Annotated in this window: 44 protein-coding genes, 8 tRNA genes and 3 pseudogenes; 37 read left to right on the plus strand and 18 right to left on the minus strand. The window is 48.8% G+C overall.

Annotation, left to right across the window (positions count from 1 at the left end; all coding sequences use genetic code 11):
- The 3 genes and pseudogenes from GMA8713_RS17530 to GMA8713_RS17545 form a co-directional block, all read left to right on the plus strand.
- A partial coding sequence (locus tag GMA8713_RS17530; protein ID WP_157515497.1) for an IS630 family transposase occupies positions 1 to 337 on the plus strand: 337 nt, incomplete at its 5' end.
- Between the two features lie 1,029 nt (positions 338 to 1,366).
- Positions 1,367 to 2,818: pseudogene (gene istA / locus GMA8713_RS17540) on the plus strand (IS21 family transposase).
- Positions 2,819 to 2,828: 10 nt separating this feature from the next.
- Positions 2,829 to 3,489, plus strand: a pseudogene (locus GMA8713_RS17545) (ATP-binding protein).
- 223 nt (positions 3,490 to 3,712) lie between these two features.
- Here GMA8713_RS17545 and GMA8713_RS17550 read toward each other — a convergent pair.
- Positions 3,713 to 4,204, minus strand: a pseudogene (locus GMA8713_RS17550) (IS5 family transposase); the annotation flags it as partial.
- 295 nt (positions 4,205 to 4,499) lie between these two features.
- Complete coding sequence (locus tag GMA8713_RS17555; protein ID WP_062712733.1) at positions 4,500 to 5,192, minus strand: 4'-phosphopantetheinyl transferase family protein; 693 nt, start codon at positions 5,190 to 5,192, stop codon at positions 4,500 to 4,502.
- Between the two features lie 419 nt (positions 5,193 to 5,611).
- Here GMA8713_RS17555 and smrA point away from each other — a divergent pair, with 419 nt between their 5' ends.
- Positions 5,612 to 6,196 (plus strand): DNA endonuclease SmrA, encoded by a 585-nt coding sequence (gene smrA, locus GMA8713_RS17560; RefSeq protein ID WP_084387770.1) that lies wholly within the window; start codon positions 5,612 to 5,614, stop codon positions 6,194 to 6,196.
- Positions 6,197 to 6,262: 66 nt separating this feature from the next.
- On the opposite strand, the gene GMA8713_RS17565 is transcribed toward smrA, so the two are convergent.
- The 5 genes from GMA8713_RS17565 to GMA8713_RS17585 form a co-directional block, all read right to left on the minus strand.
- Positions 6,263 to 6,877: a LysE family translocator gene (locus tag GMA8713_RS17565; protein WP_062712737.1), complete on the minus strand. Its 615-nt coding sequence runs from the start codon at positions 6,875 to 6,877 to the stop codon at positions 6,263 to 6,265.
- Positions 6,874 to 7,293, minus strand: a complete 420-nt coding sequence (locus GMA8713_RS17570; protein ID WP_062712739.1) for a lysozyme inhibitor LprI family protein — start codon at positions 7,291 to 7,293, stop codon at positions 6,874 to 6,876. The genes GMA8713_RS17565 and GMA8713_RS17570 overlap by 4 nt, the downstream gene beginning before the upstream one ends.
- A gap of 3 nt (positions 7,294 to 7,296) precedes the next feature.
- Entirely contained in the window at positions 7,297 to 7,776 is a 480-nt protein-coding gene (gene ybaK / locus GMA8713_RS17575) for a Cys-tRNA(Pro) deacylase (protein ID WP_062712741.1), read from the minus strand.
- Between the two features lie 127 nt (positions 7,777 to 7,903).
- On the minus strand, positions 7,904 to 9,580 hold the full coding sequence (ushA, locus tag GMA8713_RS17580; protein ID WP_062712743.1) for a bifunctional UDP-sugar hydrolase/5'-nucleotidase UshA: 1,677 nt from the start codon (positions 9,578 to 9,580) through the stop codon (positions 7,904 to 7,906).
- A gap of 202 nt (positions 9,581 to 9,782) precedes the next feature.
- Entirely contained in the window at positions 9,783 to 11,138 is a 1,356-nt protein-coding gene (locus GMA8713_RS17585; protein WP_422615204.1) for a Na+/H+ antiporter NhaC family protein, read from the minus strand.
- Positions 11,139 to 11,455: 317 nt separating this feature from the next.
- Here GMA8713_RS17585 and GMA8713_RS17590 point away from each other — a divergent pair, with 317 nt between their 5' ends.
- Entirely contained in the window at positions 11,456 to 13,330 is a 1,875-nt protein-coding gene (locus GMA8713_RS17590) for a methyl-accepting chemotaxis protein (RefSeq protein ID WP_062712746.1), read from the plus strand.
- A 77-nt stretch (positions 13,331 to 13,407) separates the two neighbouring features.
- Here GMA8713_RS17590 and kdsA read toward each other — a convergent pair whose 3' ends face one another.
- Genes kdsA through hemA form a run of 6 tightly spaced genes read right to left on the minus strand, consistent with a single transcriptional unit; the run spans position 13,408 to position 18,719 of the window.
- Complete coding sequence (kdsA, locus tag GMA8713_RS17595) at positions 13,408 to 14,262, minus strand: 3-deoxy-8-phosphooctulonate synthase (protein WP_062660664.1); 855 nt, start codon at positions 14,260 to 14,262, stop codon at positions 13,408 to 13,410.
- A 13-nt stretch (positions 14,263 to 14,275) separates the two neighbouring features.
- Positions 14,276 to 15,085, minus strand: coding sequence for a SirB1 family protein (locus GMA8713_RS17600; RefSeq protein ID WP_062712748.1), 810 nt, complete (start codon positions 15,083 to 15,085; stop codon positions 14,276 to 14,278).
- A gap of 2 nt (positions 15,086 to 15,087) precedes the next feature.
- Complete coding sequence (locus GMA8713_RS17605) at positions 15,088 to 15,471, minus strand: SirB2 family protein (protein WP_002542401.1); 384 nt, start codon at positions 15,469 to 15,471, stop codon at positions 15,088 to 15,090.
- 40 nt (positions 15,472 to 15,511) lie between these two features.
- Positions 15,512 to 16,357 carry a peptide chain release factor N(5)-glutamine methyltransferase gene (gene prmC / locus GMA8713_RS17610; protein WP_062712750.1) on the minus strand — a complete coding sequence of 282 codons (846 nt, stop codon included), beginning with the start codon at positions 16,355 to 16,357 and terminating at the stop codon, positions 15,512 to 15,514.
- Complete coding sequence (gene prfA / locus GMA8713_RS17615) at positions 16,357 to 17,445, minus strand: peptide chain release factor 1 (protein WP_062712752.1); 1,089 nt, start codon at positions 17,443 to 17,445, stop codon at positions 16,357 to 16,359. Before prfA ends, prmC begins: the two co-directional genes overlap by 1 nt.
- A gap of 14 nt (positions 17,446 to 17,459) precedes the next feature.
- The gene (gene hemA / locus GMA8713_RS17620; protein WP_002542404.1) at positions 17,460 to 18,719 is read right to left on the minus strand and encodes a glutamyl-tRNA reductase; all 1,260 of its coding nucleotides are present in this window, start codon (positions 18,717 to 18,719) and stop codon (positions 17,460 to 17,462) included.
- A 463-nt stretch (positions 18,720 to 19,182) separates the two neighbouring features.
- Between hemA and lolB the strand changes: the two genes are divergently transcribed.
- From lolB to GMA8713_RS17690, 14 genes are all read left to right on the plus strand, one after another.
- Entirely contained in the window at positions 19,183 to 19,791 is a 609-nt protein-coding gene (gene lolB / locus GMA8713_RS17625; protein ID WP_062712754.1) for a lipoprotein insertase outer membrane protein LolB, read from the plus strand.
- On the plus strand, positions 19,788 to 20,636 hold the full coding sequence (gene ispE, locus GMA8713_RS17630; RefSeq protein WP_062712795.1) for a 4-(cytidine 5'-diphospho)-2-C-methyl-D-erythritol kinase: 849 nt from the start codon (positions 19,788 to 19,790) through the stop codon (positions 20,634 to 20,636). Before lolB ends, ispE begins: the two co-directional genes overlap by 4 nt.
- 42 nt (positions 20,637 to 20,678) lie before the next feature.
- The gene (locus GMA8713_RS17635; protein ID WP_002542407.1) at positions 20,679 to 21,626 is read left to right on the plus strand and encodes a ribose-phosphate pyrophosphokinase; all 948 of its coding nucleotides are present in this window, start codon (positions 20,679 to 20,681) and stop codon (positions 21,624 to 21,626) included.
- 143 nt (positions 21,627 to 21,769) lie between these two features.
- Complete coding sequence (gene pth, locus GMA8713_RS17640) at positions 21,770 to 22,360, plus strand: aminoacyl-tRNA hydrolase (protein ID WP_002542408.1); 591 nt, start codon at positions 21,770 to 21,772, stop codon at positions 22,358 to 22,360.
- 51 nt (positions 22,361 to 22,411) lie between these two features.
- Complete coding sequence (gene ychF, locus GMA8713_RS17645; RefSeq protein WP_002542409.1) at positions 22,412 to 23,503, plus strand: redox-regulated ATPase YchF; 1,092 nt, start codon at positions 22,412 to 22,414, stop codon at positions 23,501 to 23,503.
- A gap of 496 nt (positions 23,504 to 23,999) precedes the next feature.
- Positions 24,000 to 24,076 (plus strand) — tRNA-Met (locus GMA8713_RS17650).
- Between the two features lie 21 nt (positions 24,077 to 24,097).
- Positions 24,098 to 24,184: transfer RNA gene (locus GMA8713_RS17655), tRNA-Leu, on the plus strand.
- Between the two features lie 26 nt (positions 24,185 to 24,210).
- Positions 24,211 to 24,285, plus strand: a tRNA-Gln gene (locus GMA8713_RS17660).
- 11 nt (positions 24,286 to 24,296) lie between these two features.
- Positions 24,297 to 24,373: transfer RNA gene (locus tag GMA8713_RS17665), tRNA-Met, on the plus strand.
- Between the two features lie 91 nt (positions 24,374 to 24,464).
- Positions 24,465 to 24,551: transfer RNA gene (locus GMA8713_RS17670), tRNA-Leu, on the plus strand.
- A gap of 56 nt (positions 24,552 to 24,607) precedes the next feature.
- Positions 24,608 to 24,694 (plus strand) — tRNA-Leu (locus GMA8713_RS17675).
- Positions 24,695 to 24,752: 58 nt separating this feature from the next.
- Positions 24,753 to 24,839, plus strand: a tRNA-Leu gene (locus GMA8713_RS17680).
- Positions 24,840 to 24,866: 27 nt separating this feature from the next.
- Positions 24,867 to 24,941: transfer RNA gene (locus GMA8713_RS17685), tRNA-Gln, on the plus strand.
- Positions 24,942 to 25,087: 146 nt separating this feature from the next.
- The gene (locus GMA8713_RS17690) at positions 25,088 to 26,560 is read left to right on the plus strand and encodes a protein adenylyltransferase SelO (RefSeq protein ID WP_062712756.1); all 1,473 of its coding nucleotides are present in this window, start codon (positions 25,088 to 25,090) and stop codon (positions 26,558 to 26,560) included.
- 92 nt (positions 26,561 to 26,652) lie between these two features.
- On the opposite strand, the gene GMA8713_RS17695 is transcribed toward GMA8713_RS17690, so the two are convergent.
- Positions 26,653 to 27,813, minus strand: a complete 1,161-nt coding sequence (locus GMA8713_RS17695; protein ID WP_062712758.1) for a 2-octaprenyl-3-methyl-6-methoxy-1,4-benzoquinol hydroxylase — start codon at positions 27,811 to 27,813, stop codon at positions 26,653 to 26,655.
- A 294-nt stretch (positions 27,814 to 28,107) separates the two neighbouring features.
- Between GMA8713_RS17695 and miaB the strand changes: the two genes are divergently transcribed.
- From miaB to GMA8713_RS17725, 6 genes are all read left to right on the plus strand, one after another.
- Positions 28,108 to 29,532, plus strand: coding sequence for a tRNA (N6-isopentenyl adenosine(37)-C2)-methylthiotransferase MiaB (gene miaB / locus GMA8713_RS17700; RefSeq protein ID WP_002542299.1), 1,425 nt, complete (start codon positions 28,108 to 28,110; stop codon positions 29,530 to 29,532).
- A gap of 54 nt (positions 29,533 to 29,586) precedes the next feature.
- Positions 29,587 to 30,711 (plus strand): PhoH family protein, encoded by a 1,125-nt coding sequence (locus tag GMA8713_RS17705; protein WP_062712760.1) that lies wholly within the window; start codon positions 29,587 to 29,589, stop codon positions 30,709 to 30,711.
- Complete coding sequence (gene ybeY / locus GMA8713_RS17710) at positions 30,712 to 31,176, plus strand: rRNA maturation RNase YbeY (RefSeq protein WP_062712762.1); 465 nt, start codon at positions 30,712 to 30,714, stop codon at positions 31,174 to 31,176. It abuts the gene before it with no gap.
- A gap of 25 nt (positions 31,177 to 31,201) precedes the next feature.
- Positions 31,202 to 32,068: a CNNM family magnesium/cobalt transport protein CorC gene (corC, locus tag GMA8713_RS17715; protein WP_046307981.1), complete on the plus strand. Its 867-nt coding sequence runs from the start codon at positions 31,202 to 31,204 to the stop codon at positions 32,066 to 32,068.
- Between the two features lie 7 nt (positions 32,069 to 32,075).
- The gene (lnt, locus tag GMA8713_RS17720) at positions 32,076 to 33,626 is read left to right on the plus strand and encodes an apolipoprotein N-acyltransferase (protein ID WP_062712764.1); all 1,551 of its coding nucleotides are present in this window, start codon (positions 32,076 to 32,078) and stop codon (positions 33,624 to 33,626) included.
- Positions 33,627 to 33,723: 97 nt separating this feature from the next.
- Positions 33,724 to 34,311, plus strand: coding sequence for a lipid-binding SYLF domain-containing protein (locus GMA8713_RS17725; RefSeq protein WP_062712766.1), 588 nt, complete (start codon positions 33,724 to 33,726; stop codon positions 34,309 to 34,311).
- A 53-nt stretch (positions 34,312 to 34,364) separates the two neighbouring features.
- On the opposite strand, the gene GMA8713_RS17730 is transcribed toward GMA8713_RS17725, so the two are convergent.
- A complete protein-coding gene (locus tag GMA8713_RS17730) occupies positions 34,365 to 34,850 on the minus strand; it encodes a zinc ribbon-containing protein (protein WP_062712768.1) in 486 nt (161 codons plus the stop codon).
- Positions 34,851 to 34,957: 107 nt separating this feature from the next.
- Here GMA8713_RS17730 and leuS point away from each other — a divergent pair, with 107 nt between their 5' ends.
- The 12 genes from leuS (at position 34,958) to lipA (ending at position 48,070) form a co-directional block, all read left to right on the plus strand.
- A complete protein-coding gene (gene leuS, locus GMA8713_RS17735; protein ID WP_062712771.1) occupies positions 34,958 to 37,531 on the plus strand; it encodes a leucine--tRNA ligase in 2,574 nt (857 codons plus the stop codon).
- Positions 37,532 to 37,546: 15 nt separating this feature from the next.
- The gene (locus GMA8713_RS17740) at positions 37,547 to 38,221 is read left to right on the plus strand and encodes an LPS-assembly lipoprotein LptE (protein ID WP_062712772.1); all 675 of its coding nucleotides are present in this window, start codon (positions 37,547 to 37,549) and stop codon (positions 38,219 to 38,221) included.
- Positions 38,218 to 39,246 carry a DNA polymerase III subunit delta gene (holA, locus tag GMA8713_RS17745; protein WP_062712774.1) on the plus strand — a complete coding sequence of 343 codons (1,029 nt, stop codon included), beginning with the start codon at positions 38,218 to 38,220 and terminating at the stop codon, positions 39,244 to 39,246. Before GMA8713_RS17740 ends, holA begins: the two co-directional genes overlap by 4 nt.
- A 394-nt stretch (positions 39,247 to 39,640) precedes the next feature.
- Positions 39,641 to 39,958, plus strand: a complete 318-nt coding sequence (rsfS, locus tag GMA8713_RS17750; RefSeq protein WP_062712797.1) for a ribosome silencing factor — start codon at positions 39,641 to 39,643, stop codon at positions 39,956 to 39,958.
- A gap of 4 nt (positions 39,959 to 39,962) precedes the next feature.
- A complete protein-coding gene (gene rlmH / locus GMA8713_RS17755) occupies positions 39,963 to 40,433 on the plus strand; it encodes a 23S rRNA (pseudouridine(1915)-N(3))-methyltransferase RlmH (RefSeq protein WP_062712776.1) in 471 nt (156 codons plus the stop codon).
- 3 nt (positions 40,434 to 40,436) lie between these two features.
- The gene (gene mrdA, locus GMA8713_RS17760) at positions 40,437 to 42,338 is read left to right on the plus strand and encodes a penicillin-binding protein 2 (protein ID WP_062712778.1); all 1,902 of its coding nucleotides are present in this window, start codon (positions 40,437 to 40,439) and stop codon (positions 42,336 to 42,338) included.
- Positions 42,335 to 43,456, plus strand: coding sequence for a peptidoglycan glycosyltransferase MrdB (mrdB, locus tag GMA8713_RS17765; RefSeq protein ID WP_062712780.1), 1,122 nt, complete (start codon positions 42,335 to 42,337; stop codon positions 43,454 to 43,456). The genes mrdA and mrdB overlap by 4 nt, the downstream gene beginning before the upstream one ends.
- The gene (locus GMA8713_RS17770; protein ID WP_062712782.1) at positions 43,456 to 44,271 is read left to right on the plus strand and encodes a septal ring lytic transglycosylase RlpA family protein; all 816 of its coding nucleotides are present in this window, start codon (positions 43,456 to 43,458) and stop codon (positions 44,269 to 44,271) included. The genes mrdB and GMA8713_RS17770 overlap by 1 nt, the downstream gene beginning before the upstream one ends.
- A 361-nt stretch (positions 44,272 to 44,632) precedes the next feature.
- The gene (locus tag GMA8713_RS17775) at positions 44,633 to 45,805 is read left to right on the plus strand and encodes a serine hydrolase (protein ID WP_062712784.1); all 1,173 of its coding nucleotides are present in this window, start codon (positions 44,633 to 44,635) and stop codon (positions 45,803 to 45,805) included.
- Between the two features lie 254 nt (positions 45,806 to 46,059).
- On the plus strand, positions 46,060 to 46,329 hold the full coding sequence (gene ybeD, locus GMA8713_RS17780) for a DUF493 family protein YbeD (protein ID WP_002542316.1): 270 nt from the start codon (positions 46,060 to 46,062) through the stop codon (positions 46,327 to 46,329).
- A gap of 125 nt (positions 46,330 to 46,454) precedes the next feature.
- Positions 46,455 to 47,108, plus strand: a complete 654-nt coding sequence (gene lipB, locus GMA8713_RS17785) for a lipoyl(octanoyl) transferase LipB (RefSeq protein ID WP_062712785.1) — start codon at positions 46,455 to 46,457, stop codon at positions 47,106 to 47,108.
- Complete coding sequence (gene lipA, locus GMA8713_RS17790; RefSeq protein WP_046307631.1) at positions 47,105 to 48,070, plus strand: lipoyl synthase; 966 nt, start codon at positions 47,105 to 47,107, stop codon at positions 48,068 to 48,070. Before lipB ends, lipA begins: the two co-directional genes overlap by 4 nt.
- Before the next feature lie 234 nt (positions 48,071 to 48,304).
- Here the strand turns inward: lipA and GMA8713_RS17795 are convergent, their stop codons facing one another.
- From GMA8713_RS17795 to GMA8713_RS17805, 3 genes are all read right to left on the minus strand, one after another.
- Positions 48,305 to 48,751 (minus strand): hypothetical protein, encoded by a 447-nt coding sequence (locus GMA8713_RS17795; RefSeq protein ID WP_062712787.1) that lies wholly within the window; start codon positions 48,749 to 48,751, stop codon positions 48,305 to 48,307.
- Between the two features lie 45 nt (positions 48,752 to 48,796).
- Positions 48,797 to 49,024 carry a KOW motif-containing protein gene (locus tag GMA8713_RS17800; RefSeq protein ID WP_062712789.1) on the minus strand — a complete coding sequence of 76 codons (228 nt, stop codon included), beginning with the start codon at positions 49,022 to 49,024 and terminating at the stop codon, positions 48,797 to 48,799.
- Positions 49,025 to 49,151: 127 nt separating this feature from the next.
- A complete protein-coding gene (locus tag GMA8713_RS17805) occupies positions 49,152 to 49,604 on the minus strand; it encodes an Imm50 family immunity protein (protein ID WP_198159535.1) in 453 nt (150 codons plus the stop codon).
- Positions 49,605 to 50,021 lie beyond the last annotated feature (417 nt).

A 50,021-nucleotide genomic window follows, 5' to 3' on the forward strand; every position in this document is an offset into this window, starting at 1 on the left:
AAAGAAAGACTCAGACCTATTCATTGCCATGCTGGAGAAGCTAAAGTGGCACTACCGCCGAGCCAAAAGTGTCACCTTGATACTGGATAACTACATCATCCACAAAAGTAAAAAAACGAAGGCTTGGCTCAAGAAGAACCCAAAGTTCAGGCTGCTGTTCCAGCCCGTTTATTGCCCTTGGGTCAACGTCATAGAACGATTGTGGAATGCTCTCCATGAGACAATTACTCGGAATCACAGGTGTAAACATATGTGGCAATTGCTCAGGAAGGTGAAGCACTTTATGGATAACGTATCGCCGTACCCGGGAGGTTGCCACGGCACGGCGAAAATGTAGCACTATTCGGATCAGTTATTTAGCAACAAAAATGCCAAGATCACGATTTCTTTCCTGATAAATAATAGCTTTCTTTTTGTTTTTTAGAAAAATAACTTGAGGATCCGAATAGTGCTTCCATTTGAAATATGGAATGCCTCCCAAATCTCTCCCATAGAGAGATGATAAAAGTAAGTAATGCTGATCTGATAAATCTATCTGTATGTAACTCATTTTAAATCACACCTAACCTACAGTATCGTATCAATATCTTGTTTGTTAAAATTTTCATACATAAGCTTACTTCTTTGTCTTTTTTCACTTATGACCCAAAAGTAAGACTCTAGGGAAAAATAAGTGTTGATTAATGCAAAAAAAGAATACTAGACACTTATTTATATAAAAAATTATTTCAAATCATTAACTTAGATAAATATTTAAATATATATTGAAAATTTTCGTTATTTTTATGTAAGGTTTTTTTCTATTTACAACGAGATATGAGTCACATTTTCACATCTAGACTATAGTGATACTGATTGGTCATTTTTTATTACATTTTTAGTGTGATAATAATCACAATAATAAATAAAAAATAATGTATAGATATAAAATAATGATTTTATTATATTTTTAATAACGAAAAAAGATCGGAATTTAATCACATCAGTAATTTATGCTATTTTTATAAATACATTATTGAAAGCCAAAGTAAAATGCTCATTGACCTGAGTTGCGCACAAAAAATTGAGCTGAATACTCGAACAGCGATCTAATCGTTTGAGTGCATATTTCGGTTTAATCAGAACGCACACTCCGCGATTATCCGAACACTTTTAAGCGAACTCCGAAATCAGTGTTCGGAATAGCGAAAACTGCGTTCGGAGTGCCCGAAATCCTTCCTTTTTCTTCTTTAAATCAATAGCTCGCTATTCTTTACTTCTTAAACAAGAAACTAAGGAAGCAACAATGGCTAAAAAGAGAACTCCAATGAACAAAATTAAAGAGGTATTACGCCTTAAGTACGAGTGTAGGTTGTCCTAAAGGAGTATTGATAGTTGTCTCAATGTCAGCTTGCAACAGTCTCAGAACTTGTCGGCCGCTTTAAGCAAAGTCGGATAATCTGACCACTGCCTGAAGGTTTCAGTGATGTGACCTCACACAGGCGCTGTATCACAGCAAGAAAGTCAGTCGTGGATAAAGTCATGCCAGAACTTCACTCAATACGCTGTCGATCTCAGGCGTAAAGGCATGACGAAGATGTTGCTGTGGCAGGAATATCACGTGCAATATCAACAGCAAGCATATGCTTATACTCAGTTCTGCGAGCACTTCACTCGTTGGTTCAAAACCCAAAAGCGCAGCAAGCGTCAGCTTCATGTGGCAGGAAATAAGCTGTTTATCGATTACTGTGGGCCTTGGCTTCAAGTGGTCAACCCTGACACAGGTGAAGTGCGCGAAGCAGAAGTGTCCATGGAGACCTTGGGCGCGTCCAATTACACCTATGTGGAAGCCTTCCCGAGCCAGGGTAAGTCATACTGGTTAGAGGCACATGCAAATGCGTTCGAGCACTTTGGCGGCGTACCACAACTCTTGGTTCCCGATAATCTGCGTCGCGCGGTCTCCAAAGCTAACCGCTATGAGCCAAGGCTTAATGATATCTATCAGAAACTGGCGAACCACTATCAAACTGCCGTAATGCCACGTCGCCCCTACAAACCGAAAGACAAAACCAGGACCGAGAATGCCTTGTTCCTCGTAGAACGATGGATCATGATGCGGCTACGACATCAGACCTTCCATCCCTTCAAGGAACTGAATCTCGCCATCCCAGAACTGATGAATGAGTTAAACCAACGTGAGATGAAACAGTATGGCGCGAGTCGTAAAGCGCCGTTCGACAAACTCGATAAAACCGCGTTAAAGCCTCTTCTTAGGCAGCGTTAACTCTATACCGAAACCAAACGAGCCAAAGTCGGGCCTGACTATCACATCGAATATCGCTGCCACTACTACTCGGTGCCACATCAACTTATTGGTCACCATGTCGAACTTAAAGCCTCCAACCGTCTGGTACAGATTTACCATCAAGGTAACTTGGTTGCATAGCATCCACGTAGCCAAAGAGAGCGTGGAAACAGCACTCAACCAGAACACATGCCGAGTCATCATCAACATTAAAAATGGTCGCCTGGACGTATGCTCAACTGGGGAGCCAACATCGGCCCAGCCACACGAGAAGTCGTCAATAAAATACTCAACGCCAAGCCTCATCCAGAGCAGTCGTATCGTTCCTGCCTTGGGCTGCTCAACCTGAGTAAAGCGCATGGCGAATCGCGCCTAGAGCAAACCTATAAAGATGCACTGATGCTGACAAAACCCAATTACACCTTCGTCAACAATCTGCTGAAGAACCATCGTGAAGGACAACTGAGTAAAGACAAAGCGAATACACCGAACCCTGTTCACAGCAATGTTCGAGGCCCGAACTGTTATCACTAGGAGAAAGGATATGAATGCACTTAATGACCAACTCAAAACCCTGCGCTTGAGCCATGTGGCGAAAGCGTTAGAGCAGCAGCAAGAGCAACTGACTACTTACGCCGAGCTGGACTTCGAGGAGCGGTTAAGCTTTATTCTGGACAGTGAGATCTTGAACTGCAATCAGAGCAAAATCCAACGCTTAAAGCGACAAGCCAAGCTGCGAGTCGATGCGCAACCGAGCCAACTCGTCTACAAAGAGGGACGAAACCTGAACCGTAAGCAGATGAGCGAACTACTGACGGGCAGTTATCTACACAAGCACCAGAATATCTTGATCACAGGCCCGACAGGTGCGGGAAAAACCTATCTTGGTTGCGCTCTGGCAAGCAGTGCCTGCGACCAACAGCAAACCGTCAGGTACTACCGATTAACTCGCTTAGTCGATGACTGGGGGGATGGAAAAACTGACTCAAGACCATGCGGGTCACCTGTTGGAAGTGCTCGAGGACCGTTACCAAAACAGCAGCACAATGGTCATCAGCCAGTTGCCTGTAAAGGAGTGGTACAACATGCTAGGCAACGCCACTGTCGCAGATGCTCTAATGGATCGGCTGGTACACAATAGTCATCGAATAGAACTGGGAGGTGAGTCAATGAGAAAGCTGGCGCAATCCGAACACTTTGCTTAAAAATAGGGAAAGAGAAAACGTGTTGGTTCAGGTGTTCGGAATAAACCGAAACAAGTGTTCGCAATCACCGAAATACGCATTTGAGTAGTACGACCTACCGTAAAAGGACTTGAATGCCGTCCAAGATAAAAGGTGATCTGGCTAAATCGATATCTAGGGTTCAAGAGGGCGTTGTTGATCAAATCAGTCACCTAACGCACTGATCCTGCCAATATTACCCCTGTTATTCAACTCGATAACTCACAGGCATACCTAGTCTTATAACTTTGTTCTGGCTTTTACATTCGCCAATGCCTCGCCGACTTGTGCATCGTAATCACGTAGTGCGAGTTGCGGGCTGAGTAACTTTTTATACCGATACATCCCAGTCTCTGAAAGCGAGCGTTGATGATACCCCACTGCGCGTTTCCATTCTTCCAAGTGACCTGATTTCAAGGCTCTCACGGCTTCATTTCGTGGATGACCATTCTCCCAAAAGCCAGCATTGCTGCGCGGGGGGATCGTGGGTTTTATACCTTTTTTCTTTAGCACCTGATGACAAGCTTTTGTATCGTAGGCCCCATCAGCACTGACTTGTGAGATTTTGCGGTAACGGATTGAACAACGTCGGTAACACTTCATTGTCGCCGACAGAGTCTAAGCTGACGACGGAAGAAATCACTTCATGCGTACTGGCATCAATCGCAAGGTGTAGCTTTCGCCAAACACTGATTTTGTACTTGGCTTTGCTCATCATCTGTCACCCGTAATGAGGTTGTGATGATCTGATCGCAGCGCCGAAGATTAGTTCAATGATTTAGGAAACAACGCCGTTCAAGAGTAATGGTACATCCCCTTATTGGTTTCCGACTATGAGTTTAAAGGGTGGCCAGAAGTGTTAATTTCATTGATAAAGCTTTCGTATACACACCTCTGGTAGCTACACTCAGGTACGAGAAATTCTGTATTTAATTGTTTAGCAAAGAAATCCTAACAACGATGGTATCGCCAATAGAATACGTACTAATGCACTATTGAGCAAGAAGTGTAGTGACATGAGTTTCTGTAACAGTGAAATAGCATTTCAACATAGCGTGTTTGGGAAGTAGCGAGTCAATTTTCTCATCTAATATTAGCTGAATGTGATTGTCACTAATTTTCACCACTTGTGATGTTTCAAATCCAATCACTTCTTTGATATATGGGTAGATTGCTTTATAGACGCTTTCTTTTGCTGAAAATATGAGAGTGATAAACTGGCTAAAAGACAACTGGCAGTCCTGTTGTAATCTGAGCTCTTTCACCCTCATTACTTGGCTGGCTAAGTCATTTGCCGTTTTTTCAGATAAGACTTCTTCGATATCCACACCAAGAAAATTAACGGCACGATTGAGCGTTATCGCACACAACGCTTGATTTCGGGTGTGTGAAATAGATCCAGAAACACCTTTCGGGAATTGTGGAGAGCGGTCTTGGTTCCTTCCAACCTCACAAGAGACTATACCCAAGAAAGATAGAGCATGGCGAGCAACAATTCGCCCTGCTATATATTCAGCTTGTCGCTTGGAAACCGAGCGCCTTATGTCTTCTGGTATATCGACTTTGAGTGAATAACCAGGATTTTGAGGTAAAGCATCACTGTTGAATCGACACCACCAAATCTCAACATCAAGCACTGGGCTTTTTTGCATGGCACGTATTTCTTCAATAAAAACCTTACCCATTATTTACTTTTTGTACCTCTTTTAAAATTATACTGAGATATACTCGCAACTATGCTATCCGCAATCAGCCGTTTAGCGTGCTTTCTACATCACCTATTTTCCGAACGGTAATATTGATATTTATTATGCTGTCTAGCGTTCCAAATACTGTAATAGAGCTGAGAAAGTGGAACTTCTATTTTACATTAGGCGAAGTTCATACGTTACGTGTGATGGGTCGAGGATGGAGGGCCACCACGCTCGACGGCAAGTCCCATCGAATCCCTCTTCACCGACCACTCCTCAAAGCCTCGCAGCAATGCGGGGCTTTTTCGTATTGTTTTCCATTGTAACTGCTCTATTGCGTTATTCACTTCCTACGAGACCTCAGAATTGTTTGCCGTTATACTCAAACTATGCTCCAACAACCCGCTACGACTATGAACGGCAACAACGAGTTCGATTTATTTCAGGAGATGATGGCAGATGTCGCGCCTATCAAGCACGATACGGTCGACAACTCCCAACAATCACACAAACCGACTGAAGCCCAGCTGGCACGTCAGATCGCGGCTCAAAGCCTCTCTGAGGGTGATCCAGAGTATCTATCCATTGATTACGCTAAGATGCTTAAGCCTGACGATATCGTGGCTTTCAAGCGCCCTGGTGTACAGGATGGCGTATTCAGAAAACTACGTCTGGGTAAATATGATATTCATGCCCGACTGGACCTGCACAAATACACGCTGAAAGATGCCAGAGATGAAATCCTGCGCTTTCTGAAGCAATGCCAGCGCATGGACATTCGCTCGGTGATCATTGTTCATGGTAAAGGTGAACGCTCTAATCCTCCAGCCATGATGAAAAGCTATGTCTGCCAGTGGCTGGAACAGATCACTGACGTGCAATGCTTCCACTCAGCCCAGCGTCATCAAGGTGGTACCGGCGCAGTCTATGTGATGATTAAAAAGAGTCAGGAAAAGAAACTGGAGACACGGGAGCGACATCTTAACCGTCGGAGTTAATCTTCTATCCCATCAACGGAAACAGGAGCCATTTGGCTCCTGTTGTGTGTTTCAGATATTGTCTAGCTATAGCGTCACAACAACCCGAACTGCAAGACCGATCAGCATGATGCCACACAGGCGGTCGATGAGTACGGCTTTTTGCTTGAGCTTTTCCAGCACATGGGGAGAGGACAGAACCAAAGCCACTATGGTGTACCACAGACCATCAATAACAAATGGGGTAGCCACAATCACTGCTCGGCTAAATGTATCTGTACCAATCGCTACAAACTGGCTGAACAATGCGAGGAAGAAAAGTGCTAGCTTGGGGTTAAGAACTGAAATCATGGCACCATCGCGTGCTGCTTCCCACAAGGTGGTTTTCTCACCTTTTTCCAGCTTGGCTGCCACACCACCTTTAGCACGCAGGGATTTAATACCTAGCCAAGCAAGATACGCGGCACCTGCATAGGCGATAGCAGTAAAAAGCGTTGGAGACTCTTTGAGAATAACAGCGAGACCAAGGAGGGTTAACAGCGCGTAGAGGCCAACACCTAACGCATGTGACCACGCAGCAACAATACCATGTAAGCGACCACCAGCCAGGCTGTGTCGCATCATCACCACGAGACTAGGCCCAGGGGAAACTGCCCCCAAAATACACACCAGTGCCAAACCCAGCCATACGGAAATTGTCACTTGGCGCCTCCTTTCACGCCCATCAGGCTATTTAAACGAATGATCTGTTCATTCGTCAGTTCAATCATGCAGTTAAGGTATCCCTGTCCACTTCCTGAACCTGAGGCAAAACTAGCCTCTACCATTTTGCACTGGTTTTCGCGCCAATATTGAAATCCATCAAAGGCACTCTGAGATATCGGCACCGCATCAGTTGCTGATGAGACTTCATCCAGTTTTTTCAAATGTGCCCCGAGCGCAATTTCCGTCTTATTCAATGCCTCCTGAGCCACCTTCCAATGGTTATCGAGACAGGCCGTGACTTCAACGTGCGTTTCAGATGCTTTATAGCATGCCATTAATGCAGAGTGCTCTTTTCCTGCAAAGGCCGTTAGAGGTAAACCCAAAAAAACGAATACCCACCAACTCTTACGCATGAATTACCCCTCCTTGCCGATTACGGCAAATTTTCCTTGTGTCAGTGAGAGTAAATCTGATGGAGAAAGTTCAATTTCAAGCCCACGCTTGCCTGCGCTGACATAAATAGTTTCAAAGGCTTGTGCACTCTCATCTAAAAGCGTTGGTAAGCGCCGTTTTTGCCCTAGCGGACTGATACCACCCACCACATAGCCAGTAGTCTTTTCTGCAATCGCTGGATTCGCCATTTCTGCCTTTTTCGCGCCCGCCGCTTTCGCCGCTGCTTTTAAATCCAACTGGCCGGAAACCGGCACAATGGCAACAGCCAGCTTTTTCGGGTCACCGTTCATCGCAAACAGTAGGGTTTTGAAGACACGCGCTGGGTCTTGCCCCATCACACTTGCCGCCTCCAATCCAAAGTTGCTATTGTTCGGATCATGCTCGTAGCTGTGAACATGAAAATGAATACCCGATTTTTCCGCCAGTGTGATTGCCGGTGTCATACCTTTTCTCTCTGATTCTGCTCTTGAGATGAGCCGCGTTATCTCGCTGATAATGACATAAAAAAAGGCACTGTCACCAGTGCCTTTTCGTCTCTATAACGAGTTTGTCCGCGATGGGACAATGTGATTACTTGTAAGTAATTTCACCGTTTGGCGCATACTTGTTCACATCGATTGGAGAGTTCTTCTCCAGGTAATCTTTCAGCACTTCAGCATCCACAAAACCCGTGTTCACATTACCTGGGTGGCCAGTCAGTTTCGGATAGCCGTCACCGCCTGCTGCGTTGTAGCTAGGCATGGTAAAGCGGTAAGTTTTGTTTGCGTCCAGCGGTTCACCGCCGATCACAACGTCACTCACACCATCAGGTGATACCGTCATTGAGATGCCATAGAACTGCGCGTAAGCACCTGAGTCAACTGGCTTGGTTGCCACTTCGTTCAGGTAATCCAGCACTTCTGCACCGCTCATGTCGGTGTAAGTCACCATGTTCGCAAATGGTTGAACGGTCAGCACGTCTTTGTAGGTCACATCACCTTCTTCGATTGACGCACGCACACCACCTGAGTTCATTACCGAGAAGTCTGCTTTCGCACGATCTTTGTGGGCTGCAGCAATCAGACGGCCAAGGTTAGTTTGCTGGAAGCGAACCACGTTACGCTCGCCCTGCAGATGACCATTGGTTTCTGCAATTTTCACGTTCAGCTGTTCCTGACCTTTCTCCTGATATGGCTTCAGGAAGTCATACAATGCTTTGTCTTTTGGAATCTCGTTTTGGATGAATACACGCTTAGACTCGCCGTTAACCTTGATTTTCTTTTTCAGGTTCACAGGAATCAGGTCGTAAGACACCAGGTTCAGTTCGCCGTTGCGGAATTCAAAATCCGCTTTACCCACGTACTTGCCCCACTCGTGCGCCTGAACAATCCAGGTACCGTTTTGGTTATCTGGCTTACACTCGTCGCCCGGCTTGAACGACTTGTTGTACATGTTCGGGCCTTCCATACAGACAGGCTCTTGTGAGTGGCCACCCACAATCATGTCCAACGAACCTTCATTAAGGTAACGTGCCAGTGCCACATCACCCGGTGCGTTGATACCGCGGTTGCCATCTTCATAGTGGCCCATGTGTGTCGCTGCAATGATAATGTCAGGGTTTTCGGTTTCTTCCAGCTCAGCAATCAGCTTTTTTGCTTCTTCTTTTGGATCGCGAAAGTCCAGCTCACCGATAAACTCAGGGTTACCGATTTTCGCAGTGTCTTCTGTTGTCAGACCGATCACAGCGATACGCAGACCGTTGCGCTCAAAGATTTGGTAAGCCTGATATTTACGCTCGCCAGTGGCTTTGTCGTAGATGTTTGCTGACAGCATTGGGAAGTCAGCCCATTCCATTTGCTGATCAAGCACTTCAAGTGGATTATCGAATTCGTGGTTACCCAATGCCATCGCGTCATAACCTATCATGGTCATGCCTTTGAAATCTGGTTCTGCATCTTGCAGATCAGACTCAGGAACACCGGTGTTGATATCACCACCGGACAACAGCAGTACCGTCGCACCTTGTTCTTCAGATTCCTCACGCAGGTCATCAATCAGCGTCTTACGCGCTGCCATACCGTATTCGCCGTGACGGTTGTGCCAAAAGCGGCCGTGATTATCATTGGTGTGAAGAATGGTCACTTTGTAAGTGGTATCTGGTTGCCAACCTGGTACAACTTCCGTTGTTTGGGTTGTGGTTGAACAGCCTGCCAGAGCGGCAAGCAGTGCAGCGCTGATCGCTGCCTTCAGAGAGAGGCGTTCCTTCATGGTGATACCTATTATCTGTGAGGCAGCATGAAAGCGTTTACTTTCATGCTGTGGGGTTTAACCTAGACTGCTTTTATTTTCACGAAGTAGTCTAAATAGTTAAACTTGGCATCACATAGAACTTTCAAGAAAGTGCCATCCAGATCACTGAAAAACACCTCAATTGCGGGAAAATCAGCTGCAATTAAAGTATTTGTATTGGTTATCTAGACAGATACTGTCCTTTACTGCGTGCAATCGCAAAGCCTGCTGAGATCGCAAGCAAGAAACAGTAATAAGACTGGCTTACGACACTCAGAGGGGACAATTCAAAGATTGAGCCAAGCAATAAAGCCTGCGCACCGTAAGGCAGAAGCCCCTGAATTACACAAGAAAAGATATCCAGCAAGCTGGCACTGCGTTTCGGTGAAACATCGTGCAGGGTAGCCAGCTCTTTCGCCACACCGCCAGCCACAATAATCGCAACCGTATTGTTTGCCGTACAAAGGTTGGTCATGCTTACCAGCGATGCAATACCGGCTTCGCTGGCTCGTGGTGAGCCTTTTTCTGTTTCCTTATCTGCACGTGACAGGATCAGTTTGCTCAGTTTATCCGTCACAAACGCCAAACCACCCTGTTGGCGCATCAATTCCGCCAAACCGCCAATCAGCAACGACAACAAGAAGATTTCCTGCATATTGCCAAAGCCTTTGTAGATGTCCTGACTGAACGTCATCACGCTATAGTCAGCGGTCTTTACCATACCAACGATACCCGCAAACAGAATGCCGATGGTCAATACAACAAATACGTTCATGCCGTAGACCGCAAGCGCTAGGATCGTCAAGTAAGGAAGCACCGCCAGCCAATCGATTTCACCGGAAACTGGCGCTTGAGTTACTTCATTGGCAAAGAAGAAAATCACCAAAGCCACCAATGCAGCAGGCACTGCGATTTTGACATTTTCACGGAACTTGTCTTTCATGTGGCAGCCCTGTGAGCGCGTCGCAGCGATCGTGGTGTCTGAGATGATAGAAAGATTGTCACCAAACATCGCACCGCTCAACACCACCCCCGACATCAATGCAGCATCAATACCTGTCGTATCAGCAATGCCCAAAGCGACAGGCGCAACTGCTGCGATGGTGCCCATCGATGTACCCATCGCTGTTGCGATGAAAGCAGAAATCAAAAACAGGCCTGGCAGAATAAAGCTTGAAGGAAGAATGGCTAACCCCAGATTAACCGTTGCATCCACACCGCCAGTCGCTTTTGCTACCGCAGAGAAAGCCCCCGCCAGTAAGTAAATCAAGCACATCGCGGTAATATCGCGATGGGAAACGCCTTCAATAAACTGACCAATCGCGCCGTTGAGCTTTTCTTTACTCATCAGCACAGCAAGCATGATAGCGGGCAACACCGCTATCGGGGCTGGAAGTTGGTAAAAGGCGAATTCGACATTCTGAGTCGAAAAGTAAATGCCCGTCCCTATAAACAGGCACAAGAAAAGCCCAAAGGGCAAAAGTGAGCTCGCTGATGGCGCAATGTTTGTTTGCTTCTGTGTCATGTTGCGTTGCATATTTTCGTGAAGTGAAACGCAGAGTAATCTTAAAGCGATAGGCCGTCAACAAATAGACGTCTAAACGTCCAAGCTATTTTGTAACAGCAGAAATCTCTCTGAAAAACATCTGCAAACGGTAATATTTATCCCTTCGCCTCAGCCTTGTGAAAATGACTGATGCAAGCTCACATTCTCTGAGCTTAAAACAGCAAAAAATCGCGCACTTCCCCTCAAGCAACCGTTCCGTAGGTCGATATAGAATTTTGTGTGGAAAAGAATAATTCTCAGCACAACCCACCTCAATTTTTCAAAGAGTTCGATGCAAGGAACGTAACATGACGCTGACTCTCAAGCAGAAGCTGATAGGTACCTGCCTTGTCGCCGTGGTGGCGATGGCAACCGCCCTGTCTTTCTTGGCTGCAAAGCAATTATCTACCCAGACTCAACAAGGCTTGGAAAATCGTGTGGAAAGCATGTCTCAAGTCGCCCGTGTTGGCTTTGCCAATTGGCTGGAGGCTCACGATGTGGCGATGGAAGGCTATGTGGAGACCCTACCCCACGAGGATGAAATCAATGCCTTGGAGATGCTCCAGGTTTCTGGTGACTTCGAGATGACTTTTTTTGCTCAAACTGATGGTGCCATAGCGCTTGCAAACGGAGCTAACATTGATATCGACCCTCGCCAACGCCCTTGGTATATAGAAGCTGTACGAGAAAACAAAACGATTTGTACCGCCCCTTACCGTGACGCCCTGACTGGAGAAACCATGGTGACACTGGCTACCCCGGTTTATCAGAGCGGAAAGCTTAAAGGTGTGGTTGGCGGTGACATCAGCCTTCGCAAGATTGTCAGTGACCTGTCTCAATTCAACTTCGGCGACAATGCCTTCGGCATGTTGTTTGCAGAAGATGGTACGCTTATTGCCCATAACAACGCCTCACTGAACGGCAAACCGCTGACTCAATACAATCCGGCTCTTACTCAGTCTGAGGTGCGTGAAGCTATGGCCCAAGGCGGCCTACTGAAAAGCTCTCTAAATGGCGATGAAAAGGCTTACTACTTCACAGAGCTTCCAGAAGCGAACTGGGTAATCGGTATTGAAGTCGATATGGGCACAGAGCTCTCCTCCCACAACTCAGCAGTAACCACCCTGATCCTGACAAGCTTTGCTGTCACCTTGGTAGTGCTTGCCCTGTCAGCCTGGTTGGTGAATGCGCTTTTCCGTGATCTTGTCCGCGTGTCGAAAGCGATGGAAGAAATTGCCAGCGGTGACGCAGATCTGACTCAGCGTCTGACACCACATAGTAACGATGAAGTCGGCCAACTGGCGCATAACTTCAACACCTTCGTTGCCAACATGCACACCATGGTGACGCACCTGAAAAGTGTCGGTGAATCGCTCACTGAACAGGCAACTCATGCCGCCGAGCAAGCGAGTATGCGCAGCACCCGTATTCGTGGTCAGCAGGATGAAATCAACATGGTGGCAACGGCTATCAACCAAATGGCCGCAGCTACCCAAGAGATCGCAGGTAGCGCGGAAAATACCGCTGAGCTTTCCAGGCAGGCTGTCGGTTGTTCAGAGGAAGGCGCCAATCAAGTGAACCAAAGCCAGCAATCCATCGGTAATCTGTCTACGGAAGTGGAATCTGCCACCAGCGTGATAGCGGAGCTAGACTCCCACACCCAGAGCATCAACTCTATTCTTTCCACCATCCAGGATATTGCCGAGCAAACCAACCTGCTGGCGCTAAATGCGGCGATTGAAGCAGCGCGTGCTGGTGAACAAGGCCGAGGCTTTGCCGTGGTTGCCGACGAAGTCCGCGTGTTGAGCCAGCGCACACACAACTCAACCCGCGAAATTCAGGCGACGATTGAAACGCTGCAAAACACCACGCAGTCCGCTGTGAAAATCATGGAAGACAGCCGCCATCTGGCTACCACCAGCGTGGAAGACGCAAACTTCGCCACCAACAGCTTGTCGCAAATCACCACTTCGGTATCGACAATTAGCGACATGGCGACCCAGATTGCCTCTGCCGCTGAAGAGCAATCTTTAGTGACGGTAGAAATCACCCGCAACACGGAAGCCGTGCGCAATGCGTCGGATGAGTTGGCTCACGAAGCCAATCATGCAACAGAGCAAGCGACCGCGCTTTCGAGCCTGTCTCGTCAGCTCAATGACGAACTGGCCAGATTCAGGTTATAACGTTCGGACACTCAATCGCAGACACGAAAAAGCCGGCGCATGCGCCGGCTTTCTTTTATCTCTCTGACATTCAATCCTCAACGGATGTTCAGATCGTCGAAGCTTTTCACCAAATCGTCCAGTGCTTTCATTTGCTTCAGGAACGGCTCCAGCTTGTCCAAAGGCAGTGCTGACGGACCATCACAACGCGCATTGTCTGGATCCGGGTGCGCTTCGATGAACAGGCCTGCGATCTTGGTACCCAGACCCGCGCGCGCCAAATCAACAGTTTGCTCACGACGACCACCAGATGCAGCGCCCAGAGGATCGCGGCATTGCAGTGAGTGAGTCACGTCAAAGATGATTGGGCTGCCATTGCTCGCCTTCTTCATCACGTCGAAGCCCAGCATGTCGACGACCAGATTGTCGTAGCCCATACATGAACCGCGCTCACACAGGATGATGTTTTCGTTGCCACACTCAGCGAACTTATCAACGATGTTACCCACCTGGCCAGGGCTCATGAACTGAGGTTTTTTCACGTTAATCACTGCGCCGGTTTTTGCCATCGCTTCAACCAAATCGGTTTGGCGAGCAAGGAACGCTGGAAGCTGGATAACGTCAACCACTTCAGACACTGGCTGCGCCTGAGCTTCGGTGTGAACGTCAGTGATGATTTTCACGCCGAAAGTGTCTTTCAGCTCCTGGAAAATCTTCATGCCTTCTTCCAGACCAGGGCCACGGTAAGAATGCACAGAAGAGCGGTTTGCTTTGTCAAAAGACGCCTTAAACACGTATGGAATGCCCAGCTTCTGGGTCACTTCTACATAGTGCTCACAGATCTGCATTGCCAGATCACGAGATTCCAACACATTCATCCCGGCAAAAAGAACAAATGGCTTGTCGTTAGCAACTTGAATATCGCCAATCTGAACCGTTTTTTGTGTTGTCATGGTGACTTCCTGATTAGTGGAAAATAGGAGCTTCTGCAGTCAACACTTTGACCTGCAGTTTCAGGAGCTCAGCCGCCGGATCATCCGGGCACTGAGCAATAAAGTATTCATAGTCTTCCGCGGCAACCCAGTCACATTTCAATTGCTGGAAAATATAGCCGCGGTCGCGGATTTCATAAGGATCATCCGGACTGAATGTCAGCGCAAGTTCGCTGCAGCGAAGTGCCATCGCGTAGTTTTCTTCACGAAGCAGTGCACTTTTGATCACCGCCAGCCAGCGGCCAATCAGTGTCGGGTTGTCCGAGACCTCAAGATGTTCTTCTTCAAGCTGAGCCGTTGGGCCTTCTTTGCCCACCAGCCAACCGCGTAATACACGTTCAGACAGAAACTCGCCATCAAACGGGTTGATGTATTGCGGCTCGCGGTGGAACCAATCTACTTTCAGAACAAGTTGGGTCGGAAAGCCCACTGGCTCAACCGGCAAATCCAGGCGGTCTGCGAAAAACAGGAAGATTGCGCCCAGACTCACTGGAATGCCTTTGCGACGCTCCAGCACTTTATCTACAAATGCATTTTCAGACGAAAAGTATTGTTCGAAATCGCCTTTGAAACCCCATTCTTTATAGAACAGACGCAGCAGACCTTCCAGTCGCAATTCGTCGTTAGCTTCTCCAGCCAGTAAATGTTCAGCGTCCTTTGCCAGCCGTTCGAGCTCTGCCCGAACCCAATGCATGGATGTCGCCGGATCAATGGCAGCATTCAGTGCAAGCGCGCCTTCTACCAAGGTCAGCTCATCTAATTCCTGGTCAGTAAAACCGATCATTTTTACCCCAACAGCTGTGGTGTTTTAGTGATAGCCAAATTCGCAGCGGCAAATACCCAACCTAAAGCACCAAAGAAAGCAAAGAGTCGGAACATGGTTCCCTGACTGTATTTCATGGCAACAAAACCAAGGGCGATGTATGCCAGAACACACGTCAGTTTTTCAGTCATCCACATCCCTTGAGGCGTGAACGGATAGAAACCGGTGACAAAAATCAGTGCCACACCGGTTCCCAGCAAAATGGTATCAATCACGTGAGGGACGACCTTCACCCATTTCTTCTCAAGCATTTTGCTGTCCATCATGCGCCATGCAAAACGGATGATAAACAGGATCACGCTCAAGGCGATAAACATCAGGTGAGTATGCTTCAATGCAACGTACATAATTCCGTAGGTCTCTCTTTTTGATTTATTGTTTTGGGTTTTAGCGAATAAAACGCCCTAAGGTAACACGATCCAGCCCAGCATAATCGTGCTGCGTCTCAACATCGCTGAATCCTGCATCAGAAAAAATCGCACGAACCGCTTCGCCCTGATCGTAGCCATGCTCGATAAGCAGCCAGCCATTATCTGTCAGATACTCAGGACTCTGCTGACAGATGATACGGATATCCGCTAAACCGTGGTCATCCGCAATCAATGCAGACTTCGGTTCAAACCGAACGTCACCCTGCGAAAGGTGCGGGTCTTCCGGATCGATATAAGGCGGGTTGCTGACAATCATGGCAAAGCGATGCTCAGGCACATTGCCAAACCAGCTACTTTGCATAAATTGGGCATTGATGATGCCGTTTTCAAGCTTGTTGCGTTCAGCCAGTGCAACCGCCTCATCACGAAGGTCAACGCCAGTCACGGCCATATCTTTGCGCTCACTGGCAATCGCCAACGCAATCGCCCCCGTACCTGTGCCCAGATCCAACACAGAGCTCTCACCTTGTGGTAAACGCTCCAATGCCAGTTCTACCAACCTTTCTGTATCCGGTCTTGGGATCAGGGTGCTGGGCTCCACGTTCAGGCGTAGCGACCAGAAATCACGGTACCCGATAATGTAAGCAACGGGCTCGCCGACTTTGCGACGCTCAAGCAGTCCGTTAAACGCAGCTTCCTCTTCGTCGCTCAGCGATTTATCTGACCAGGTGTAGAGGTAACTGCTTGGCTTATCGAGGACATGACAAAGCAGCACAGAGGCATCAATGCGTGGAGAGGGGCTTTGATGCTCTGCTAACAAAAGCGCTGCATCACGCAGCGCATTTTCAATGCTGATTGGCATTAGTGTTGCTCAGCCAACGCCGCCAGTTGGTCTGCCTGGAACTCTTGGATGATTGGCTGGATCAGTGAATCCAGGTCGCCTTCCATCACTTCGTCCAAACGGTAAACCGTCAGGTTGATACGGTGGTCAGACACTCGGCCTTGCGGGTAGTTGTAAGTACGGATACGGTCTGAACGGTCACCGGAACCCAGCAGGTTACGGCGGGTGCTTGCCTGTTCCGCTGCACGTTTTTCTTCTTCTGCTTTGATCAAACGTGCCGCCAGAACAGCCATCGCTTTAGCTTTGTTCTTATGCTGTGAACGCTCGTCCTGACATTCCACCACGGTGCCGGTTGGCAAGTGGGTAATACGGATTGCCGAGTCAGTGGTGTTAACGTGCTGACCACCCGCTCCTGATGAACGGAAGGTATCAATTTTCAGATCAGCCGGATTAATTTCCGGGATTTCTGCTTCAGGAATTTCCGGCAGGATAGCAACAGTACACGCTGAGGTATGAACACGGCCTTGAGATTCAGTAGCAGGAACACGCTGAACGCGGTGACCGCCTGACTCAAACTTCATCACACCGTAAGCACCTTCACCGCTTACTTTGGCAATCATTTCTTTGTAACCGCCATGCTCACCGTGGTTGGCGTTAACCACTTCAACACGCCAGCCTTTTTTCTCAGCAAAGCGGCTATAGCTGCGGAACAAGTCACCGGCAAAAATCGCTGCTTCATCACCGCCCGCACCCGCGCGGATCTCAAGGAAGCAGTTACGCTCATCGTTAGGATCTTTTGGCAGCAACAGCACCTGAAGCTCATCGCTCAGGCGTTCAATTTCCGCCTTTGCTGCTTTCACTTCTTCCTGCGCCATTTCGCGCATTTCAGGATCGTCTTCGTTCGCCATTTCCTGCGCCGCTTCCAGATCTTCTTCCGCTTGTTTGTAGGAAGTGAAGCATTTGGTCACCTCTTCAAGCTGGCTGTATTCTTTCGACAGTGAACGGAAACGGTCCTGGTCGGAGATAATACCCGGATCGCCAAGCAGATGTTGCACTTCTTCATAGCGCTCACTGAGTGCTTCCAGTTTCGCGATAATCGATGATTTCATAGTGGGTCTTTAAACTATTTCAGGGGATCCAGACCTAAGCTCTGACGTAGCGTTTCCAGTGTACGCTCGTCGCCATTTCTGGCAGCTTCCTGCATGGCCTGAGTAGGGGCATGGATCAGTTTATTGGTTAATTTATTGCTCAGCTCGGCAACCACTTTCTGTGGGTCGGCACCACTGGCGAGGGCTTGTAAGCTCTTGCTGAGCAATTCATCTTTCAGTGCTTCCGAATGAGCACGGTATTGTTTGATGCTGTCCACCGCTCCGCGGGAACGCATCCATGTCATAAAGCCTTCGCTTTCTTCATCAACAATCGCTTCCGCCTGAATCGCGGCCGCTTTTCGCTGCTCACGGTTACGCTCAACAATCGAATGTAAATCGTCGACGGTGTACAGGTAAGCATCGTTCAGCTCACCCACTTCTTCTTCAATATCACGCGGCACGGCAATATCAATCAACAGCATGGGTTGATGACGACGCGCTTTGATCGCTTTTTCCACCATGCCTTTACCGATGATTGGCAATGGCGCAGCCGTTGAGCTGATCACGATATCCGCTTTGTGCATGTGCTCTGGAATCTCTTCCAGAGAAATAATTTCCGCACCAAACGCCTCAGCGAATGGTTTAGCACGCTCGCGGGTGCGGTTGGCAACAATAATGTTCTTACAGTCGTGCTCGAAAAGATGTTTGGCAACCAACTCGATGGTTTCACCTGCCCCTACCAGCAAAGCAGTAGAGGTTTCGAGCGACTCGAAAATCTGACGCGCCAGCGAACAGGCTGCAAAAGCCACTGATACGGCATTGCCACCGATATCTGTTTCGGTGCGAACGCGCTTAGCCACGGTAAAGGTTTTGTGGAACAAACGCTCCAGCGAACCGTTTACTGAATTTTGCTCAACAGATTCTGCGTAGGCCTGTTTAACCTGCCCCAAGATCTGAGGCTCACCCAATACCAGAGAATCAAGGCCACTCGCCACTCGCATTAAATGCTGCGCCGCTGCTTGGTCATGGTGAGTATACAGGCAAGGAAGCAGTGCTTCGCTGTCGAGTTGATGGAAGTCCTGAAGCCAGTCCACGACGACGCCAGGGCTTGGCTGGTCAACTTCACAATAGATTTCAGTGCGGTTGCAGGTAGACACAATCACCCCACTCTGCACTACCTGCTTTTCTTTCAGCTGGTGCAATGCATCGCGAAGTTGTTGCGGAGAAAAAGCGACTTTCTCACGCAGGTCGACCGCAGCGGTCTTGTGATTGATTCCGAGAACTAACAAGCTCATTAAGCAGGTTTACCGACAGCACCAGATGAAATCCGAGCCGTGGATTTTACTTTATGGGCCCGTCGAATAAAAGATAACATTAGCTCCCTCTTCTCGCTAACAAGCAGAAGTGTGACTTTTCCGCTTTCGTAACAACATATTCGTCCATTTTTTCAACAAGTAACAAATTGCATTATGTGGCTTTGTCCAAGTGATGTGATATCTACATCGTATTGGAGAGATTTTTACCTCTGCCGCAGATATACCCAAACAAACTGAAGATGCAGGATTCAGCGAGATTGACTGGCGTTGTGATCGCGGCGTTCCTTTGCCGGTGTAGTCACCTCCATCAAAAAGGAACAACAAAGAGCACGGTGTCAGTCAACTCGCCCGAAGGGAGGCCCTCAATGCGAGCATCTTCTGGTTGTTTGGGTATATAATCAGACCACTTCTCGACAGAGAAAACCGAAAACGGAGTTTGCCTATGTTCAGACGTCATCACGTCTTAGTTGTATTTTTCCTCGCCCTATTGGGATTGACCGGATGTTCCACCCAACCTATTCCACAAACCGAGTGGCAAACTCACCAAAATGCCTTGGCAGAAATTACTGACTTCACGGCTAAAGGCAAAGTGGCACTGATCAGTCCAGAACAGCGCGTTTCCGCCAATTTTGTCTGGGAGCAGAAAGATGACGAACTTTCACTCCGCCTGACCAACTTCCTCGGTACTACCCTGTTTAAGCTGGATGCCACTCCCGACATTGCGGTTTTGGTCGATGGCGACGGTGAACGTTATGTCGGTAGAAACGCCGCAAGTCTTTTAAAGCAACTGACAGGCATTGCGCTGCCCGTTGACGAGATGATGCAGTGGGTCAAAGGGCTGCCTGCAGAACAAAACGAATATACGCTTGGCGCAGACAACCGCTTGGCATTCCTGAGTGAAAACAAAGCCGATACCAATCAGGCTGGCTGGCAGTTGGAGTACACAGGCTACGATGCTGACACCAATAACCTGCTGCCATCAAAAATCAAAATGAATCAGCACCAGCAAAAAGTGAATCTGGTGATTTCTGAATGGGTTTTACCTCAATGACGCAAACCACTTCAGTTTGGCCAGCACCGGCCAAACTTAACCTTTTCCTGTATATCACGGGTCAGCGCGATAATGGCTATCACGATCTGCAAACCCTTTTTCAGTTTCTAGATTACGGCGATACCCTGTCCATTACCCCCAATAACAGTGGTGAAGTCACCCTGTCACCGGAAATTGAAGGCGTCCCAGCAGATGAAAATCTGATCTACCGCGCAGCGATGGCAATCAAAGAAAAAACCGGATCTACCTTGGGCGCGCACATTCACGTCGAAAAAGTGTTGCCAATGGGCGGCGGTTTAGGCGGCGGCTCTTCCAACGCTGCCACCACATTAGTTGCACTCAATCACCTCTGGGAAGCCCAGCTTTCTGTTGATGAATTAGCCGATATGGGGCTGACACTGGGTGCGGATGTCCCTGTATTTGTGCGCGGTACCACAGCGTTTGCAGAAGGGGTTGGAGAATTGCTCCAACCTGCCGAAGCAGAAGAGAAGTGGTACCTGGTAGCCAAGCCTGAGGTGAGCATTGCAACCGCAAAAATTTTTGGTCACCCCTCACTGACTCGCAATACTCCAAAGCGCACACTAAATGCGCTGTTGGCGGCAGATTACGAAAACGATTGCGAAAAGATAGTCAGAGAGTTGTTTCCAGAGGTTGATAAGGCTATTTCGTGGCTGCTAGAATACGCGCCGTCGAGACTGACCGGGACCGGCGCCTGCGTTTTCGCAGAATTCGAAAACGAAGAGGACGCGCGAGCCACTTTAAACAAATTGCCCGACTGGCTCACTGGCTTTGTCGCACGTGGTGTGAATACCTCACCACTGCTGTCGACACTGAAAGTACAATGAGACAGACAACACTCAATGGATGCAACCCCGAGGTTTTCCACCGTGCCTGATATGAAGCTGTTTGCTGGTAATGCAACGCCTGTACTCGCCCAACGCATTGCGAATCGCCTATATATGTCACTAGGTGACGCTACTGTTAGTCGTTTTTCTGACGGTGAAGTGTGTGTACAAATCAATGAAAACGTGCGGGGTAGCGACGTATTCGTTATCCAGTCGACTTGTGCGCCTACCAATGACAACCTGATGGAATTGGTTGTGATGATCGACGCACTGCGTCGCGCATCAGCTGGCCGAATCACTGCAGTTATCCCTTACTTCGGCTACGCTCGCCAAGACCGCCGTGTGCGTTCTGCGCGTGTGCCAATCACTGCAAAAGTTATCGCAGACTTCCTGTCTAATGTAGGTGTTGACCGCGTTCTGACTGTTGACCTGCACGCAGAGCAAATCCAAGGCTTCTTCGACGTACCAGTAGACAACATCTTCGGTACGCCGGTACTTCTGGAAGACATGCTGGCGAAGAAACTGGAAGATCCAGTGGTTGTTTCTCCAGACATCGGTGGCGTTGTACGTGCACGTGCAACTGCAAAACTGCTGGATGACACTGACATCGCGATCATCGACAAACGCCGCCCGCGCGCGAACGTTTCTCAGGTTATGCACCTGATCGGTGACGTTGAAGGCCGTGACTGCATCATCGTTGACGACATGATCGACACCGGTGGCACTCTGTGTAAAGCAGCAGAAGCACTGAAAAACCGTGGCGCGAAGCGTGTATTCGCTTACGCAACTCACGCAGTGTTCTCTGGCAACGCACCTCAAAACATCAAAGAATCTGTGATTGATGAAGTGATCGTCACTGACTCAATCCCGCTGAGCGCAGAAATGCAAGCGACCGGTAAAGTTTCACAGCTGACTCTGTCAGGCATGTTGGCTGAAGCAATCCGCCGCATCAGCAATGAAGAATCTATCTCTGCAATGTTCGATTCTTAATCGCTCCCTTTTGCAGATGAAACGCCTCGCTTTCGCGGGGCGTTTTTGTTTTGCACAGATAATGGTAGGATAAGCCGCTTTTGGCACAGGGCGGTTTACCGTTGTGCATAAAACTGTCTACACAGAATAATGAGAATCTCACCGTGAGCGATAAAATTCGTCTTTTAGTGGGTCTGGCAAATCCAGGGCCGGAATATGCAAAAACCCGTCATAATGCGGGTGCCTGGGTGGTTGAAGAATTAGCGCGCATTCATAACGTGTCGCTGAAAGAAGACAAAAAATACTTCGGTTTGACTGCCAGAATCAGTGTGGGTGGCGAAGACCTCCGTCTACTCGTCCCAACCACATTTATGAATCTGTCAGGCAAGTCGGTCGCTGCACTGGCGAAATTCTTCCAAATCAAACCGGAAGAAATCATGGTGGCTCATGACGAGCTGGATTTGCCACCAGGTGTTGCCAAATTTAAGAAAGGTGGCGGTCACGGTGGCCATAATGGTCTTCGCGACATCATCAGCAAAATGGGCAACAACAAAGAATTCTATCGTCTTCGTGTCGGGATCGGACATCCTGGGCACAAAGACAAAGTGGCGGGTTTTGTGCTGACAAAAGCACCTGCCAACGAACAAAGCCAAATCGAGCAAGCCGTTGACGAAGCCGTTCGCTGCATCGACATTTTGCTGAAAGAAGATCTGGCCAAGGCGCAAAATCGCCTGCATACATTTAAGGCTCAGTAAGCGTCAGCTGACTGAGCTTTCACTGTTTATACAACGAAAGGTTACCATCTCATGGGTTTTAAATGCGGTATCGTTGGTTTGCCAAATGTCGGTAAATCAACTCTGTTCAACGCTCTGACCAAAGCAGGTATTGAAGCGGCTAACTTCCCGTTCTGTACCATCGAACCAAACACTGGCGTGGTACCAGTGCCAGATCTGCGCTTGGACGCACTGGCTAAAATCGTAAACCCACAACGTATCCTGCCAACCACGATGGAATTCGTAGACATCGCTGGTCTGGTTGCAGGTGCTTCTAAAGGTGAAGGTCTGGGTAACAAATTCCTGGCTAACATCCGTGAAACTGACGCGATTGGCCACGTTGTTCGTTGTTTTGAAAATGACAACATCATCCACGTTGCGGGTAAAGTGAACCCAGCTGACGATATCGATGTTATCAACACCGAACTGGCACTGTCTGACATGGAAGCGTGTGAACGCGCTATCCAGCGCCAAGCGAAGAAAGCGAAAGGCGGTGACCGCGATGCGAAATTCGAAATCGCGGTACTGGAAAAGCTACTTCCAGTGTTGGAAGAAGGCAAAATGCTGCGTTCTGTTGAACTGACCAAAGAAGAACACGCAGCGGTTGACTACCTGAACTTCCTGACCATGAAGCCGACCATGTACATCGCAAACGTGAATGATGATGGTTTTGAGAACAACCCTTACCTGGATATCGTTCGTGAAATCGCTGAAGCCGAAGGTGCAACTGTTGTTGCAGTTTGTGCAGAAATCGAAGGCGAACTGTCTGAGCTGGACGCTGATGAAGCGGCAGTGTTCCTGGAAGAAATGGGTCTTGAAGAACCTGGCCTGAACCGCGTGATCCGCGCAGGTTACGATCTGCTGACGCTACAAACTTACTTCACCGCTGGTGTGAAAGAAGTACGCGCTTGGACTATCCCTGTCGGTGCAACTGCACCACAAGCTGCGGGTAAGATCCACACTGACTTCGAAAAAGGCTTTATCCGTGCAGAAATCATCGGTTACGACGATTACATCGAAAACAACGGTGAAGCAGGCGCGAAAGTAGCGGGTAAATGGCGTTTGGAAGGTAAAGATTACATCGTTAAAGACGGCGACGTTATCCACTTCCGCTTTAACGTGTAATTACAAATACAATCTCTTATACCCAAACGACCTGAAGATGCTCGTATTCAGAGGCCATCAATGCGTTCAATTCGAGGCAAATTTTACGAGGAATAGTCATTCTATTTCCGTGGAATTTAACGAAGAAGTGGGCGCATTGAGGGTCTCCCTTCGGGCGAGTTGACTGACGCCGTGCTCTTTGTTGTTCCTTTTTGATGGAGGTGACTACACCTACAAAGGAACGCCGCGATCACAACGCCAGTCAAACTCGCTGAATCCTGCATCTTCAGGGTGTTTGGGTATATTAAAAAGCTGGCTTCTGCCAGCTTTTTTATTTCCCGAAGTTAAGGACTTGCAACGCTTTCAAGCTTGAGTTGTTAGAATTTCAACCTTCCTGCTCACTTTCACACCGAACTCACCAAATGGGTAAAAAAAGCCAAGAAAAAAGGTTGACGTTGTCAGCCCTTCTTCGCATAATGCGCCCCGCACTCAGGGGGAGACCCCAGAAAGTAAAGATGGCTACGTAGCTCAGTTGGTTAGAGCACATCACTCATAATGATGGGGTCACAGGTTCGAATCCCGTCGTAGCCACCATCTTCTTTCCTGTGCAAATATGCGATGGTGGCGGAATTGGTAGACGCGCTAGCTTCAGGTGTTAGTGTCCTTACGGACGTGAGAGTTCAAGTCTCTCCCTTCGCACCAAATCTTTGCTAAGGCAAAGTAACTGTTGGGGTATCGCCAAGCGGTAAGGCAGCGGCTTTTGATGCCGCCATTCCCTGGTTCGAATCCAGGTACCCCAGCCATATTTCAGGTTGGCTACGTAGCTCAGTTGGTTAGAGCACATCACTCATAATGATGGGGTCACAGGTTCGAATCCCGTCGTAGCCACCACTAATATTGAAGGTCTTGAGACTTTCAGCCAGATAAGAGAAACTACCGATTCTCAGAAAGCGAAGGCTTTCAGTCTGGGAAAACAAAATTTGCGATGGTGGCGGAATTGGTAGACGCGCTAGCTTCAGGTGTTAGTGTCCTTACGGACGTGAGAGTTCAAGTCTCTCCCTTCGCACCAAATACCTTGCTCGAAAGAGAGTCAGACAAGGCTAAAAACTGACAACAATTCGGATTGTGATGGTGGCGGAATTGGTAGACGCGCTAGCTTCAGGTGTTAGTGTCCTTACGGACGTGAGAGTTCAAGTCTCTCCCTTCGCACCAATCCCCTTGCTCTAAAAGAGAGTCAGACAAGGTTAAAAACTGACAGACAATTAGGTTTGCGATGGTGGCGGAATTGGTAGACGCGCTAGCTTCAGGTGTTAGTGTCCTTACGGACGTGAGAGTTCAAGTCTCTCCCTTCGCACCAAACCTTTGCTGAAAAGCATAAAACAATTGGGGTATCGCCAAGCGGTAAGGCAGCGGCTTTTGATGCCGCCATTCCCTGGTTCGAATCCAGGTACCCCAGCCATATTTAAAAGCTCGCTTCTAGCGGGCTTTTCTCGTTTTTAAACCAAGGCTCTGTTGAGCCTCGGAAATTCTCCCCAAACCTTACGTGGTTGAAAGCCGCTGCAATCCCTGTACGCTTGGAGTATTCGGAACAAGGAATTAGCAGTCATGGCGTCGTTCGAAAATCCTATCAAGCATCAAGTCTATCTTTCATTGCCGGAAGACATGTATTCTCCCCTCGCGCCACGCCGCGTGGAGTCGCCTTCTCTTTTAGCACTTAACAAAGCATTACTTGATGAATATGGCTTGGCGAGCAACTGGTTTGAGGATGCCAAAGGCATTCACTTTCTTGCAGGCAATGGCGACTATGACGGTGAAAGCCCTGTTGCGATGGCTTATGCGGGTCATCAATTTGGGCACTACTCGCCACTGCTTGGGGACGGCCGCGCGCATATGCTGGGTCAAGTTCAAATAGCAAATGGCGCATACGTTGATGTGCAACTGAAAGGCTCCGGCAGAACCCCTTACTCGCGAGGTGGCGATGGAAGAGCAACGGTTGGGGCTGTCGTACGCGAATACCTCATCAGCGAAGCCATGGCGGGGCTTGGTATACCGACCACCCGCACCCTTGCCATTCTGGGGACTGGCGAGTCCGTGATGCGCGATTACCAAATGGTGCCGGGCGGTATTCAGGTTCGCACAGGTGCCAGTCATATTCGCGTGGGCTCTTTTCAATATGCTTATGCCAAGATGGGTAAAGATGGCGTCCAAGCGCTTGCCGATCACCTTATCGAGCATCACTTCGTGGAAGTGGCCAGTCATGAAGATAAATACCCGGCCTTACTTGAAGCCGTTGCCGTTCGTCAAGCACAGCTGATTTCAAAATGGATGCTGGTTGGTTTTATCCATGGTGTTATGAACACTGACAATATGTCTCTGGTTGGTGAAACCATCGACTTTGGTCCTTGTGCCTTTATGGATGAGTTCAAGGCCAAGAAAGTATTCAGCTCAATAGACCGCGACGGTCGATACGCTTGGGATCAGCAGGCCAATATCGGCTACTGGAACCTGTCACGCTTTGCAGAAACTTTGCTGCCTCTGTTTGCTGACGACTCGGATGAGGCGGTGAAGATTGCGGAAGATAAACTCCAGACCTATATCGTCACCTTCCAGGAGCTGTTCCAAGAAGGATTAATGGCTAAGCTCGCGATCACTGCCAATTCAAAAGAGGCTGATGCCTTTGTTAATCAAGCACTGCCAACGCTGGAATCTGAGCGTATCGACTTCACGCTGTTTTTTGATGCACTGACACGTGTTGCCAATGGAGAAGAAAAGACTGAACTGCTTTCCCTGTTCGATAATCAGGATAAAGGTCGGGCTTGGGTCAGTGAGTGGAATTCACTTAAAGATGATAGTGAAGCAACACTAAAGGCAATGCGAGAAGCCAACCCTGCATTAATTGCCCGAAACCATCAGGTGGAAAAAGCGATTGAAGATGCAATGGAAAAGAACGACTCTGCGCTATTCCACCGACTGGCAGAAGCACTGAAAACACCTTATACCATCAGCGAAGAAAACCGGGACCTACAAACGCCACCAGCACCGGAAGAGCGTGTACTAAGAACATTCTGCGGCACATAGCCTTAGCTCAACGAGTAAATTTAGCGACATGACTGACGCTGGACGCTAGATAAATGGCGATAGACAAGACAGTTTATCGCCATCCAGACTATTCAAAGTCCCATAGCGTACTTCAGCACCTGCTGCTTAACTGGGCCACTGTTTTCTGCCAGCTTTAAGCCGACATTGCGAAGTAGTTTAAGCGGCGCTATTTCGTTGCTGAACCCACCATAGAACACATCCATACCGGTTTGCATGATAAGGTTATCCGGTTTACGTTTGCGCTCGTAAGCTGCCAATACGTCTTCATTCAACCACTCTACACCTGCATCGGCGACCACATCCAGCAAAGCATCCACGTCTTTAAAGCCGAGGTTTACTCCCTGCCCTGCCAACGGATTGATAGTGTGGGCAGCATCTCCCAATATCACCACATTCTTGTTGAAGTAACGCTGGGCATGCCGACGGGTTAGCGGGAACGCACCTTGTTGGATGACTTCAATATCACCCAGCTCTTGCGGGAAGTGCGCAAGGATCTCTTCCCTTAGCGCCTCTGGCGACATGGCACACAAAGCTTTTATGCGTGATGGGCTGTCATACCACACCAATGAACCTTGATGCCCAGGTAGCGGCAGGAAAGACCTTGGGCCATCGGGTGTGAACCACTGCCAGGTAATATCTTGCTGTGGCAGGTCAGTTTTAACATTCACCAACATACAATGCTGACGGTAATCCCACGCAGTCACACCAATTTTGGCGTAATCACGTACACGGGAATTCGCCCCATCCGCACCGACCAGCCAACGGCCATGAAGCAAAGTGCCATCTTCCAATTCAACAACGTGCCCTTCGGAGTCGGCAAGCATAGCGACAATATTGCCCGGGCAAAGTACTTCCAGATTCTCTTGCGCCAAGCAAGCATTCCAAAGTGCGAGTTGCAGGATACGGTTTTCCACAATGAAACCGAGCTCTGCTAAATCCATGCTATCTGCACTGAAGCGGATACGACACTCAGGATGCTCCCAGGTTTCCAGACGTCGATAAGGGCAAAGACGCATGTCCAGCAGGTGATCCCAAACTTTCAGGGATTTGAGCAAAGAGACAGAGGCAGGAGAAATCGCAGACACGCGAAGATCCATTGGCTGCTCAGGAGAATAGGCTTTTGGCTCGCTTCGCTCAACCATGGCAACGCGTTTACCCTGCTTGGCAAGGCCCAATGCCGTGGCAGCACCGACCATACCACCGCCAACGACGATAATATCGAATTGTTTCATAACACAATCTCTAAAATTCCTGCGCCCATTCTAGCGCCACCTGACTTAAATGCGACTCCTGTAGGCGTTGCTCATCCCTAAATCCACTAAAAAATTTGGGGAGAACGTGATCTGGTCACAGATTGACTAAAGCAGTACAATACGCGGCTTATCAAAGGTTGGGGCTATTTTTCGTTGCCTCAAGCCGAACAAAGAACCATGATTTCCGGTTGGGATTTCCGCGGCGAACAGCCAGCGATGATTAAGTGCTTCCCAACCGGAACACGTAAAACATCAACATGAGCAATGAGTTACATGGCTAAGAAACTGCTGATCAAAACCTGGGGCTGCCAGATGAACGAATACGATTCATCAAAAATGGCGGATCTGCTCAATGCGGCCGGTGGCTACGAGCTGACCGAGGAGCCGGAAGAGGCAGATGTACTGCTTCTGAATACCTGTTCTATCCGTGAAAAGGCTCAGGAAAAAGTGTTCCACCAGCTGGGTCGCTGGAAAAACCTGAAAGATCAGAAGCCAGGTCTGGTGATCGGCGTAGGCGGCTGTGTAGCTACTCAGGAAGGTGATCACATTCGTGAACGCGCACCTTATGTTGACGTTATTTTTGGCCCGCAAACCCTGCACCGTCTGCCTGAGATGATCAAAAAATCTCAGCAAGACGAAGCACCGGTCATGGATATCTCTTTCCCTGAGATTGAGAAATTCGACCGCTTGCCAGAGCCGCGTGCAGAAGGCCCAACGGCATTCGTTTCTATCATGGAAGGCTGCTCTAAGTACTGTACCTTCTGCGTGGTGCCTTACACCCGTGGTGAAGAAGTCAGCCGTCCACTGGACGATGTGCTTTATGAAATCGCTCAGCTTGCTGAGCAGGGTGTTCGTGAAGTGAACCTGCTGGGTCAGAACGTTAACGCCTATCGTGGTGAAATGCACGACGGCGAAATCTGTTCATTTGCAGAACTGCTGCGTTATGTGGCGGCGATCGACGGTATCGACCGTATTCGCTACACCACCAGCCACCCAATTGAATTTACTGACGATATCATCGAAGTGTATGAAGACACCCCAGAAGTGGTGAGCTTCCTGCACCTGCCAGTTCAGAGCGGTTCAGACCGTATTCTGACCATGATGAAGCGTCCGCATACAGCGATCGAGTACAAATCGAAGATCCGTAAACTGCGTGAAGCGCGTCCAGGCATCGCTATCAGCTCTGACTTCATCGTCGGTTTCCCAGGTGAAACTGATGTAGATTTCGAAGCGACCATGAAGCTTATCCGCGATGTTAACTTCGACATGAGCTTCAGCTTTGTTTACTCACCACGTCCAGGTACGCCTGCTGCAGACATGCCTGACGACACGCCAGAGCAAACCAAGAAAGAGCGTCTGTACGAACTGCAACAGCAGATCAACGCACAGGCGATGATCTACTCTCGCCAGATGCTGGATTCTGAGCAGCGTATTCTGGTCGAAGGTCCATCGAAGAAGAATCTGATGGAGCTACGTGGCCGTACTGAAAACAACCGCGTGGTTAACTTCGAAGGTTCTGTCGATTTGATCGGTCAGTTCGTTGATGTAAAAATCACCGAAGTACTGCCAAACTCACTGCGCGGTGAGCTGGTTCGTACTGAAAAGGACATGAATCTGCGTGTGGCGGTTTCGCCTGCAGAGATGATGGCAAAAACACGCAAAGAAGATGATCTTGGCGTAGGCGTGTATACTCCGTAAATAAACGGAGGCCAATAAAGCCATCCAAAACCTCGAAGAAGCGAGGGTAATCACATGTTATCGGCGTCCTATACAGACGCCGATAACCATTGCGAGGAAGCATTGAACAAAGTCATTACTTTAGAAGTATCACTGGAACCAGCTGATAATTCGCGCCTGGCCAGCCTTTCCGGACCTTTCGATGACAACATCAAACAGCTCGAACGCCGTTTAGGTGTGGAAATCAATCACCGAAATCATCAATTCTCCGTGGTTGGCAAACCTCATACAGCCACTGCAGCTATCAATATTCTCAAACGACTATACGTTGAAACCGCACCGGTAAAAGGCAATTTCATTGACCTTGAGCCAGAGCAGGTGCATCTGGCGATCAAAGAAAGTGGCGTGTTGGAGCAGAACATCGAGTCGTCGATCCCTTACGGCAAAGAGATCAACATCAAAACCAAGAAAGGCGTGATCAAGCCGCGTACACCTAATCAGGCGCAATATATTGCCAATATGGTGACGCATGACATCACCTTCGGTATTGGTCCTGCCGGTACAGGTAAAACCTACTTAGCGGTTGCCGCCGCAGTCGATGCACTGGAACGTCAGGAAATCCGCCGTATTTTGCTAACCCGTCCTGCGGTTGAAGCCGGTGAGAAACTGGGCTTCCTTCCTGGCGATCTGAGCCAGAAAGTCGACCCTTATCTACGCCCACTATACGATGCCCTGTTTGAAATGCTGGGTTTTGAGCGCGTAGAGAAACTGATTGAGCGTAACGTGATTGAAGTGGCGCCATTGGCCTACATGCGCGGCCGTACCCTCAATGACGCCTTCATCATTCTTGATGAAAGCCAGAACACCACTGTGGAACAAATGAAAATGTTCCTGACACGTATCGGCTTTAACAGCCGAGCGGTGATCACCGGTGACGTCACGCAGATTGACCTGCCACGCAATGCGAAATCTGGTCTTCGCCATGCAATTGAAGTGTTGGCGGATGTGAACGAAATCAGCTTTAACTTCTTCCAGGCAAATGATGTGGTTCGTCACCCTGTCGTAGCACGTATTGTTCAAGCCTATGATGCATGGGAAGCAGAAGATGCCCGTGCCCGTAAACAAGCGGAAGAGCGCCGTCGTCAGGAACGCGAAGCGGCATTGAATGCTGTGCCGCCTTCAGAAGAGAAACAATCGTAAATGCAATTTTTCGTTGACCTTCAAATTGCGACACAAAGCACTGACAGTCTGCCAACTGAACAGCAGTTTCAGCTGTGGTTTGAGCAAGCCGTCAAATCTTTCCAAGAGCAGGCGGAAGTGACTATCCGTATCGTAGACGAGTTTGAGAGCCAGTCTCTAAACCGCGACTATCGCGGAAAAGACAAACCCACCAACGTGCTCTCCTTCCCGTTCGAAGCGCCTCCAGGCGTGGAGTTGGATCTACTGGGCGACCTGATTATCTGTCGTCAAGTTGTCGAAAAAGAAGCAGAAGAGCAGAACAAAGACCTACTCGCTCACTGGGCGCACATGGTTGTACACGGCAGTCTCCATCTGCTAGGTTATGACCATATAGATGATGAAGAAGCCGAAGAGATGGAGTCTCTCGAGATTTCTATCATGAACGCACTGGGTTTTGAAAATCCTTATGCGGCGGACTTCATCTAAAATCAACGTTGTAAAAATAGAGACAATGAACGAAGACAATTCACAAAGCTCTGAAGGTCCGAGTAGAAAGACCTTCTTCGAACGTTTAGGACAGATCTTTCAAGGTGAGCCTAAAGATCGTCAGGAACTGGTAGATGTATTCCGTGATTCGGAACAGAACGATCTGATCGATCACGATACACGGGATATGCTCGAAGGCGTAATGCAGATTTCTGAAATGCGCATCCGAGACATCATGATTCCGCGTTCGCAGATGGTGACCATCGAGCGCTCACAACCTCTCGAAGAAATCATCACTATCATCAATGACGCCCAGCACTCACGCTACCCAGTGATCAGTGATGATAAAGACCACGTTGAAGGCATCCTGCTGGCAAAAGACTTGCTGCGTTACCTGATGCCTGACAGCGAACCGTTCGACATCGACAAAGTGATCCGCCCAGCCGTGGTTGTGCCGGAAAGCAAACGTGTTGACAGACTGCTGAAAGAATTTCAGGAAGAACGCTACCACATGTCGATTGTTGTCGATGAGTTTGGTGGTGTATCCGGCGTGGTGACCATCGAAGATATTCTTGAGGAAATCGTCGGCGACATCGAAGACGAATACGACGACGAAGAAGAGCAGGAAATCCGCCAGCTCAGCAAACACACCTTCGCGGTGAAGGCGCTGACCACACTGGAGGACTTCAACGAGAAGTTCGGTTCTCAGTTCAGCGATGACGACATCGATACCATTGGTGGCCTGGTGATGACCAGCTTTGGCCACCTGCCAGGACGTGGTGAGGAAGTGGACATTGAGAACTTCCACTTCAAGGTGACGGCAGCTGACAGTCGACGCATCATCCAATTGCAGGTTACTATTCCAGATACTACTGCAGAGGAAACGGCATAAACGTAAAATGCTAAACATGGAAATATTTAAGCGGCCCCAAGTATTCATGCGGATCTTAGGGGCCGCTTTTTCAGGTGCACTCGCCACCCTCGCCTTCGCGCCTTACTCCTTCTGGCCAGCCATGCTGGTCTCCTTGGTGGCACTTCTCCTTCTTATTCACGGGCAATCGCCGAAACGTGCTGGCTATATCGGATTCTTTTGGGGTCTGGGTCAATTCGGAACCGGCGTTGGCTGGGTCTATGTCGTCATCGAGAAATTCGGTGGGCTACCTACGGCGATAGGCTTAGCTTTGATAGGCCTTTTAGTTACCTATCTTGCGCTATTCCCCGCACTTTTCTCCTATATACTGCGCCGTGTTCAACTGCCGTTAGCGCGCTCGTATTTATTACTGGCACCGTCACTCTGGCTAGTTATCGATTGGTTCCGTGGCTGGTTCCTGACTGGCTTCCCATGGCTTTGGCCTGGTTACAGTCAGATTGACGGGCCATTAGCCTCCTTTGCACCTATGTTTGGTGTGCAAGGTATTACGCTCGCACTGCTTATCATTTCTGGCTCAATCGCTATCACACTGGTAAACCGAAAAGCCTCTTCGCTTCTTCCGGCATTGGCTGTCGCTACAGTGGCTGCAGGTTCTTCATTTGTACCCTGGGTGCAGAAAACAGGAGAAAGTGTAGATGTTGCCATGGTTCAGGGAAATGTCCCCCAGGAACTAAAGTGGCTGCCAAGCCAGCGCTGGCCAACTCTTTTGTCTTATCAGGACCTAACGCGAAAAAACTGGGATGCAGACATTGTGATCTGGCCAGAAGCTGCCATACCGGCTTTGGAGCGTGATTTACCTGACTTTCTGGCTAGACTCGACGCTGCAGCCATCAATAATGACACCGCAATTATTACAGGCGTGCTTGATGTAAACTCAGATGGTAAGGCATACAACAATGTCATCACCCTGGGTGACAACGGGGAAGGTGGTTATAATTACCCTTCTTCACAACGCTACAGCAAACACCACCTACTTGTGTTTGGTGAATTTGTGCCTTTTGAGGACATCCTGCGTCCACTTGCGCCGCTGTTTAATCTACCCATGTCATCGTTCAGTCGAGGTGATTACACCCAATCGAACATAGACGCCAAAGGCTATCAGTTAGCCCCTGCCATATGCTATGAGATTGCCTTTAGTGATCAGGTTAGGCATAGCCTCACGGATGAGTCGGATTTCATTCTAACCCTTTCTAATGACACCTGGTTTGGTACCTCAATCGGCCCCCATCAGCACTTAGAAATAGCCCGTATGCGCGCGTTGGAGAATGGTAAGCCGGTTCTTCGTGCCACCAATACCGGCCTGACCGCTGCTATTGACTACAAAGGGGACATCATCGACCAAATCCCGCAGTTTGAAACGGTAGTGCTAAGAACTGATGTACCGACGACGACAGGCCAGACACCTTACACCCGCTTCGGAGACTGGCCCCTATATGCATGGATTGTTTTGTCAGGGTTAGCGCTGGTTCTGTTAACCCGCGGTCAAAAATCAACCGTAAGCACTCAGTCGCAACAATAAGAGCGAACAGGCGCTATAAAATCATGTTTTAATCAGCCAGAGGGAATTATCTCTCTGGCTTTTTTGTTGATTGATTTTGTTTGATATGGAGAGTCTTATGCGCGCCTTGGTCAGAATTGCGTCTTCCGTTGTTATCCTTTTAGCATCAGTCTTTGCTCCACTTTCCCATGCTGAGCCAGATGCCGAGCTCTTTGCTGATACCCGCGCTGCATTGGCGAACTTCCATCGCTTCGAGCAGGTAAAACCTTTCTTTGAAAAAGCTTACGGCTACGCAGTATTTCCTTCCGTCGGCAAAGGCGGATTCTGGATTGGCGGCGCATATGGCAATGGACTGGTTTATCAAGGCAATCAAACGGTTGCTGAAGCCGAGTTGATTCAGGTATCGGTCGGACTGACCTTCGGTGGTCAGGCATTCAGCGAGATACTTTTCTTTGAAGACAAAGAAACCTTCGACAGTTTTATGTCGGGGAGCTTTGAGCTCGGAGCGCAGGCTTCTGCCACCGCTTTAACTGAAGGCGCAGCGGCACATGTCGGCACGACAGGCACCTCTGCCAGTGCAGGTAGTGCGCAATCCAAAGCCTATTACATCAATGGCACCGCCATTTTCACCCAAGCCAAAGGCGGCTTGATGATCGAAGCTGCCTTGGCCGGACAAAAATTCAATATCGAACCGTTAGGGAATTAGGGTAAATCGGCCCTGAGTCCAGGGTCACAAAATACTCACTTCCATCGTTCTCACTAAGCAGGAAACGGCTTACGACTGAATTCTTTACTGCCACACTTAATGCACGGTGTCAGCACAGCCACATGGGTGTGCTCGGTCTGGTGGCCGCATTTCTCACAAATCAAAATGCCGAGCCCCACCACTTCACCCGCATTGTAGACGCCATGATGCTGAATGTCCTGTAACACCTCACGCCACTCCAACTGGGTTTTGTCAGTGATCTCCGCAAGCTGCTCCCACAATGTGTTAGCGATCAAGTCGCGAAACAACTGACCATCATCTTTGTTCTCTTCGGGCTCGTTGTAACGTGCGCCGAATTCCTGCACATCACGTTTGAAATAGGCTTCGATAAGCGCCAGCTCATCTTTGGTCATGTCTGACGCCGCTTTCACGTACTTTTCAGACAAATCCAGCCAACGTTGTAACTCTTCTGGGCTGTGCTTTAGTGCTTCGCTAATCCGTTCGACCAGCACCTTGTACTCCGCTTTTTGCTCTGACATAGGCCACCTCTGCATTCAACTGTTGTTGCGCCTTCTACCTTTAGTTATTCTATGTCGATTATTTTGGTTCATTTTATACCTATCTCACAAATTCCCGGATGTCATCGATGCAAGAACAATACCGTCCACAGGACATCGAGCCTAAAGTTCAGGCCGATTGGGACAACAACAAAACCTTCGTAGTTCAAGAAGACCCAAGCAAAGAAAAGTTTTATTGCCTTTCCATGTTCCCGTACCCAAGCGGTCGACTACACATGGGTCACGTACGTAACTACACCATCGGTGACGTCATCTCCCGCTACCAGCGTTTGCAAGGCAAGAACGTAATGCAACCAATCGGTTGGGATGCGTTTGGTCTGCCGGCAGAAAACGCAGCGGTGAAGAACAAGACTGCGCCAGCACCTTGGACTTACGAAAACATTGAATACATGAAGAACCAGCTGAAACTGCTGGGCTTTGGCTACGACTGGGATCGCGAATTCGCAACCTGTACGCCTGAATACTACCGTTGGGAGCAAGAGTTCTTCACCAAACTCTACGAGAAAGGTTTGGTTTACAAAAAGACCTCTTCGGTTAACTGGTGTCCGAACGACCAAACCGTTCTGGCGAACGAGCAGGTTGAAGACGGTTGCTGCTGGCGTTGTGATACCCCTGTAGAACAAAAAGAAATCCCACAGTGGTTCATTAAAATCACTGCATACGCACAAGAGCTTCTGGATGATCTGGAAACTCTGGATGGTTGGCCTGAGCAGGTTAAAACCATGCAGCGCAACTGGATTGGTCGCTCTGAAGGTGTTGAGCTTAAGTTTGAAGTTGCAGGTGAAAGCGATCTGGAAGTGTATACCACCCGTCCTGACACCCTGATGGGCGTGACTTACGTGGGTATTGCCGCGGGTCATCCTTTGGCAGCGAAAGCAGCTCAAAACAACCCTGAGCTGGCTGCATTCATCGAAGAATGTAAAAACACCAAGGTAGCTGAAGCTGAGCTGGCGACCATGGAGAAAAAGGGTATGGATACTGGCCTGAAGGCAGTCCACCCTCTGAACGGCCGTGAAGTGCCAATCTTCATCGCCAACTTCGTGCTGATGGATTACGGCACAGGCGCAGTCATGGCAGTACCAGGCCACGACCAGCGTGACTTCGAGTTCGCAACCAAATACGGCCTGAACATTGAGCCTGTGATTCTGGCAGAAGACGGCAACGCGCCAGACATTACTGAAGCAGCGCACACTGAGAAAGGTGTTCTGTTCAACTCAGGTGAGTTCGACGGCCTGAGCTTCGAGCAAGCGTTCGATGCGATTGCAGCGAAACTGGAATCAGAAGGTAAAGGTCACAAAACTGTTAACTTCCGTCTGCGCGACTGGGGTGTTTCACGTCAACGCTACTGGGGTTCTCCAATCCCAATGGTCACCACAGAAGACGGCGAAGTGCATCCAGTACCGGCTGACCAATTGCCAGTAATCCTGCCTGAAGATGTTGTGATGGACGGCGTAACCAGCCCAATCAAAGCAGACAAAACGTGGGCAGAAACCACCTACAACGGTCAACCTGCGCTGCGTGAAACAGATACCTTCGACACCTTCATGGAATCGAGCTGGTACTACGCACGCTACTGTTCACCAAAAGCAGACGAAATGCTGGACTCAGAAGCAGCTAACTACTGGCTGCCAGTTGACCAGTACATCGGTGGTATTGAGCATGCGGTAATGCACCTACTGTACTCTCGCTTCTTCCACAAACTGCTACGCGATGCAGGCTACGTGAAGTCTGACGAGCCGTTCAAGCGTCTGCTGTGTCAAGGCATGGTGCTGGCTGATGCGTACTACTACAACAACGACAAAGGCGCGAAAGTTTGGGTTTCTCCAACTGAAGCGACCGTTGAGCGTGACGAGAAAGGCCGCATTACCACTGCAGTAGATACTGAAGGTAACAACCTTGTTCACTCAGGCATGACCAAAATGTCTAAGTCGAAGAACAACGGTATCGACCCACAAGAGATGGTTGATAAGTACGGTGCAGACACCGTGCGTCTGTTCATGATGTTCGCATCACCAGCAGACATGACCCTTGAGTGGCAAGAGTCTGGCGTTGAAGGTGCTAACCGTTTCCTGAAGCGTGTTTGGAAACTGGTATTCGAGCACACTTCAAAAGGTGAAGTGGCTGCGCTGGATACATCAGCACTGAGCGCTGATCAGAAAACACTGCGTCGTGAAGTTCACAAGACTATCGCGAAAGTGGGCGATGATATCGGCCGCCGTCAGACCTTCAACACCGCGATCGCTGCGATCATGGAACTGATGAACCGTCTGACCAAAGCACCTCAAGACACTGATGCAGACCGCGCAATCTTGGACGAAGCAGTGAAAGCGATCGTTGCGATGCTGTACCCAATCACTCCGCACATCAGCACTGAGCTGTGGGCTGCACTGGGTCAAACTGACATCGACAACACGGTATGGCCGGTTGCTGACCAAGACGCCATGGTGGAAGACGAGAAGCTGATCATCGTTCAGGTGAATGGCAAGCTTCGCGCGAAAATCACCGTTGCAGCAGACGCAGCTAAAGAGTCAGTAGAATCGATGGCGTTGAACGACGAGCACGTTGTGAAGCACACCGAGGGTAAAACCGTACGCAAAGTGATTTACGTACCGGGCAAACTGGTTAACATCGTTGCTAACTAATACAGGGAGTATTCGGTGAAATCGATCTTTCGCTCTCTCCGAACCCTGCTAGTTGTGGTGGCCGCTCTGGCCACCGCTTCTTGCGGATTCCACCTTCGTGGCAGCTACAATCTGCCGACGGAGATCCAAACCCTTTCTGTGACAAGTTTTGACCAATACGGCAAACTGACCAGAGAAATGAAATTCCAGCTCCGCCAGCATGACATTCAGCTTGTTCCTCCTGCGGCAACCGTGTCGAACCTCAGACTGAATGGGGAGAGCTACGGTGAAAGTACCCTGTCTTTGTACCAAAACAGCCGCGTGGCAGAGAAACAGTTCGCGTATACCGTCAGCTATTCTGTGACCGTACCGGAAAAGGGCAGTTACAGCTTCTCAACGTCCCTCAGCCGCACATACTTGGATAACCCGCTGACTGCGCTTGCGAAGTCCGTGGAAGAAGAAATGCTGGCGCAAGAGATGCGTGTAGAAGCAACCAAACAAATCATGCGACAGCTTGCCCGTCTGAATGCGCACATCGAAGCCTTTGAGCGTAAAGAGGCAGAAGAAAAAGCACTGCGTGAACTGTATCAGGGTGTGGATGAAGAAAAATCGTCGATGACCATTGAGACCCGTTTCGATGGCAAAGATGACGAAACCCGCGGTAAGCCTCTTTCGAGCTTCACCACCAGCGGTGAAGAAAGCACACAATGAGGATATACCCAGAGCAACTGACACAGCGTCTTAATCAGGGGCTGTGTCAGACCTATCTCATCTTCGGCAACGAGCCGCTGCTGAAAGAAGAATCCAAGCAAAGCATTATTGATGCCGCCCAAAAACAGGGCTTCGATGAGAAGCACCGCTTCGTCATCGATAGCCAGCTTAACTGGCAGGACGTTTACGACGTTTGTCAGGCACTGAGTCTGTTCGCCAGCCGACAAATCATCATTCTGACATTACCTGAAAACCCGCTGACCACGGCTCAAGCGAATGCGCTGAAAGAACTGCAACCTATGCTGCATCAGGATTTGGTTTTGATCCTCGATGGTCCTCGCCTGAACAAAAAGCAGGAATCAGCCAAGTGGTTCACCAGTTTCCAGGCAAACGGTTTGCATGTGCCATGCAACACACCTGATGGCAGACAGCTGCCACGATTCATAGAGAATCGCTGTCACAGTCTGGGACTGCATCCGGATCACGAGTCTGTGATGCTTCTGGCACAATGGCATGAAGGTAACCTTCTGGCACTGTCGCAAAGCCTGATGAAACTTCAACTGCTCTATCCAGACGGTGAACTGACACTGCCAAGGCTTCAGGATGCTTTATCACGTCACAACCACTACACGCCATTCCAGCTCACCGACGCACTGATTGAAGGCAAAGCCAAGCGAGCCGTGCGTATCGTTCGTCAGCTCGAAGCTGAAGGCGTGGAAATCACCATCTTGCTGCGGGTCATCCAGAAAGAACTGATCCAGCTGTGCAAAATGCAGGAGTACGGCGCGTCTGGCATGGGTCTTAGCAAAATTTTTGACCATTTCCGGGTCTGGCAAACTCGCCGCCCTGCGATGACTGCGGCGCTTCACCGTTTGACGTTGCCAACGCTGATGCACCTTCTGCAAAGCCTTGCAGCTATCGAAGTGATGGTGAAAACCGATTTCGACAGCCAACCTTGGCCAGCACTTTCCGCGTTTTGTCTTGAGATGTGTGGTCATCCGCTTTCGCTATCGCCTGTCAACTGACTGTAAAACCGCGACACCGCTGTATTCTATTCATCACAGCCAGTGGTATAATTTTAGATTCGTCTTAGGGGCTGTTGATCTTTGGTGATGGTTTTTGCAGCAGTTTGTGGGGATTTTATGCAAGGCAGAGGTTTCGATGTGTAGCTAGCCTACATGAGAAGCCGATAACGCAGCAGAAATTCCCCACAAACGCTGCCCGAAGGGTTCTGCCCTAAGCGTTTTATGCTTTGTTGAGGTATATTGGCTTAGAATGACTAGGCGGCACACACCTCGCCGCGCCTAAAACTCTTATGGCTAGAACAAAATTCAACCACCAAAGGTCAACAGCCCCTACAAAAGGACTGTCCTGCACTTTTTGCAGAACAATGCACTGAACACCGATAAGGGGAAAACATTGCTTCCGGAACAACTTCAAGACTTTGTTGTCGATAAAGCAGATGATATGAAAGCGGCAGACATCGTCACTCTTGACGTCCGTGAGAAGAGCAGCATTACCGACTTTATGGTGCTATGCACAGGTAACTCCAAGCGCCACGTTTCGTCCATTGCAGAACACGTCGCCGATGAGGCACGCGCGGCCAACGTAGATACTCTGGGTATGGAAGGTGAAAACGAAGGCGAATGGGTTGTACTGGATCTCGGTGATGTGATGCTTCATATCATGCAGGATGAACAACGTCAGTTGTACCAGCTAGAAAAGCTGTGGAACTGACGCAATGAAGTTACAACTGATTGCGGTCGGCACTAAGATGCCGAAATGGGTCGAGGAAGGCTATAAAGAATATAGCCGCCGCTTCCCAAAAGACATGCCACTGGAGCTGGTAGAAATCCCTGCGGGTAAGCGCGGCAAAAATGCCGATATCGCGCGTATTCTGCAAAAAGAAGGGGAAGCCATGTTGGCAGCCGTTCCAAAAGGTAGCCGCATTGTGACGTTGGATATTCCGGGCAAGCGCTGGGACACAGAGCAACTCGCAGAGCAGCTGGAGAGCTGGAAGTTAGATGCTCGAGACGTGTCTATTCTGATTGGAGGCCCTGAAGGTTTGGCACCGGCTTGTAAAGCAGCTGCTGACCAAAGTTGGTCGTTGTCTCCGTTGACACTTCCTCACCCGCTGGTACGTGTGGTGATGGCTGAAAGTCTCTACCGCGCCTGGAGCATAACAGCAAATCACCCTTATCACCGGGAATAATTCATGAAGCACAAGCGTAGTCCTATACGCGATCATCAGGCCGAGTCTTCCCTCTTTTTCCGCCGGGCCGTAGTGGCTTTCGGCGGTATTCTCGTTCTTGTCGGCGTCCTGCTTTTCAACCTGTATAACATTCAGGTAGAAGATCATGATGATTACATCACCCGCTCCAACGACAACCGTATCAAGGTCGTTCCCGTAGCGCCAAACCGTGGATTGGTTTACGACCGCAATGGAAAATTGCTAGCAGAAAACCGCCCTGTTTATGCATTGGAAATCACACCCGAGCAGGTGAAAGACATTCCCGGCATCATTGCCAGCTTGCAGGAATTGCTGCCTATTTCAGAAAACGAAATCCGGGCTTTCGAGCGCGACAAGAAACGTACCCGCCGTTTTAACGCCGTCACACTGAAAAACCAGATGACGGAAGAGGAAGTGGCCATTTTCTCTGCCAACCAACACAAGTTTCCTGGTGTTGAGATCAAAGGTTACTTAAAGCGTTACTATCCTTATGGTGACGCGCTGACACACGTTTTGGGTTATGTGGCAAAAATCAACGATAAAGACATTAACCGTCTTGATCGTGAGGGTGTGCTTAATAACTACAAAGCGACCCGCGATATAGGAAAACTCGGCATAGAGCGCTTCTACGAATCTGAATTACACGGAACCGCCGGTTATCAGGAAGTGGAAGTCAACAGCCGTGGACGCATTATCCGCACGCTAAAGTATGTGCCGCCAGAGCCGGGCAAAGATCTGGTACTTAACCTTGATGTTGACCTGCAGTTGTACATCCGCTCTATCCTCGGCGATCGCCGTGGTGCAGTTGTGGTACTTGATCCTAAAGACTCTTCAGTACTGGCTATGGTATCGACGCCAAGCTATGACCCGAACCTTTTCGTTCACGGTATTTCTGGCAAAAACTACCGCAAATTACTGAATGACAAAAACCGTCCGCTGGTGAATCGCGCCACTTTGGGCATCTATCCCCCCGCATCCACGATTAAGCCTTTCATTGCCGTTGCGGCGCTGGAAGAAAAAGCCATCACGCTGAATACCACGAGAAACGACCCAGGTTACTGGCGTTTACCAAACTCAACCTCACGACCTTTCCGTGACTGGCTCGCATGGGGTCATGGTCGGGTAAATATCGTTCAATCGATTGAAGAGTCGGTGGATACTTTCTTCTATCAAATTGCCTATGACTTGGGCATCGATAAGCTATCTACCTGGATGAGTCGCTTTGGTTTCGGCGATTACACGGGTATTGACATCCATGAAGAAAGCAAAGCCAACATGCCGACCAGAGAGTGGAAAATGGCCCGTCATCGCCAGCCTTGGTACAAGGGTGACACGATCCCAGTCGGCATCGGTCAAGGGTATTGGACGGCTACCCCAATGCAAATCGCTAAAGCAACCTCAGTATTGGTGAACCGTGGTGAAGTAAACCCTCCTCACCTACTCCAACGTATCGAGAACGAAGGTGTCATGGAAATAGCACCATTTTCTCCCTATCCACCGATTGAAAACGTAGATGAGAAATACTGGGATGCCGCTCTAGAAGGAATGCGCCTCGTCAACCATGGCAAAAAAGGGACCGCTCGCCGCGCTTTTGCCAATGCAGAATACGTCACTGGTGGTAAATCAGGTACTGCACAGGTTTTTGGTCTGGGTGAAGACGAAGAGTATAACGCGGATGAAATCGCGGAGCATCTACGTGACCATGCGCTTTATACCGGCTTTGCACCCTTTGAGGATCCGGAAGTGATTGTCTCTATGGTTTTGGAAAATGCCGGTGGTGGCTCCAGTAATGGCGCCCCTATTGCCCGCCGCATCTTCGACCATATGCTGGTTGATGGCTACAAAAACAATAAGAACGCTGATAAGAAGGAGGAGCAAGTCCAATGAGCTTGTTTGCATCCACGGGTCAGAAGAAGACTGTGTTTGAGCGGTTGCACATAGACTTGCCTCTTTTGCTTGGTATCCTGGCTCTGATGGGCTTTGGCCTCATAGTGATGTGGAGTGCCAGTGGCCAGAGCATTGCTATGATGGAGCGTCAGGTTTTCCGGATCTTTCTTTCGTTGGGAGTGATGTTTTTCCTCGCTCAAATCTCTCCGCGGCATTATGAGTTTTGGGCGCCCTATCTCTACGTAACAGGGCTGTTGATGCTGATAGCTGTATTGCTGTTCGGTGAAACCGCCAAAGGTGCTCAACGGTGGCTGGACTTAGGAGTCATTACTTTTCAGCCTTCTGAATTGATTAAGTTAGCGGTCCCTTTGATGGTCGCGCGCTTTATCGGCAAAGAGCCGTTGCCACCGCGTTTCCAGACGTTGGTAATTGGTCTAGTCATGGTGTTTGTGCCGACTATTCTCATCGCTAAGCAACCCGATCTCGGCACCTCTATTCTGATCGCGGCTTCCGGTATTTTTGTTTTGTTTCTATCAGGCATCAGTTGGCGAATCATCTTAGGGGCTGTTACTTTGGTAGCGGCTTTCATCCCAGTACTTTGGTTCTTCCTGATGCGCGAATACCAGCGAGTCCGCGTTCGCACCCTGTTTGATCCGGAATCCGACCCATTAGGCGCGGGTTACCACATCATCCAGTCAAAAATTGCCATTGGTTCCGGTGGAATTGGCGGTAAAGGGTGGCTTCAGGGCACACAATCTCAGTTGGAGTTCCTGCCAGAACGCCATACCGACTTTATCTTCGCCGTCATTGCTGAAGAATGGGGCATGATTGGTATCTCATGTTTGCTAGCACTTTACCTTTTCATCATCGGCCGCGGCCTGTTAATAGCCAGCCGCGCGCAAACGGCGTTTGGTCGTATGATGGCAGGCAGCATAGTACTTAGTTTCTTCGTTTATGTCTTTGTTAACATTGGCATGGTAAGTGGCATATTACCTGTCGTTGGTGTTCCCCTACCTCTTGTCAGCTATGGCGGTACCTCCATGGTGACTCTAATGGCAGGTTTCGGCATCTTAATGTCTATTCACACCCATAGAAAAATGCTTTCTAAGGCCCTGTAATGAAAAAAGTTTTTCTGATTACCGCTCTCATTCTTTCCGGCTGTGCCACACAAAATGATGACCGCTACAGCCTGGAACATGACAAAGCACCGGAAGCCATTCCTACGCTGGATCATGTCGAAGATGCACAGCCACGATACGAGCCTTACAGCCGAGCGGGTAACAAGGACTACACCGTCCGCGGTGAAAGTTATCAAGTGATGACAAACCCTGAGAGTTACAACGGGGAGGGCATTGCTTCATGGTATGGTAAGAAGTTCCATGGTCACAAAACCTCAAATGGCGAGATTTATGACATGTTCTCTATGTCTGCGGCTCATAAAACACTGCCACTACCTAGTTATGTGGAAGTAGAAAACACTGCCAACGGCAAAAAAGCGATTGTTCGCGTCAATGACCGCGGTCCTTTTCACGAAGGGCGAATCATTGACCTGAGCTATGCCGCAGCATCCAAACTCGACATCCTCAAAACCGGGACAGCCCCTGTAAAAGTGACACTACTCAAGGTTGACAAACCTCAGGACAATAATGAGTGGCAAGGAGCCCGCCTTAACCGCTATTTTGTACAACTGGTAGCGATATCCAGTCGGGACAAAGCGGAGAAGGCCGCGGACACATTCAAGAAGCAATTCGAGTTGCCAACAGATATCAACCAGTCCGGCAGTGTTTATCGCGTGCGTTTAGGGCCATTCTATGACTACGACCAAACACAAAAAGCCGCATTGCTTGCCAGAGAACAGCAAATAAATGAGGCATTCGTCGTTGTTGAGCCAATTGCTGATGAACCGGGCAAGAATTCGGGTGTCAGTAATTAGGGTCTGTTGGCCTTTGGTGATAATTTTTGCAGCAGTTTGTGGTGGCTTTATTCAAGGCAGAAGCTTCGATGTGTAGCTCGCCTACATGAGAAGCTGATAACGCAGAAGAAAGTTGCCACAAACGCTGCCCAAAGGGTTCTGCTAAAAGCGTTTTATGCTTTGTTTAGGTGTGTTTGCTTAGAATGACTAGGCTGCACACACCTCGCCGCGCCTAAAACGCTTTTCGCTAGAACAAAATTTCACCACCAAAGGTCAACAGACCCTATAAAGTTGTTGTAACCCTGTCTGACACTGCACAGGCTATCTGTTATAGTGTCGGCAGTTTTTTGACTGAAGAAATACCAAGTAAGTACCTAAATCTATGAAAAAATCACCCTCATTGTTGCGCTCTTTAGTCTTATCGACTGCTGTATTTTCTTCTGCTGCAGCCGTTGCAGCCCCAACCGTCGTCCCGGATGCGCCTCAAATCGCGGCAAAAGGGTACGTACTGATGGATTACAACTCGGGTAAGATCCTGGCGGAAAACAACGCCTACGAACGTCTTAACCCGGCCAGCCTGACCAAAATGATGACCAGCTATGTGATCGGTCAGGAAGTTGAACGCGGCAACATCAGCCTTGATGATGATGTCGTTATCAGCAAAAACGCCTGGGCGAAAAACTTCCCTGGCAGCTCGAAGATGTTCATCGAAGTCGGCACCACGGTAAAAGTGGAAGACCTGAATCGCGGTATCATCATCCAATCTGGTAATGATGCTTGTGTGGCAATGGCTGAGCACATTGCAGGTTCTGAAGACTCGTTTGTCGACCTGATGAATGGTTGGGCGAAAACCCTGGGTATGAATGACACCAAGTTTTCGAACTCCCATGGTCTAGATGATGATGACCTCTACACCACGCCTTATGACATGGCGCTGTTAGGTCAGGCATTGATCCGAGACGTGCCGGACGAGTACCGCATTTACAACGAGAAGTCTTACACCTATAACGGCATTACCCAGTACAACCGTAACGGCCTGCTATGGGACAAGAGCATGAACGTGGACGGCATCAAAACCGGCCACACTGACAAAGCAGGCTACAGCCTGGTCAGTTCAGCAACCGAAGGTGACATGCGTCTGGTTGCGGTTGTCATGGGCACCAACAGTGCAAACGCACGTAAGGCTGAAAGTAAGAAACTGCTGAACTACGGCTTCCGTTTCTTCGAAACCGTCGCACCACACAAAGCGAACGAAACCTTCGTGACTGAGAAAGTGTGGATGGGCGACACCGACCAAGTTGCACTGGGCGTTTCTAAAGACACCTACGTGACCCTGCCACGCGGTAAGGCAAAAGACTTGGAAGCAAGCTTTGTACTTGAGAAAACACTGGAAGCACCAATCGCGAAAGGCGATGTTGTTGGTAAGCTTTACTACCAGGTTGACGGTGAAGACATCGCGGAATACCCATTGGTAGCATTGAATGATGTGCAGGAAGGTGGCTTGTTCAGCCGTCTGATGGACTACATCATCATGTTCTTCAAGAACTTGTTCTAAGACTCAAGATATGACTTTCAGGGGCAACCAATGGCTGCCCTTTTTATTTCCCTTCTCGGCCCCATATATACTCAGACGACCTGACGATGCTAGCTTAATCCGGCACCTTAAGGTTGTTTCGGTACAAGAAAAAGTCACCAACTTGTTTTCTCAACACAGGACGATTACTATTCGTTCCCAACAAATTGCGTGATCATCTGCACATATATTTTGGGTCAACAGAGAAAGATCTGTAACCAATTCTGGAGTTATAAATGCAAGAGCAACCAAAACTAAAAGACCTGCTGGAATTCCCGTGTAAGTTCACTTACAAGGTCATGGGATACGCGAAGCCAGAGCTGACAGATCTGGTTTTGGAAGTGATCCAGCGCCACGCGCCGGGCGATTACAGCCCAAGCGTTAAGCCAAGCGGCAAAGGCACTTACAACGCAGTTTCAGTCACCATTACAGCCACTTCTATCGAACAAGTTGAAACGCTGTACAAAGAACTGGGTGACATTGAAATCGTGCGTATGGTTCTGTAATCCGCTATCAGACCAAAGAACCACAATACCCATACGATTAGGCGGCTGTTATTTCAGCCGTCTGTCATTATAATGTCGTGACTGAGACAACTCACCCCACAACATTCAATCCTAGTAGGTATACATTGCAGCAGAACCGCCTCATTATCAGACAACTCGGATTGCGTCCTTACGAACCTACGTGGAAAGACATGCATGCTTTCACTGACGAACGTAACGCCGATACAACTGACGAAATCTGGCTGGTAGAGCACGAACCTGTGTTTACCCAAGGACAGGCGGGAAAAGCTGAACACTTGTTAGCAACGGGGGATATCCCGGTAGTACAGAGTGATCGTGGTGGCCAGGTGACTTACCATGGTCCAGGCCAGCAGGTGGCCTACTTCCTGATCGATCTGAAACGCAAAAAGCTGGGTGTGCGAGAGCTGGTCACTTCGATTGAGAATATTGTGATCGACACGCTCGCTCATTACGGTATTGAATCCCGTGCGCGTCCTGATGCGCCGGGCGTGTATGTGGGTAACGACAAAATTTGCTCGCTGGGTCTTCGTATCCGCCGAGGCTGCTCTTTCCATGGGCTGGCGCTTAACGTCAATATGGACTTGTCTCCTTTCCTTCGTATCAACCCTTGCGGTTATGAAGGCATGGCAATGACACAAACCGTCGATTTAGGGGGCCCGGCATCACTGGCCGAGCTATACCCTGTGTTAGTAGAAAAACTGACTTCGCATCTGGGCTATGATCAGGTCGAGTCCCTAACAGAAAGCAATCAACTATGAGCAAACCGATCCAGATGGAACGCGGTGTTAAGTACCGCGACGCAGACAAAATGGCGCTCATCCCGGTCAAGAACATGCCGACCGAACAAAAAGAGATGCTGCGCAAACCTGAGTGGATGAAGATCAAGCTGCCTGCGGACAGCAAGCGTATCCAAGACATCAAGTCTGCGCTTCGCAAAAACAATCTGCATTCGGTATGCGAAGAAGCGTCCTGCCCTAACCTGGCGGAATGTTTCAACCACGGCACCGCGACCTTCATGATTCTGGGCGCGATTTGTACCCGTCGCTGTCCGTTCTGCGATGTGGCACACGGCCGTCCAAATCAGCCTGATGAAAATGAGCCAGCAAAACTGGCAAAAACCATCAGCGACATGAAGCTGAAATACGTGGTTGTCACTTCAGTAGACCGTGATGATCTTCGTGATGGTGGCGCAAAACACTTTGCTGACTGTACCCGCGAAATCCGTGCGCTTAACCCAGAAATCCGCATCGAAACACTGGTGCCTGACTTCCGTGGCCGCATGGATACCGCGCTGGAATTGCTGAAAGACAATCCACCAGATGTGTTTAACCACAATCTGGAAACCGCACCACGCCTATACCGTAAAGCGCGTCCGGGTGCGAACTACAAATGGTCTCTGGAGCTGCTGAAGAAATTCGGCGAGATGCATCCAAACGTCCCAACCAAATCCGGTCTGATGATGGGTCTGGGTGAGACCAAAGAAGAGATCATCGAAGTACTGAAAGATCTGCGCGCACACGGTGTGACTATGCTGACACTGGGCCAGTATTTGGCACCAAGCCGTCACCACCTGCCGGTTGAGCGCTACGTGCCGCCAGAAGAGTTTGATGAACTGAAAGAGATTGCGCTGGAGCTGGGCTTTACTCACGCAGCCTGTGGTCCTTTCGTGCGTTCTTCTTACCATGCAGACCTGCAAGCGCAAGGTGTGGAAATCAAGTAAGCGCTGACGCGAAACCAAATACGAAAACGCCGAGCATTACTCGGCGTTTTTTGTTTCTGGTCGTCGAAGCTTGTTTACTTTGGGAAGAGGTAAATCTCGTGGTGCTCTAAATAGGTTTTGGACAATTCTGAGTTATGAATTGCACCCGTAGCAGCTCACTTCGGATAAGTTGAGTTTGGGCAAAGAATGGATTAGAGGGGTCGGCTGCGCAAAACTTATTCTTATTTGTTAGGCTTAACGTTGGCCATTTATCTGCCTTGCAAAATCTGCGTGAAAGCTGATTAGCTCAATACCATCAATTGCTTTTATTGATGCATTGTTGCTTTCATCAGTACAGAAAGGTGGGTAAGCGAATAGCAGCTGACCAACCTTTAGCTCCAAATCGCTTGGAATATTCAATCTTTCAATTGGGTCCTCGTCTACCCAAGTCAAAAACTGCTCCCAGGTACAACCAAATTCATCAATCTCACCAGTTTCAGCATTCAACTTTACTACCAAGGTATCTCGAATAAGGAATTGGTCGCCAAAGCAATCCTGAGCAATCGGAAAATCGCTTGCTTTAACTTCTCGATACAAGTTGTGGAAAGCAAATTCACCTTCCAAAAAGGTATTAACATTTAACAAGCGTTCTTGTGCATCATGAGAGCGAACCTGTAGACCACCTGAATATAATATTTTCATAGTTTCCTCAATAAGCCTAACGCCAACTTAACCTAGATAACCAGATTAGTCGCATAACCGAATATCTGTTTTTGTTACTCTAATATCTTCACCAGAACCAGTTTCAACTATGTACACTACTTGGGCGACATCCAAATCATAAGATATGACCGCCCCCTCTGTTCCAGCATGCTTCCCTGACAACACTAGAACTGCATCGTTTATAACAAATGGGACATCAAGGGTTCTTTTCCCAGAATAGAAAGCGTCTTCGATTAAGCTTTGGTCTAACATCCAACCTTGCTACCTATTTAAAGAAACATAACGTTTCGGATAACGGACGCCATCAACCACTCACACTACTTTAACCCACTATATTCAAGCTGTTTTAACAAGCCAGCGGCACGAAAAAGCGTCCCATTCATGCGCTTATTATGTGCCCCTTGCTATCACACGGCAGCACTTTTGTTACTTTACCACTAAATGCCTTAAATTCACCGCCTAAGCCATTTGCAGGATCTATTTCAACTAAAATAGGAGTAAAACCTCGCTCATTAGTTGGTAATATCTCAAACTCTAAAGATAAAATGGCGTTTTGATGATCAAATCCGATTAACTCAGAATCATATATATCTTCGAATCGAAATGTGATCAGGTTATGTTTAATTAGCTCATAATAGCCGTTTGACTTCACGCTCGATGTCATTTCAAAACAGTGCACAGTAAATTCCATATAAGGACAGGTATAACCTTCTTCTTCCTTGTAATACGAGTTTAAAGCAACACTTTTTATTTCAGCATCATGAAAAGATGGCCAATAGCCATAGATTTCTTCAACTGAATTATAATTCTCAAGATACTCTGATAATTTCATAAGGGTAGCTAACAACTTATTAGCGGACATAAAGCCCGTTTAGTCCAAAACCGAGACGCCCGATTAGTCCGCGTACACTTAAGACACTTTATCATATAGCTTAGTAGAATTAGTGGATTAACTTACTGGCTTGTGGGCCAAAAATGAGAAGCCGGGCGTCTCGAGTTTAAAGCGTTCACATTTTTACTATATACATATCCCTGTATTTTTATGCATAGGGAATGCATTAGAAAAATTTGGCCATTGTACGTCGATTCAAGTGCTGGATTGTTCGAAACACTAACTCACTTTGGGGCGTGCGACGTGAAGTCGTATGAAGCGCTGTTCACCGCTTAACGAGTGAACCATCTGTATCACCAGATGAACCTAGGAGCCTGAATAAAGTAGCGGCTCTGACAATGTAACGAAGAGTGGTCA

The sequence above is a fragment of the Grimontia marina genome, from assembly GCF_900060185.1.
Lineage (GTDB): Bacteria > Pseudomonadota > Gammaproteobacteria > Enterobacterales > Vibrionaceae > Enterovibrio > Enterovibrio marinus.

What these genes read in the sequence shown, in the direction of transcription:
- ybaK (WP_062712741.1), bottom strand. Translation starts at nt 7,776, where the DNA reads ATGACACCGGCAATCACACTGGCGGAAAAATCGGGTATTCATTTTCAT.
- GMA8713_RS17590 (WP_062712746.1), top strand. Translation starts at nt 11,456, where the DNA reads ATGACGCTGACTCTCAAGCAGAAGCTGATAGGTACCTGCCTTGTCGCC.
- GMA8713_RS17600 (WP_062712748.1), bottom strand. Translation starts at nt 15,085, where the DNA reads ATGATCGGTTTTACTGACCAGGAATTAGATGAGCTGACCTTGGTAGAA.
- GMA8713_RS17585 (WP_422615204.1), bottom strand. Translation starts at nt 11,138, where the DNA reads ATGCAACGCAACATGACACAGAAGCAAACAAACATTGCGCCATCAGCG.
- smrA (WP_084387770.1), top strand. Translation starts at nt 5,612, where the DNA reads ATGAACGGCAACAACGAGTTCGATTTATTTCAGGAGATGATGGCAGAT.
- prmC (WP_062712750.1), bottom strand. Translation starts at nt 16,357, where the DNA reads ATGCCAATCAGCATTGAAAATGCGCTGCGTGATGCAGCGCTTTTGTTA.
- lolB (WP_062712754.1), top strand. Translation starts at nt 19,183, where the DNA reads ATGTTCAGACGTCATCACGTCTTAGTTGTATTTTTCCTCGCCCTATTG.
- GMA8713_RS17795 (WP_062712787.1), bottom strand. Translation starts at nt 48,751, where the DNA reads ATGAAAATATTATATTCAGGTGGTCTACAGGTTCGCTCTCATGATGCA.
- ychF (WP_002542409.1), top strand. Translation starts at nt 22,412, where the DNA reads ATGGGTTTTAAATGCGGTATCGTTGGTTTGCCAAATGTCGGTAAATCA.
- leuS (WP_062712771.1), top strand. Translation starts at nt 34,958, where the DNA reads ATGCAAGAACAATACCGTCCACAGGACATCGAGCCTAAAGTTCAGGCC.
- ispE (WP_062712795.1), top strand. Translation starts at nt 19,788, where the DNA reads ATGACGCAAACCACTTCAGTTTGGCCAGCACCGGCCAAACTTAACCTT.
- lnt (WP_062712764.1), top strand. Translation starts at nt 32,076, where the DNA reads ATGCTAAACATGGAAATATTTAAGCGGCCCCAAGTATTCATGCGGATC.
- mrdB (WP_062712780.1), top strand. Translation starts at nt 42,335, where the DNA reads ATGAGCTTGTTTGCATCCACGGGTCAGAAGAAGACTGTGTTTGAGCGG.
- corC (WP_046307981.1), top strand. Translation starts at nt 31,202, where the DNA reads ATGAACGAAGACAATTCACAAAGCTCTGAAGGTCCGAGTAGAAAGACC.
- miaB (WP_002542299.1), top strand. Translation starts at nt 28,108, where the DNA reads ATGGCTAAGAAACTGCTGATCAAAACCTGGGGCTGCCAGATGAACGAA.
- rlmH (WP_062712776.1), top strand. Translation starts at nt 39,963, where the DNA reads ATGAAGTTACAACTGATTGCGGTCGGCACTAAGATGCCGAAATGGGTC.
- GMA8713_RS17730 (WP_062712768.1), bottom strand. Translation starts at nt 34,850, where the DNA reads ATGTCAGAGCAAAAAGCGGAGTACAAGGTGCTGGTCGAACGGATTAGC.
- lipA (WP_046307631.1), top strand. Translation starts at nt 47,105, where the DNA reads ATGAGCAAACCGATCCAGATGGAACGCGGTGTTAAGTACCGCGACGCA.
- hemA (WP_002542404.1), bottom strand. Translation starts at nt 18,719, where the DNA reads ATGAGCTTGTTAGTTCTCGGAATCAATCACAAGACCGCTGCGGTCGAC.
- GMA8713_RS17800 (WP_062712789.1), bottom strand. Translation starts at nt 49,024, where the DNA reads ATGTTAGACCAAAGCTTAATCGAAGACGCTTTCTATTCTGGGAAAAGA.
- GMA8713_RS17705 (WP_062712760.1), top strand. Translation starts at nt 29,587, where the DNA reads ATGTTATCGGCGTCCTATACAGACGCCGATAACCATTGCGAGGAAGCA.
- ybeD (WP_002542316.1), top strand. Translation starts at nt 46,060, where the DNA reads ATGCAAGAGCAACCAAAACTAAAAGACCTGCTGGAATTCCCGTGTAAG.
- prfA (WP_062712752.1), bottom strand. Translation starts at nt 17,445, where the DNA reads ATGAAATCATCGATTATCGCGAAACTGGAAGCACTCAGTGAGCGCTAT.
- GMA8713_RS17770 (WP_062712782.1), top strand. Translation starts at nt 43,456, where the DNA reads ATGAAAAAAGTTTTTCTGATTACCGCTCTCATTCTTTCCGGCTGTGCC.
- ybeY (WP_062712762.1), top strand. Translation starts at nt 30,712, where the DNA reads ATGCAATTTTTCGTTGACCTTCAAATTGCGACACAAAGCACTGACAGT.
- GMA8713_RS17725 (WP_062712766.1), top strand. Translation starts at nt 33,724, where the DNA reads ATGCGCGCCTTGGTCAGAATTGCGTCTTCCGTTGTTATCCTTTTAGCA.
- holA (WP_062712774.1), top strand. Translation starts at nt 38,218, where the DNA reads ATGAGGATATACCCAGAGCAACTGACACAGCGTCTTAATCAGGGGCTG.
- GMA8713_RS17690 (WP_062712756.1), top strand. Translation starts at nt 25,088, where the DNA reads ATGGCGTCGTTCGAAAATCCTATCAAGCATCAAGTCTATCTTTCATTG.
- mrdA (WP_062712778.1), top strand. Translation starts at nt 40,437, where the DNA reads ATGAAGCACAAGCGTAGTCCTATACGCGATCATCAGGCCGAGTCTTCC.
- GMA8713_RS17605 (WP_002542401.1), bottom strand. Translation starts at nt 15,471, where the DNA reads ATGTACGTTGCATTGAAGCATACTCACCTGATGTTTATCGCCTTGAGC.
- GMA8713_RS17570 (WP_062712739.1), bottom strand. Translation starts at nt 7,293, where the DNA reads ATGCGTAAGAGTTGGTGGGTATTCGTTTTTTTGGGTTTACCTCTAACG.
- GMA8713_RS17775 (WP_062712784.1), top strand. Translation starts at nt 44,633, where the DNA reads ATGAAAAAATCACCCTCATTGTTGCGCTCTTTAGTCTTATCGACTGCT.
- ushA (WP_062712743.1), bottom strand. Translation starts at nt 9,580, where the DNA reads ATGAAGGAACGCCTCTCTCTGAAGGCAGCGATCAGCGCTGCACTGCTT.
- GMA8713_RS17695 (WP_062712758.1), bottom strand. Translation starts at nt 27,813, where the DNA reads ATGAAACAATTCGATATTATCGTCGTTGGCGGTGGTATGGTCGGTGCT.
- GMA8713_RS17555 (WP_062712733.1), bottom strand. Translation starts at nt 5,192, where the DNA reads ATGGGTAAGGTTTTTATTGAAGAAATACGTGCCATGCAAAAAAGCCCA.
- kdsA (WP_062660664.1), bottom strand. Translation starts at nt 14,262, where the DNA reads ATGACAACACAAAAAACGGTTCAGATTGGCGATATTCAAGTTGCTAAC.
- GMA8713_RS17805 (WP_198159535.1), bottom strand. Translation starts at nt 49,604, where the DNA reads ATGAAATTATCAGAGTATCTTGAGAATTATAATTCAGTTGAAGAAATC.